The 57,671-nt window shown below is 57.1% G+C and carries 52 protein-coding genes (2 of these 52 cut by a window edge); 32 read left to right on the top strand and 20 right to left on the bottom strand.

Annotated elements, in window-relative coordinates; translation table 11 throughout:
- From prmC to FBR45_RS05345, 6 genes are all read left to right on the top strand, one after another.
- Positions 1-455, top strand: the 3' portion of a protein-coding gene (gene prmC, locus FBR45_RS05370) for a peptide chain release factor N(5)-glutamine methyltransferase (RefSeq protein WP_138500027.1). It extends 394 nt beyond the left edge of the window; 455 of the gene's 849 nt are visible here — the last part of the coding sequence; its start codon lies beyond the left edge, outside the window; its stop codon occupies positions 453-455.
- 112 nt (positions 456-567) lie between these two features.
- The gene (locus FBR45_RS05365; RefSeq protein ID WP_138500025.1) at positions 568-1,545 is read left to right on the top strand and encodes an AAA family ATPase; all 978 of its coding nucleotides are present in this window, start codon (positions 568-570) and stop codon (positions 1,543-1,545) included.
- Positions 1,546-1,577: 32 nt separating this feature from the next.
- Positions 1,578-2,090, top strand: a complete 513-nt coding sequence (msrB, locus tag FBR45_RS05360) for a peptide-methionine (R)-S-oxide reductase MsrB (protein ID WP_138500022.1) — start codon at positions 1,578-1,580, stop codon at positions 2,088-2,090.
- Positions 2,091-2,302: 212 nt separating this feature from the next.
- Positions 2,303-3,187: a hypothetical protein gene (locus FBR45_RS05355; RefSeq protein ID WP_138500020.1), complete on the top strand. Its 885-nt coding sequence runs from the start codon at positions 2,303-2,305 to the stop codon at positions 3,185-3,187.
- 74 nt (positions 3,188-3,261) lie between these two features.
- Positions 3,262-6,600 (top strand): SusC/RagA family TonB-linked outer membrane protein, encoded by a 3,339-nt coding sequence (locus FBR45_RS05350; protein WP_138500018.1) that lies wholly within the window; start codon positions 3,262-3,264, stop codon positions 6,598-6,600.
- 69 nt (positions 6,601-6,669) lie between these two features.
- Positions 6,670-8,202, top strand: coding sequence for a RagB/SusD family nutrient uptake outer membrane protein (locus tag FBR45_RS05345; RefSeq protein WP_138500016.1), 1,533 nt, complete (start codon positions 6,670-6,672; stop codon positions 8,200-8,202).
- Between the two features lie 143 nt (positions 8,203-8,345).
- On the opposite strand, the gene FBR45_RS05340 is transcribed toward FBR45_RS05345, so the two are convergent.
- The 8 genes from FBR45_RS05340 to FBR45_RS05305 form a co-directional block, all read right to left on the bottom strand.
- Complete coding sequence (locus tag FBR45_RS05340) at positions 8,346-9,311, bottom strand: glycosyltransferase family 2 protein (RefSeq protein ID WP_138500014.1); 966 nt, start codon at positions 9,309-9,311, stop codon at positions 8,346-8,348.
- Positions 9,312-9,352: 41 nt separating this feature from the next.
- Positions 9,353-10,870 carry an MBOAT family O-acyltransferase gene (locus FBR45_RS05335; protein WP_138500013.1) on the bottom strand — a complete coding sequence of 506 codons (1,518 nt, stop codon included), beginning with the start codon at positions 10,868-10,870 and terminating at the stop codon, positions 9,353-9,355.
- A 119-nt stretch (positions 10,871-10,989) separates the two neighbouring features.
- Positions 10,990-11,958 (bottom strand): glycosyltransferase, encoded by a 969-nt coding sequence (locus FBR45_RS05330; protein WP_138500011.1) that lies wholly within the window; start codon positions 11,956-11,958, stop codon positions 10,990-10,992.
- A 42-nt stretch (positions 11,959-12,000) separates the two neighbouring features.
- On the bottom strand, positions 12,001-13,722 hold the full coding sequence (locus tag FBR45_RS05325) for a hypothetical protein (RefSeq protein WP_138500009.1): 1,722 nt from the start codon (positions 13,720-13,722) through the stop codon (positions 12,001-12,003).
- Between the two features lie 4 nt (positions 13,723-13,726).
- A complete protein-coding gene (locus tag FBR45_RS05320) occupies positions 13,727-15,169 on the bottom strand; it encodes a DUF6056 family protein (RefSeq protein ID WP_138500007.1) in 1,443 nt (480 codons plus the stop codon).
- A gap of 10 nt (positions 15,170-15,179) precedes the next feature.
- On the bottom strand, positions 15,180-16,100 hold the full coding sequence (locus tag FBR45_RS05315; protein WP_138500005.1) for a DMT family transporter: 921 nt from the start codon (positions 16,098-16,100) through the stop codon (positions 15,180-15,182).
- Positions 16,101-16,175: 75 nt separating this feature from the next.
- Entirely contained in the window at positions 16,176-17,252 is a 1,077-nt protein-coding gene (locus FBR45_RS05310) for an LptF/LptG family permease (RefSeq protein WP_138500002.1), read from the bottom strand.
- A 136-nt stretch (positions 17,253-17,388) separates the two neighbouring features.
- A complete protein-coding gene (locus FBR45_RS05305) occupies positions 17,389-18,042 on the bottom strand; it encodes a metal-dependent transcriptional regulator (RefSeq protein ID WP_138500000.1) in 654 nt (217 codons plus the stop codon).
- A gap of 205 nt (positions 18,043-18,247) precedes the next feature.
- On the opposite strand from FBR45_RS05305, the gene FBR45_RS05300 reads away from it, so the two are divergent.
- From FBR45_RS05300 to FBR45_RS05260, 9 genes are all read left to right on the top strand, one after another.
- Positions 18,248-19,582, top strand: a complete 1,335-nt coding sequence (locus FBR45_RS05300; protein WP_138499998.1) for an Nramp family divalent metal transporter — start codon at positions 18,248-18,250, stop codon at positions 19,580-19,582.
- Positions 19,583-19,940: 358 nt separating this feature from the next.
- Positions 19,941-20,267, top strand: coding sequence for an ArsR/SmtB family transcription factor (locus FBR45_RS05295; protein WP_138499996.1), 327 nt, complete (start codon positions 19,941-19,943; stop codon positions 20,265-20,267).
- Between the two features lie 48 nt (positions 20,268-20,315).
- Entirely contained in the window at positions 20,316-21,203 is an 888-nt protein-coding gene (locus FBR45_RS05290) for an arsenite methyltransferase (RefSeq protein ID WP_138499994.1), read from the top strand.
- Positions 21,204-21,234: 31 nt separating this feature from the next.
- A complete protein-coding gene (locus FBR45_RS05285; protein WP_138499993.1) occupies positions 21,235-22,323 on the top strand; it encodes an ArsO family NAD(P)H-dependent flavin-containing monooxygenase in 1,089 nt (362 codons plus the stop codon).
- A 9-nt stretch (positions 22,324-22,332) separates the two neighbouring features.
- A complete protein-coding gene (gene arsB, locus FBR45_RS05280; protein WP_138499991.1) occupies positions 22,333-23,403 on the top strand; it encodes an ACR3 family arsenite efflux transporter in 1,071 nt (356 codons plus the stop codon).
- On the top strand, positions 23,400-24,203 hold the full coding sequence (locus tag FBR45_RS05275; RefSeq protein ID WP_138499989.1) for a metallophosphoesterase family protein: 804 nt from the start codon (positions 23,400-23,402) through the stop codon (positions 24,201-24,203). Before arsB ends, FBR45_RS05275 begins: the two co-directional genes overlap by 4 nt.
- 191 nt (positions 24,204-24,394) lie before the next feature.
- A complete protein-coding gene (locus FBR45_RS05270) occupies positions 24,395-24,748 on the top strand; it encodes a PadR family transcriptional regulator (RefSeq protein WP_138499987.1) in 354 nt (117 codons plus the stop codon).
- A 13-nt stretch (positions 24,749-24,761) separates the two neighbouring features.
- Positions 24,762-25,283, top strand: a complete 522-nt coding sequence (locus tag FBR45_RS05265; RefSeq protein WP_138499986.1) for a hypothetical protein — start codon at positions 24,762-24,764, stop codon at positions 25,281-25,283.
- A gap of 395 nt (positions 25,284-25,678) precedes the next feature.
- Positions 25,679-26,944 carry a glycosyltransferase family 4 protein gene (locus tag FBR45_RS05260; RefSeq protein ID WP_138499985.1) on the top strand — a complete coding sequence of 422 codons (1,266 nt, stop codon included), beginning with the start codon at positions 25,679-25,681 and terminating at the stop codon, positions 26,942-26,944.
- 467 nt (positions 26,945-27,411) lie between these two features.
- Here the strand turns inward: FBR45_RS05260 and FBR45_RS05255 are convergent, their stop codons facing one another.
- The gene (locus FBR45_RS05255; protein ID WP_138499984.1) at positions 27,412-28,134 is read right to left on the bottom strand and encodes a DUF2064 domain-containing protein; all 723 of its coding nucleotides are present in this window, start codon (positions 28,132-28,134) and stop codon (positions 27,412-27,414) included.
- A gap of 197 nt (positions 28,135-28,331) precedes the next feature.
- Here FBR45_RS05255 and FBR45_RS05250 point away from each other — a divergent pair, with 197 nt between their 5' ends.
- Together FBR45_RS05250 and FBR45_RS05245 are read left to right on the top strand one after the other, a co-directional pair.
- The gene (locus FBR45_RS05250) at positions 28,332-30,275 is read left to right on the top strand and encodes a KUP/HAK/KT family potassium transporter (RefSeq protein WP_138499983.1); all 1,944 of its coding nucleotides are present in this window, start codon (positions 28,332-28,334) and stop codon (positions 30,273-30,275) included.
- An 84-nt stretch (positions 30,276-30,359) separates the two neighbouring features.
- Positions 30,360-31,421 (top strand): NAD-dependent epimerase/dehydratase family protein, encoded by a 1,062-nt coding sequence (locus FBR45_RS05245; RefSeq protein ID WP_077919075.1) that lies wholly within the window; start codon positions 30,360-30,362, stop codon positions 31,419-31,421.
- A 329-nt stretch (positions 31,422-31,750) separates the two neighbouring features.
- Here the strand turns inward: FBR45_RS05245 and msrB (FBR45_RS05240) are convergent, their stop codons facing one another.
- From msrB (FBR45_RS05240) to FBR45_RS05215, 6 genes are all read right to left on the bottom strand, one after another.
- Positions 31,751-32,260: a peptide-methionine (R)-S-oxide reductase MsrB gene (gene msrB / locus FBR45_RS05240; protein ID WP_138499982.1), complete on the bottom strand. Its 510-nt coding sequence runs from the start codon at positions 32,258-32,260 to the stop codon at positions 31,751-31,753.
- A gap of 23 nt (positions 32,261-32,283) precedes the next feature.
- Positions 32,284-32,979: a phosphopantothenoylcysteine decarboxylase domain-containing protein gene (locus FBR45_RS05235; RefSeq protein ID WP_138499980.1), complete on the bottom strand. Its 696-nt coding sequence runs from the start codon at positions 32,977-32,979 to the stop codon at positions 32,284-32,286.
- Between the two features lie 52 nt (positions 32,980-33,031).
- Positions 33,032-34,141, bottom strand: coding sequence for an ATP-grasp domain-containing protein (locus FBR45_RS05230; protein WP_138499978.1), 1,110 nt, complete (start codon positions 34,139-34,141; stop codon positions 33,032-33,034).
- Complete coding sequence (locus FBR45_RS05225; protein WP_138499977.1) at positions 34,128-34,850, bottom strand: NRDE family protein; 723 nt, start codon at positions 34,848-34,850, stop codon at positions 34,128-34,130. Before FBR45_RS05225 ends, FBR45_RS05230 begins: the two co-directional genes overlap by 14 nt.
- 159 nt (positions 34,851-35,009) lie before the next feature.
- Positions 35,010-36,524, bottom strand: a complete 1,515-nt coding sequence (locus tag FBR45_RS05220) for a sigma-54-dependent transcriptional regulator (RefSeq protein ID WP_138499976.1) — start codon at positions 36,522-36,524, stop codon at positions 35,010-35,012.
- A complete protein-coding gene (locus FBR45_RS05215; RefSeq protein ID WP_138499973.1) occupies positions 36,521-38,881 on the bottom strand; it encodes an ATP-binding protein in 2,361 nt (786 codons plus the stop codon). Before FBR45_RS05215 ends, FBR45_RS05220 begins: the two co-directional genes overlap by 4 nt.
- 364 nt (positions 38,882-39,245) lie before the next feature.
- Between FBR45_RS05215 and FBR45_RS05210 the strand changes: the two genes are divergently transcribed.
- The 9 genes from FBR45_RS05210 to FBR45_RS05170 all read left to right on the top strand — a co-directional run bounded on the left by FBR45_RS05210 (position 39,246) and on the right by FBR45_RS05170 (position 44,988).
- Positions 39,246-39,731, top strand: a complete 486-nt coding sequence (locus tag FBR45_RS05210) for a YHS domain-containing (seleno)protein (RefSeq protein WP_171044838.1) — start codon at positions 39,246-39,248, stop codon at positions 39,729-39,731.
- A gap of 26 nt (positions 39,732-39,757) precedes the next feature.
- Positions 39,758-40,207 carry a DoxX family protein gene (locus tag FBR45_RS05205; protein ID WP_138499971.1) on the top strand — a complete coding sequence of 150 codons (450 nt, stop codon included), beginning with the start codon at positions 39,758-39,760 and terminating at the stop codon, positions 40,205-40,207.
- A gap of 74 nt (positions 40,208-40,281) precedes the next feature.
- The gene (locus FBR45_RS05200) at positions 40,282-40,782 is read left to right on the top strand and encodes a DinB family protein (protein ID WP_138499968.1); all 501 of its coding nucleotides are present in this window, start codon (positions 40,282-40,284) and stop codon (positions 40,780-40,782) included.
- 73 nt (positions 40,783-40,855) lie between these two features.
- On the top strand, positions 40,856-41,488 hold the full coding sequence (locus FBR45_RS05195; RefSeq protein WP_138499967.1) for a LysE family translocator: 633 nt from the start codon (positions 40,856-40,858) through the stop codon (positions 41,486-41,488).
- 159 nt (positions 41,489-41,647) lie between these two features.
- The gene (locus FBR45_RS05190; protein WP_246082114.1) at positions 41,648-42,517 is read left to right on the top strand and encodes an alpha/beta fold hydrolase; all 870 of its coding nucleotides are present in this window, start codon (positions 41,648-41,650) and stop codon (positions 42,515-42,517) included.
- Positions 42,518-42,522: 5 nt separating this feature from the next.
- On the top strand, positions 42,523-42,975 hold the full coding sequence (locus tag FBR45_RS05185; RefSeq protein ID WP_138499961.1) for a YHS domain-containing (seleno)protein: 453 nt from the start codon (positions 42,523-42,525) through the stop codon (positions 42,973-42,975).
- 22 nt (positions 42,976-42,997) lie between these two features.
- Positions 42,998-43,840 carry a hypothetical protein gene (locus FBR45_RS05180; RefSeq protein WP_138499959.1) on the top strand — a complete coding sequence of 281 codons (843 nt, stop codon included), beginning with the start codon at positions 42,998-43,000 and terminating at the stop codon, positions 43,838-43,840.
- A gap of 19 nt (positions 43,841-43,859) precedes the next feature.
- A complete protein-coding gene (locus FBR45_RS05175; RefSeq protein ID WP_171044837.1) occupies positions 43,860-44,324 on the top strand; it encodes a DM13 domain-containing protein in 465 nt (154 codons plus the stop codon).
- A gap of 136 nt (positions 44,325-44,460) precedes the next feature.
- Complete coding sequence (locus tag FBR45_RS05170) at positions 44,461-44,988, top strand: GNAT family N-acetyltransferase (protein ID WP_138499954.1); 528 nt, start codon at positions 44,461-44,463, stop codon at positions 44,986-44,988.
- A gap of 234 nt (positions 44,989-45,222) precedes the next feature.
- Here FBR45_RS05170 and FBR45_RS05165 read toward each other — a convergent pair whose 3' ends face one another.
- Positions 45,223-47,073 (bottom strand): beta-N-acetylhexosaminidase, encoded by a 1,851-nt coding sequence (locus FBR45_RS05165; RefSeq protein WP_138499951.1) that lies wholly within the window; start codon positions 47,071-47,073, stop codon positions 45,223-45,225.
- A gap of 122 nt (positions 47,074-47,195) precedes the next feature.
- On the opposite strand from FBR45_RS05165, the gene FBR45_RS05160 reads away from it, so the two are divergent.
- Complete coding sequence (locus FBR45_RS05160; RefSeq protein WP_138499947.1) at positions 47,196-48,674, top strand: Gfo/Idh/MocA family protein; 1,479 nt, start codon at positions 47,196-47,198, stop codon at positions 48,672-48,674.
- Between the two features lie 144 nt (positions 48,675-48,818).
- On the top strand, positions 48,819-49,649 hold the full coding sequence (locus tag FBR45_RS05155; protein WP_246082113.1) for an OBAP family protein: 831 nt from the start codon (positions 48,819-48,821) through the stop codon (positions 49,647-49,649).
- Here FBR45_RS05155 and FBR45_RS05150 read toward each other — a convergent pair.
- Positions 49,642-50,040, bottom strand: coding sequence for a hypothetical protein (locus tag FBR45_RS05150; protein ID WP_138499943.1), 399 nt, complete (start codon positions 50,038-50,040; stop codon positions 49,642-49,644). The two genes, FBR45_RS05155 and FBR45_RS05150, sit on opposite strands and share 8 nt — an antisense overlap.
- A gap of 172 nt (positions 50,041-50,212) precedes the next feature.
- Here FBR45_RS05150 and FBR45_RS05145 point away from each other — a divergent pair, with 172 nt between their 5' ends.
- Entirely contained in the window at positions 50,213-51,718 is a 1,506-nt protein-coding gene (locus FBR45_RS05145; protein ID WP_138499939.1) for a flavin-containing monooxygenase, read from the top strand.
- A 59-nt stretch (positions 51,719-51,777) separates the two neighbouring features.
- On the opposite strand, the gene FBR45_RS05140 is transcribed toward FBR45_RS05145, so the two are convergent.
- Entirely contained in the window at positions 51,778-52,758 is a 981-nt protein-coding gene (locus tag FBR45_RS05140) for an NAD(P)/FAD-dependent oxidoreductase (protein ID WP_138499937.1), read from the bottom strand.
- Positions 52,759-52,932: 174 nt separating this feature from the next.
- Here FBR45_RS05140 and FBR45_RS05135 point away from each other — a divergent pair, with 174 nt between their 5' ends.
- Positions 52,933-53,775: a hypothetical protein gene (locus FBR45_RS05135; protein ID WP_246082112.1), complete on the top strand. Its 843-nt coding sequence runs from the start codon at positions 52,933-52,935 to the stop codon at positions 53,773-53,775.
- Here FBR45_RS05135 and FBR45_RS05130 read toward each other — a convergent pair.
- A complete protein-coding gene (locus FBR45_RS05130; protein ID WP_138499935.1) occupies positions 53,772-54,530 on the bottom strand; it encodes a LytR/AlgR family response regulator transcription factor in 759 nt (252 codons plus the stop codon). The two genes, FBR45_RS05135 and FBR45_RS05130, sit on opposite strands and share 4 nt — an antisense overlap.
- Positions 54,502-55,671 (bottom strand): sensor histidine kinase, encoded by a 1,170-nt coding sequence (locus FBR45_RS05125; protein WP_138499933.1) that lies wholly within the window; start codon positions 55,669-55,671, stop codon positions 54,502-54,504. The genes FBR45_RS05130 and FBR45_RS05125 overlap by 29 nt, the downstream gene beginning before the upstream one ends.
- A gap of 240 nt (positions 55,672-55,911) precedes the next feature.
- Between FBR45_RS05125 and FBR45_RS05120 the strand changes: the two genes are divergently transcribed.
- Positions 55,912-57,378 carry a S41 family peptidase gene (locus FBR45_RS05120; RefSeq protein ID WP_138499931.1) on the top strand — a complete coding sequence of 489 codons (1,467 nt, stop codon included), beginning with the start codon at positions 55,912-55,914 and terminating at the stop codon, positions 57,376-57,378.
- A 220-nt stretch (positions 57,379-57,598) separates the two neighbouring features.
- Positions 57,599-57,671, top strand: the start of a protein-coding gene (locus tag FBR45_RS05115; protein ID WP_138499929.1) for a PepSY-like domain-containing protein. It continues 758 nt past the right edge of the window; only the first 73 of its 831 coding nucleotides appear in the window; its start codon is at positions 57,599-57,601; its stop codon lies off the right edge, out of view.

Here is a 57,671-nt window from a genome sequence, read left to right as displayed (position 1 = left end):
CCCGCTTTCTGCCCCAGTCAGTCGTAACGGGCTGGGACGTTTCTGAAGATGCGCTTGCGCTGGCCCGGCAAAATGCCCGGCACCTGAACGCCGACGTTACATTTGCCATTCAGGATATTCTGAACGTAACCCCGGATTTTGGGCAGCAATACGACGTGGTGGTCAGCAATCCGCCCTACGTGACCCGCTCCGAAGCGGCCGGCATGGACCGTAACGTGCTGGACTACGAGCCCGATCTGGCTCTATTTGTCGATGACAACGATCCGCTGGTGTTTTACAAAGCGGTAGCCGATTTCTGCACCCGCCACCTGACCAGAAACGGCGCCTGCTACGTTGAAATTAACGAACGGTTCGGCACCGCCACCCAGCAGGTATTCACCGAGCGGGGCTTCTCGAACATTCAGGTTTATAAAGATATTCACGGTAAAGACCGAAGCATTCGGGCCGCCTTTTAGCCCAGGCGGTCCGTCGACACGGCGGTCCGTCGCTACGGCGGTCCGTCGCTACGGCGGTCCGAATGCTCCGTTTACAGAACAAACCACCCAGTAACCAGTCTTCCATTTTCCTATGCAGCCCACCACCTCTTTTGCCTACCACACTAAAATCCGCGAGGTATTCAACGAGATGAGCCAGGTCGTGGTTGGGCAGGAACGGTTGCTGAACCGGTTGCTGATCGGCCTCTTCACAGGTGGTCATATTCTGCTCGAAGGCGTACCGGGCCTGGCCAAAACACTGACCATCAACACCCTGGCTAAAGTGCTGGAACTGGACTTTCAGCGCATTCAGTTTACGCCCGACCTGCTGCCCGCCGACCTGATCGGCACGATGATTTTCAACCAGAAGACCAGCGAGTTTGAGGTGAAGCAGGGGCCTATATTTGCCAATCTGATTCTGGCCGATGAAGTGAACCGCTCGCCCGCCAAAGTGCAGGCGGCCCTGCTCGAAGCCATGCAGGAGAAACAGGTAACCATCGGCGAAGAAACCTTCGTTCTCGACCGCCCGTTTCTGGTGCTGGCCACCCAGAATCCCGTTGAGCAGGAAGGTACCTATCCGCTGCCCGAAGCCCAAGTCGACCGGTTCATGATGAAGGTCTTTGTCGATTATCTCAGCAAAGACGACGAACTGGCCGTTATGCGCCGGATGTCGAATATGAACTTCGATTATGAGGTGCAGCCGGTGCTGGGCAAAGAAGATCTGGTAGCCATCCGCGACGAAATCAACGGCATTACGATCTCCGAAACCCTCGAACGGTATATCATCGAGCTCGTTTTTGCTACCCGCCGACCCATGGAGTACAACCTCCGCGACGAAGCCCGCTATATTCAATTCGGCGTGTCGCCCCGAGCCAGCATCAACCTGAACGTAGCCGCCAAAGCCCTCGCCTACTTCGACCGGCGCGATTACGTGCTGCCCGAAGACATCAAGGAAGTGGCTCCCGACGTCTTCAACCACCGCATCATGCTGAACTACGAAGCCGAAGCCGACGGCGTAACGCCCCTGCAGGTCATCGACTCCATGCTGCGCAAAGTGGCTATTGGCCGATGAACCCGGGCCGGGGCTGATGGTGTTCTGTCGGTATGAAGCAAACCCAGCTTTTTTTACTTTTGGCAGTGCTGGTTGCCGGAGGGCTCTGGCTCTACGCCACCTATTTCGGTACGCCACGCCCACCCCACCGCCGACCCGCCGGCGCCACCTCGCCCAATAACCGGCGCGTCGAAAAAACCGATGCCGACTGGAGCCAGATCCTGACGGCCGCCCAGTATCGGGTCATGCGCGACCGCGGTACCGAATGGCCGAACAGCAGCCCGCTCAACCACGAACACCGCCCCGGCACTTTCGCCTGCGCCGGTTGCCGAAACCCCCTGTTCGCGTCGACCGCCAAATTTGAGTCGGGTACAGGCTGGCCCAGCTTCTTCGCCCCTATCCTGTCAAACGCCGTCTATACCGAACCCGACGGGAACCGCTCGGAAGTGCGCTGCGCCGTTTGCGATGCCCATCTGGGACACGTTTTTCCCGACGGACCCGACCCGACCGGCTTGCGCTACTGCATGAACGGCGTGGCGCTGACGTTTATTCCGGCCGCGCGCTGATCGATAGGCGGGCAGGCTGTTTTCTTCGGCCACCGCAACGGCCCAATACGTGCGTGGTATGAAGCGGGCCTGACCGACGACCCCCAATCATAACACTACGGAAACAGTAGGATAAAACTCGCGTCACATCCGCGACCCACCTTTGTGGTGGCAAAAGCAGCCCCTCGTTCGGGCCTTTCTGCCAAGCGTTCTCTCAACGAAACCGGATGCGCATGAAGCTACTGTTACTCCTCTCTCTCTCCTCGCTCAGTCTGTTTTTCCTCGACCGGGTCGATGTTGGTCTGACCCTGACCCACGCAACCACCGTCGATTCGCTGGGCGCGTGCCAGGGGGTGAGTTTCCTGAACGGCAAAGCGTATCTCTATGGCGACCGCGAAGTAGGTATGATTCGCACCTATGCCGTTGGGCCGAAGTCGCTTAGTTACACGGGGCAGGAAATCCGGCTGACTGAAGGTGGTCAGGATGTGATCAACCACCCCACCGGCATTGCGTACAATGGGTTGGGTCCAACATTCATTGGAAACAGCATCCGGCCGGGTGACGCTTCGCAAAATCCGGAAAGCACCCGGTGGCGGGCGGTCATCTATTCGGTCAACTGGGCCGGGCTGCTCAAAACCGGAACCCTGGACGGGAACCTGCTCAACACCATCGAGGACGACGCCTGCATTCAGGGCACCCGCCCCGAATACGTTCAGTACCAGAACCGCTGGTACGTGGCTACCGCCGACTACGGCAATCACGCCAACGAGGTACGACTGTACGATCCGGCCCGACTGGCTACGGCTAAAAAAACCAGTGAGCCGGGGGTCGTTGTCAAAAAATTCACCTGCTCACCCTGGGTACAGAATCTCCACTGGATACCATCCAAAGGGGTGCTGGTCCTGATTCAGAACCAGATAGAAGGTCGCCGGTGGCGGTTTACCTTTCTCGATCTCAACAAATCCATCGAAACGGGGCGCGAGCACGTACTCCGCACCATCGACCTTGATAAAGCCGACGAGCTGGAGGGGTTTGCCCTGCTGAACAGCCCGACAACCGGCCTGGCCGTCACCTCCTCGCGTATGAACAACGCGCACTTTGTAGACCTCAGCTGGTAATAGTGTCATACTGGAACGTAGCCAGGTGCGCCGGTTTCTTCCCTTTGCAAATCCCAAACAGACAACCTATTGATATGAAGCAGTACTCAACCTCACGCGTTCGGCGTTGGGCTGGCGCTTTGGCGTTGACCCTCGGCACAACGGTGTTCTATCCGGTTAGCGGCCTGCCGACCGGCTGGGGCACCAGCGAACATCGGCTCGTTGCCATCACGGGCCTCGTCACCGACGAACAAAACCAGCCCATTCCCGGCGTCAACATTGTCGATAAACAGTCGCGCAAAGGTACCGTCACCGACGCCAACGGGCGGTTTTCCCTGGATGTACCCCCCGGCGCAACCCTGGTCGTATCGTCGGTTGGCTTTATGGCGCAGGAGATCGTGGTCGGCACCCAGCCGACGCTGACTATTCGGCTGAAAGAAGACGTCAATCAGCTGGCCGAAGTGGTGGCGGTGGGTTATCAGACCCTGCGGAAAAGCGATGTGACCGGAGCCATTGCCAACGTGAAAGCCCGCGAGCTGAACCTGGCGGCTCCTACGCTTGGTCAGGCCCTGGTCGGTAAACTGGCTGGCGTACAGGTGGCTCAGGTGAGCGGAGCGCCTTATGTCGGTACGAAGATCCGGGTGCGGGGTATCGGCTCGATCAATGCCAGCTCCGACCCACTCTATGTCATCGACGGGTTTCCGGCCGGGAACGACGTGTTCATCAATCCGAACGACATCGAGAGTATCGATATCCTGAAAGATGCCGCTTCGGCCGCTATTTACGGGTCACGGGCCTCGGGGGGCGTGGTGCTCATCACGACCAAACGCGGCAAAGACGGCAAGGGGAAACTCGACTACGAATACCAGTTCGGCATCAACCAGCTGGCCAAAAAGGTGAAGCTGCTGAACTCGACCCAGTTTGTCGACCTGCTCATCGACGCCCGCAACAACACCTACCGCGACCTGATGCAGAATGCGGGCAGACCCTTTACCAACGCCAACTTCTCGGACCCTAACGCCACCCGTATTGCCAACGTTGGCAACGCCGGCTCGGTCAGCATCCCGACCGAATTTTACGACTTTGCCAACCAGCGGGCCATCGCCCCGAAGTATGACACCGACTGGCAGGATGCGCTTTACCGCAACGCCCCCCTCAACCGGCATAACGTTCAGTTCTCGGGCGGGGCCAACAACCTCCGCTACCTGCTCAGCGCGGGCTATCAGGATCAGCAGGGCATTATTGTAGCTACGAAGCAGCAACGGGTAAACCTGCGCGCCAACATCGACGCCGACCTGAACGCGAAACTGAAGGTAGGAGCCAGCTTCTTTGTTACCTCGACCAACAACCGCGAGGTGCAGGAAGGTCGGTTCAACCAGGGCCCGATTCTGGGTGCACTGATCTTTCCGCCTATTTTCAGAGCCTATGACGACAACGGCCGACTGATCAAGAACGAAGCCGCGTCGCAGCAGCCGACCTTTGGGTTCCAGACCATCGAGAACCCGGTAGCGCTGGCGCAGGAGACCAACATCACTCGCAAAGGGCTGCGCGGCACCTACAACGGCACCGCCAGCTACGAGATCATTCCGGGGCTCATCGCCAAGGCGAATCTGGGCCTGCAGACGTTCAACGAAAAGTACGAATACTACCTGCCCACCAGCCTCAGCAGCGGCAACAACCCGCCCTACTCGCCCCAGGCCATTGCAGCCGCCCGCGCCACCGCCCAGACCACCACGACGCAGAACGTGCTGGGTGAGTTTACGGCCAGCTACAGCCGCCAGTTCGGGCTGCACAACCTCAACCTGCTGGGTGGATACACGGCCCAGCGAATTACCGGCGACCGGATCAGCGTGTCGGCGCAGGGCTTTCAGAATGACCGCGTTCAGGAAATTACGGGCCGGGGTGCCGACCCGACCAATTTTTTCCTGAATACCGGCGGCAGCGAACTGGCCACGGGCAAGTTTGAAGAAACGCTGCTGTCGTATCTGGCGCGGGCCACCTACAGCTTCGATGAGCGCTACTTCCTGACGGCTGCTTTCCGTACCGACGGCTCGTCGCGCTTCGGGCCGCTCAACCGCTGGGGCAGCTTCCCGTCCCTGTCGGCCGGCTGGACGGTTTCGAACGAACCGTTCTACCGCGACTGGCTGGGCTCGGCCTCCAGCCTGAAACTGCGGGCCAGCTGGGGACTAACCGGCAACTACAACATCGGTAACTACAGCTTCCTGCAAACGATGGCTAATCCGGGCGGGGTTGTTTTCGGCACCAACACCATCAACACCGCCTACTGGGCCGGAGCCATCCGGGATCAGGCGCTGGGCTGGGAAACAACGTCGCAGTATAACGCAGGGTTGGATGTCGGCCTGCTCAACAACCGGCTCCTGATTATTGCTAACGGCTACCTCAGCTACTCGTATGACCTGCTGTTCAACCAGCCGATCTCAGCCGTTTCGGGTACGTCGGCTATCCTGACCAACCTCCGCGACTCGCGCATTCGCAACCGGGGGGTCGAACTCCAGATCGACGGGCGGGTCGTTTCAACGCAGGATGTCAAGGTCAACCTGAGCGGTAACATTGCCACCAACCAGAACCGGGTACTGGACATGGGCGGCTCGAACGCCATTTTCTCGGTCGGTGCCGAGCGGCAATACATTACCCACACGACGCAGGAAGGCCAGCCGGTCGGTATGTTCTACGGCTTCAAGGTCGTCGGCATGGTGCGGGAAAGCGACATGGAAGCCATTGCGCAGGATAACGCCAACTACAACCCCGCCACCCAGAGCTTTGCCCCCGGCTACGTTCGGAAAGGGCCCGCCCGCTCAACGGCGTCGAGCAACCCGCTGCGGCCCGGCGATCTGATTTTTGAGGATGTAGACGGCAACGGCGTGGTCAACGATGCCGACAAACGGGTCATTGGCAGTCCTTACCCCAAATTCACCTACGGCCTGTCGGCTACCGCCAGCTACAAAGCGCTCGACTTTAACGCATCGTTCAACGGCTCGCAGGGCAACCAGGTGCTCGACGGACAGGACTATTACGTCTTCAACATGGAAGCATCGGGCAATCAGTATGCCGTTGTCGACGAACGCTACCGTTCCGAAGCGCAGCCGGGCAACGGCCAGGTGTATCGGGCTGCCCGGGGCGGTACGCAGAGCAACAGCACCCGTTTGTCTACTTTTTACCTGCAGGACGGCTCTTATTTCCGCTGTACCAACCTGACCATTGGCTATAACCTGCCCGCTTCGCTCCTGAGTCGCGTGAAGGTGGGTGGCCTGCGGGTCTATGCCAATGTGAACAACGCCTTCACCATTACCAAGTATAAAGGCTACAATCCCGAAGTCGATTACAACGCCGGTGTCAACCTGACGCCGGGCGTCGACTACGGCATGTACCCGCTGGCCCGGGGCTACAACATCGGCGCCCGCATCTCTTTCTGAAAATGAACTAGTAGACCACGCCTGATGAATCATACCAGCGGTCCATCAGGCCTGCAAAATCAGTCAATCATGAACCCAACATACGTACGAATCCTGCTTCTGAGCGCCACGCTGTCGATGGCCTCCTGCGGACAGGAATTTCTAGTCAAAACCGACCCCAATGCCATTGCCGCTGCTGACTTTTACCAGAGCGAAAACGATGCGCTACTGGGGCTCAACGGCGCCTATCAGGCCCTCCGCAACAACAATGGCCTGGCCGAAGGCAGCGGTCTCTTCAACGAGCAACGCTCCGACAACACCGGCACGAACGACAACCAGTCGAACGCGGGCGAGCCGTTTCAGTTCAACGATTTTTCGATCCTGCCCAGTAACACGTATCTCAAGAACCACTGGCTGGCACTGTATCAGATCGTAACCCGGGCCAACCAGGTACTGGCCGGTACTGAAACGCTTACCTTCAGCAACCCGCAGACGAAAGCGCAGTATCAGGCCGAAGCCCGCTTTATCCGGGCACTGGCTTATTTTCACCTCGTTCGGAAATGGGGCGATGTGCCACTCGTCACGCAACCGCTCAACTCCGCCGAAGCCGTTCGGACCAATACCTTCCGGGAGAAGAAAGAGAAAGTCTACGAGCAGATCGTGGCCGATCTGACCGAGGTTATCAACAGCCCGCTGCCCGATATTCAGCCGGCGGCTCAGAAAGGTCGGGTCTCGAAAGTAGCTGGAAACGCGCTACTGGGGCAGGTCTACCTGACCATGGCCACCACGCTCGACCAGGCTAACCGGGCGGCTAACCTCAACCAGGCTAAAACCTACCTGACCAACGCCTACACCAAACGGACCTTTGGCACGCTGAAAGACATTCCCTATGCCGATGTGTTCGACGTGACGAAGAAAACCACAAATCCCGAGGCTATTTTCCAGATCGTGTACCGGCAGGGCGACGTCAACTTCTCGTCTGGGATTGCGGCCAGCAACCAGGCCCAGGGCGAAACCATCAACTCGTTACGGACCACCACGGGCGTTGGCGGCAACGTAAAGCCCGATCTGGTGAAAGACTATGAAGAAGGGGATCTCCGCAAAGACTACTCGATCAAATACGCCAATGCGGCCAACGTCCGGGATTATTTCATCACCAAGTTCCGCGACCCGAGTCCGGCGGCCGGTACCAACGGCTGGGGTGGCAACGACTGGCTGCTGATCCGGTATGCCGACGTGATACTGATGCTGGCGGAGGTAAACCTGTACCTGGGCGACGAAGCTGCAGCCATCGGGTTTCTGGATCAGGTACGCGAGCGGGCCAAGCTGCCCCTGTATAATGTAGCCAGGGCCAACCCGACCTACAGCGCCCGGTATCCGACCCTTCGGCAGGCTATTCTGCACGAACGGCGCGTGGAGCTGGCCTTCGAGAACCACCGCTGGTTCGACCTGCAGCGGTTTTTCACCCCCGCCGAGCTGGTAGCCTACTTCCAGACGAAGCCACAGGCCGATTACGGAGCTGCCCGCGTCTCGAACTTTGGTCCCAAGGACTATTACTACCCCATCCCGTTCGATGAAGTCAAGCTCAACCCCGAGCGCATGTACCAGAACCCGGGGTATTAATACCGATAACCGGGGCTAAAGATCAGATAACGCAGCCCCGGCAGGAGCGACATGTACGTACGGATCACCTCCTGTACATGTCGCTCCTGCCGGGGCTGTTTGCTTGGGAACCATTCTGGCTGCGTTATCGGCACGGCTACCGGCTAGGCCGGTGGGTTTGTGGCTGGCGGTTTGCTGTTTACTTTCTCGTCGATGATGAATTCCGGCCGTTTCTTGATCTCGTTGAATATACTGCCCAGGTATTCGCCCAGAATTCCGACGGTAAGCATCTGCGTACCCCCGAAGAACATCACCACGATCAGTGTCGACGACCAGCCCTGTACCAGCCGGTCGGGCAGGAAAAAAGTGGTGTAGAGCACCCACATGGTCAGACACAGGGCGATGATAACCGAAAAAATACCGATCGATGAAGCCAGCCGCAGCGGTTTGTTGCTGAAATAAAGCAGGCTTGTCCGAGCGAACTTCAGCATTTTCGAGAGCGGGTACTTGGTTTCGCCCGCAAAGCGTTCGGCCCGCTCGTAATAGATCGGCACCTGCTTGAAACCTACCCAGCTGATCAAGCCCCGAATGTATTTGTTCCGTTCTTCAAGCCGGTTGAAAGCATCGATCACCTTCCGGTCAATGAGTCGAAAATCGCCCGTATCGACCGGCAGCGGCACTTCGGAGAGGTAGTTGATGATGCGGTAAAACCACTTGGCCGTAACGCGTTTAAAGACGGTTTCGCCCTGCCGCTGTTTTCGAACGGCATACACCACGTTACACCCTTCAGCTTCGTACATACGAACCATATCCGGAATCAGCTCGGGCGGGTCCTGAAGGTCAGCATCGATAATGATAGCCAGGTCGCCGGTGCAGTTTTCGATACCGGCCGATACGGCGGGCTGGTGACCGAAATTGCGCGATAACGAGATAATATGCACGTGCTCATCCTGGCTGGCAAGCTCTTTCAGGATGGACAGGGTATAGTCCCGACTGCCATCGTTGACGAACAGCAGCTCGTAGGCCGAGAAGTTGGCCTGCATCACCCGGGTCAGGCGCATGTATGTTTCGCGAATGACCTGCTGTTCGTTAAAACAGGGAATAATGACAGAGATGGAATGTGCATTCATGGGCTACAGGTACCGGCGCATCGCTGGTTAAAGATAACGGCTCAGAACTGAAAATAGATGAACTGGTTGGACGAGAACACCCCGAACAGGTAGGTAGCAAAGGTGATCAGCACGAACAGAATGGCGAAGCGAGCCGTATTGCGGGTAGGAATGTACAGGTAAAAATATTCCTTCAGCAGTAGAAACGCGATCAGAAACACGCTGAGCCCCATTTCGGTCGCGTTCATCGGGCTGCCAACCGGCTGATCGAACGAGAGGGTGGCAATGCGCTGCAGAATCAGGAACGCATCGCCAACGGTACGGGCCCGGAAGAATACCCAGGTGAGCATGATCAGCACGAAGGTAAACAGCACGTTGCCCACCACCCGCAGGGGCGAAACGGGGGCTTCGAGCCGCTCGGCCGTCGATACCCTGGGCGCAAATCCCAGCCTCTCCAGCACCCGGTCGCGCAGCACCGCCAGCACCTGGTACAGGCCGTTAAGACCGCCCCAGATCACGTAGGTCCAGTTGGGCCCGTGCCAGAGGCCGCTGGCCAGAAACACGATCATCATGTTGATATACTGCCGCACCTTGCCCTTCCGGTTACCGCCGAGCGGGATGTAGAGGTAATCGCGGAACCAGGTCGAGAGTGAGATGTGCCAGCGTCGCCAGAACTCCGATACCGACTGGGCAATGTAGGGCGTACGGAAATTCTCCATCAGCGTGAAGCCCATCACCCGGGCGGCTCCGATGGCCATGTCCGAATAGCCCGAAAAATCGCAGTAGATCTGGAAGGTAAAGAAAAACGTGGCCACCAGCAGCGTCAGGCCGTTGTGCTGCCCCGGGTCGTTGAAGCCGTAGTCGGTCATCATGACCAGCCGGTCGGCAATGACCACCTTCTTGAACAGGCCGAATGCCATCTGCATTAGGCCCGCTTTTACGTTCTCGGCGTCGAAGGGAAAGGTTTTATGAAACTGCCACAACACGTTCTGCGGACGCTCGATCGGGCCAGCCACCAGCTGCGGGTAGAACATGACGTAGAGCGAGTAGATGCCGAAGTGCCGCTCGGCTTTCTGATTGCCCCGGTATACCTCAATGGTGTAGCTCATGGCCTGAAACGTATGAAACGACAGCCCAACCGGTAAAATGCTCTTGTTGTCTTTGAACGACGAGACACCACTCTCACCGAACAGGTGCAACACGCCCACGAACAGCCGGTTACCGATGGCCATCACTTTCTGCGCCACCCCCGGCATGCTAAGCTGATCGAACAGCAGCGACAGGTTTTCGGTGAAAAAGCCGAGGTACTTGAAAAACGCCAGGATACCCAGGTTCGAAATCAGCGAGATAATCAGCAGCCAGCGTTTGGCCGGACCGGTGGTCTTCTCGATCCAGATGCCGGCAATGTAATCGATAATGATGGTCAGCAGCAGAATCAGGATGTACTGCGGCTTCAGCACCATATAAAAGTAGCAGCTGGCTACCAGCAGTAACATCCACCGCCCCTGCCATTTCAAGCCAAAGTAGCTGAGCGTGACAACAATAAAGAACAGTAAAAACTGGACGGAGTTAAATAGCATTGGTTTGGTGGTATCCGGTACTTTTTAGTCGGTTTTCAGTAATCGGTTTCGGCTAGTCCGACGCCGGTTGTACCGACGGACCGACAGTCGAAACCGGGAAACCGAATACCGCAATAACCTTAATAAACTTCCTCGACCCGCTCAACAAAATCGCTGAATTGCCGGGCCGGGATGAACTGCGGCTGGGTTCGGTACGACAGCACGATGAACACCAGCAGCAGCGAAATCAGAAACGCCTGTAAGATCACGATCAGGAACGACGACACCAGATAGCTGGTCCAGCCCGGTACCGACGTGTTGGTAAAGAACTTGAGCGCCAGCACCACACCAATGCCCAGGCTGGCGGCCCCGGCCATAATGACGCAGAACAGCGCCAGCCGAACGGCCGTGGTATCCATCAGGACCGAGACCGCACTCAGGCCGTGCAGCACGAGCGAGACAAAGTTCATTTTCGACTCCCCCGCCAGTCGGCGCCCCCGCTCCAGCGGTACGGCCGTATAGGGTAGCCGCGACCGGATAACCCCACCGGGGTAGTTGTTCCAGATCTCAGACACATGCGCCAGCTTCCGCAGCTGTTTGGCCGGTATCAGGCTGAAGTTACCGAAGGTAATGACCTTACCGGTCAGGATTCGGAAAACGGTCTTGTACACTTCATAAAACACCCGAAATACCAGCCCCTCGTGTCGTTTGGAGCGGTGGGCAAACACGACCCGGCCCGGATGGGCGGCACCGGTCTGCACCAGCGTTGGAATATCTTCGGGCCGGTCTTCTCCGTCGGAGTCCATCACGATAGCCGGGTATTGATCGGGCAGCGAGGCCAGGTGCGACAGACCCAGTGCTATGGCTTTCTGGTGGCCGACGTTGCGGTATAACCGCAGCACCGATAGCGACTGGCCGATGCCCTGCGGCAGGGTTTCGTAGTTCGTGGCCGAGCAGTCGTCGACGATCAGGAACGCCAGGCGGCTCACCAGCGCCGGATCGACAACCGCCCGGATGCGCTCGAGCAACAGGCTCAGGGCCTGCCAGTCGTTGAACAGCGGGATGACGATATTAATACGATCGGGAAGCTCACTGGATTGGGTAGTCATGAATGATGGCAGCTAAATGGCGAATGGCACGCAGGCGGTTGCTTAGGGGAACGACAGGCGCTGGTTACTAATCCGGATCGGGCGACCGTTGCCCGGCGGGGCAAGCACCCCAACGCGGTAGGTACCCGGCGCCAGCGTGGCATTCAGGATTTCACCCTGCACTTCCTGCACAGGACGATTCAGGTAAAACGCGCCGAACGTAAACGGCGATTCGGATGGAAAGAGAAACACATGCCGATCCGACTGTACCAGCACCGCGCCCTGCCCAATCGGCTCAGGCAGGCTACCCGGCGGCAAGTCGGCCAGGGTGCTGTAGCCGCCTTTGTTGAGACGCATCGACAGGGCTGGTTCGGCGGGTACCGCAGCGGCCTGCCGTATTTGCGTCTCGTAAGGGCTAAAATACCCTTCCGGGTAATGGTACAGCCCTCGTTTCATGGTTTCGCGCATGATCTGACGGGCAAAATCGGCGAAGGGCGTCCCCCAGCTGGGGCCCAGACCAATGTCGTTCAGCCGGTGGTTGAAGGCCGACGTCAGCAACATCTGTTTCCGGAAAGCCACTTTGGGCCAGTGTACCGTATAGGAGAGCGTCCAGACCACCAGCCCCAGTCCAAGCCCGGTGCGCAGCCAGCGGGTAGGCACCTTCGTCGTACTCAGCTCGCTCAGTCCATTCAGGTAGATCAGCACCGTCAGCACAGCCGGGTAGATCATGTAGTTGCTCACCATCATGACCCAGTAGCCCATTCGCGGGCGCAGAAACGCGATAATGACGGCGTTGACCATCAGAAAGGCGTAGCAGCCCGTAAAAAAATACCGTCGGCGCTGGGCGGGCGTCATCGGGGCCCGGCTGTTCTGCCAGAGCGGCCAGTTCATACGCCACAGCAGCCATACCATAATCGGGATAATGACCAGACCAAACAGGGTGGGCAGCACACTCCGCCAGAAAATCGGCGCGTCGGGCATGAAGTCCATCAGCGCGCCGGAGAACGTAAAGAAGCCCGAGAAAACCAGGTACGGATATTTTAGAAAAAAATCGACACTGCTTTCGTTACCCTGCAGATCCGGAAAATCGTGAAAATAAAACTTGATAGCCGCAGCTGCCATCACGAGCCAGATACCCAGCCGGAGCCACTGCCGCTGAACGAACAGCACAACAGCGCCCGCCACCCAGCCAAATACTCCGTTCCCCATCGACATCGACGCCAGCAGCTGTACGCCAACGGCCGCGCCAAATCGGTTGCGCTCATTGGCCGACAGCAGATAGATTGACAGCAGAATCTCGAAGATCGACACCTCGTGCTGCAAACCCGTCAGGGCCCATACGCTGGTCAGGTGGTACTGGGGTTGCCAGAAAATAAACGCAACGGGCACAAAGGCAATCAGCGGTAGTTTCAGGGACCGAAACACCCGGTAGAATATCGCAAAGATGCCGAACTGAAACCCGTAGGCCACAAAGATCAGCCACCGGAAGTTGACTTCGCCCGTCAGGTTATACAGGGCCAGCGTGGCCAGCTTGGCCGTCAGAATCCGGTGTTCGTTGTTGGGCGCCAGCAGCCAGTAAATCTTGTCGCCCACGGTTTTACCGTCGGCGTAGTTGATCATGAACCGGAAAAACGCGTCGAAATCGTCCATCCAGGGGATGTTGACGGCGTAGGTCCACAACAGCAGGGCAAAGCAAAGTACAGGAATGAGAACGCCAACACGAGCCAGTGTTCGATATCGATCGGGGGCCAGGATCTGGGGTTCAGCAGTAAGCGTTGATTTCATAAAGCTATTGTACCGCTTCGGTTGAGTGATCGGTCAGTACAACTGTTTTTTTGTGATAATAATCGGCCCAGCACCGGTTCCAGAGGTGTTTGGGGTCGTTTTTAACGTCTTCCAGAAATAACGAAGCCGGATAAACGGGCAGCGGGGCTACCTGCCCATTGGTAGCATCGGTCTGCGCAAATTGTGCGTAACGCTGCTGCATAGCCTGGTCATACTGAGCCGCCCGGCCGCTCAGCCAGTCGCCATAGGCTACTGGCGTTACAGACCACAAACCCGTTGCGATCAGCACCCAGCCCAGCGCGGCCACAGCCAGCGTCTGCGCATATGATTTTGGGAAGCTGGTCGCAAAACGATGGCGCAAAACTACCATCAATAGCGTTAGGTTGTAACCCCAGCTTAACCAGAACAGCAGATTGATCAGATTAACCAGGCGCGTAACGGGCGGAATACCAACGCCGTAAAAGTGCAGCGAAATCAGCACCAGTACCGTTGCGCCACCGTGTAGCAGCCCCCAGATCGGATGCAGTCTCAGGTAAGCCGGCAGCGGTTTGGCTGTCAGCTGCCAGGCCAGCGGCAGGTACAGCAGCGACAGCGGCAAGAGTGGCGTTTTCAGCAGCTGGTGCGACAGGTACCCCACTGCATACCGGAGTGACGACAGCACCGTATGCGGAATATTGCTGCTGTTGGGATTCGACGCCATCCGAACCGCATTGCCGGGTGCGGCCATCAGGTAATAACAGCTAATAGCCCCTACCCCGAGCAGTATTAACACCGTAGCCGACAACCGCCGACGCTGAATCAGCTCGCCCAGCGTAATCAGCCCCAGCACGGACATAACCATGACCATACTCGTTTCGCTCGACCCCACGATACCTGCGATGAGCAGGCTCTCGGCCAGCAGATAGCCCGGCGAAAGGCCAAACCCCTGCCGCTGATGCGCAATCAGCGTTGCCAGCAGCGCCAGAAAAAACACCGCCGACATGCTGTAGCAGGCCATACCGGCATACCAGTACATAAACTCAGGCAAGCCCGCCAGCGAGGCTATGAACCCCACGAACAGGCCGGCCGCCAGGGCCAGCGAAGCCGTTTGCCGCCCCGAGCCGCCCGATGCGTTATCGGCCACCCACTGCCGCGCCAGGGCGTAGAAACTCAGCAGCAGCAACGCCAGCAACAGAATTGGGTATATTTTGTAGCCGGTATACCAGCCAATGGTCAGCGGACTGGAGTGAACAACAAAATTATGGAAGAAACGACCGCTCCAGCCGTCGTAATAAAACTGCTGAGCCTCCCAGAAGCCGTACTGCATAGCCGTATTAGCGAAGCAGTAATCATCGGCGGGCGATGGATGGTTATAGAAGGAAAGAGCCACCAGTGGTACAGTCAGCACCAGCGACAGAGAAGTTAAAACAAGAGTAACAAGACGCAGCAACGGTGCGGAACGAATCATGTTGACACGGTTAAGTCGATGTAGGCAGGTGGGTCTGCGCTTTGGTCAGTCGGTTGTTTAAAAACGGGTATGTCAGCACAGCCGCCAGTATGACGAGCGTACCGATGTAAAAGCCCGGGGTCATGCGCTCATCGTCGCCAAAAATCAGCACCGCCAGCACAATTCCATAGACTGGCTCCAAATTTACAGTCAGGATAGCTAAGTACGGCGAAAACTTACGCAACAGCCGAACCCCTACCCAATACGCATAGACCGTACAGACCAGCGACAGCACCAGCAGCCACAGCCACTGGGCCGGGCGCGTCGGGTATAAAAAAAGGGCCGAATCAGGTTCCAGAGCCCAAAACACCCCCACCAGCGCGACCGATCCGACAAAGGCGCCCATCATCTCATAGAGGGAGATAACCAGGGCGTCGTACCGTTGGGTAAATCGACTGTTGATGATCGTAAACAGCGCCGACAGCATGGCCGACGACACCGCCAGCGCCAGCCCCATGCCTTTATCGAACTCAAACCGGAAGATGAGGTACAGCCCGGCCATGACCACGAAGCCAAGAATAACTTCAATAGCCCGCATCCGCCGACGCAGCAGGATCGGCTCCAGCACACTGGCCCAGAGAGAACTGGTAGCCATACCAGCCAGGCAGACCGACACGTTCGCCACGCGCGCAGCCCAGAAAAACAGAACCCAGTGGAGCGCAATTATCCCCCCCGTTGCCAGCAGCCGCCAGCGATCACGCGCGGGTACGCCGATCGACTGGTTCCGAAACCACAGCACGGCGCCCATGCCCAGCACGGCCAGCCCCGTCCGGTACAGGACCAGCGCCGACGAGTCGAGCGGAGCCAGGAGCTTACCCAGAATAGCCGTGAATCCCCAGATCAGGACAATGAAATGAAGCTGAAGATAATCAGGTAGGGAAGGCTTGTTCATGAATGATGAATGATGAACGATGAATGATGAATGAGCCCGCCTGGAATCATTCATCATTCATCGTTCATCATTGATTTACCTGGGTATTGTGTTGTACAGCAAGACGCCGATGGCCGCAAAAATAGCGTTCGGAAGCCAGACCGCCACAATAGGATTCAGGTTACCGGATTCGGCGATGCCTTTGGCCAGCATGAAAAACAGCAGGTACGTAAAGGCCAGGAAGAAGCCCAGCGCTACCTGCCAGCCCACGCCCCGTCGGCTTTTCCGGGCCGACATGATCACGCCGATAACGGTCAAAATCAGGATGGCGAACGGGCGGGTATCGCGGCTGTACTTCTCGAGCAGGTATACCTCAACGCCGTCAGCCCCCCGGCTGCGAAGCAGGTCGATATGCTGGTTCAACTCGGGCAGGGTCAGGGTTTCGTAGAGGTTGAAATCGGAGCTAAAGTCGTCGGGTTTCAGGTTCAGCGTGGTATCGATACGGGTACCGGGGGTCAGGGTTTCGCGCAGGCCGTCGATCTTTCTGATCTTGTAATCGTAGACGGCCCACTTCTTTTTCTTGGCGTCCCACTCGATATGGTCGGCGGAGAGTTTCTGCCGGAGCTGGTTTCCCTGCACCTGCTCCAGGGTGAATTTATAGCCGGTGTTGCTCAGGTTGTTATAGCTTTCGAGGTAGGCGTAGGTGTCGGGCGCAATTTTGATGTGTACATTCCGACCGGTATAGGTATATGCTTCGTTGATGTAAGCCACCTCGAACGCAATCCGGGTTTTGTTCGCCTTCGGAATGATGTAATTGACCATGAAATAGGTTAGCACCGCCAGCACCGACGCCCCCAGCACGTAGGGGAACAGCAGCCGGATAAAGCTGACCCCGCTACTAAGGATGGCAATAATTTCGGTACGAGCTGCCAGCCGGGAGGTCAGGAATACGGTGGCGATGAAGACCATCAGCGGACTGATGTAGTTGGCCCAGTACGGAATGAAGTTCAGGTAGTAGTCGAACAGAATCTTGCTGCCGGGCGCATTGTGTTTGTGAAAGTTGTCAACTTTCTCGGTATAGTCGATCATCACCACGACCAGCACAATGACCAGCACCACGAAGATGTAGGTCTGCAAAAAACGCTTCAGTATGTACCAGTCGAGTAATTTCATGGGTCGTTATCCTAGTCTGTTTACGTGTTCTGTGGTCCTGTTCACTGTTGTTGGTATGGGCCGTATCCTCCGTCACCATGGTCCGTAGCCTCACGCGCCTACGCCTGCAAACCCATTGGCAGGACACACCGGTTCCTCAGTTTACCAGCAGGTTTTTGGCGACTTCGTGGCTCACGAATACCGGTCGGCCGCTTTCAATCTGTACCAGCACCGACTTATCGAAGGCGTTGATCTCGGCTATGGTTACCAGACACCCCAACGTAAGGTTACACCGGTCGAGGTGTTGCAGAAACGCCGTCGAGTGTTCCAGCACGCCCATTAGCCGGATGCTATCGCCAGGTCCCGCTTCCGACAGTTTCCGGTACCCCGTTTCCGGCATTTGACCAGCCGGGGTAGGAATCGGGTCGCCATGCGGGTCAAACTGCGGATAGCCCAGATACGTATCCAAACGTGTCACCAACTCCTCAGATCGCACATGCTCAAGCTCTTCGGCAATGTCGTGGACTTCGTCCCAGCCAAAACCCAACTTTTCGACCAGAAACACCTCCCAGAGCCGATGCCGGCGAATAATCTGCAACGCCAGCCGTTCGCCCTCTTCGGTGAGCCGAACGCCCTGGTATTTCTTGTAATGGATCAACTGTTTGTCGGCCAGCTTCCGCAGCATATCCGTTACCGAAGCCGCCCGGGTGGCCGTCATTTCGGCCAGCGCGTTCGTTGTCACCTCCCCCTCCTGACGGGTGGCGAGGTAATAGATGGTCTTCAGATAGTTCTCTTCCGTGAATGACTGCATAGGCGACAGCTACCCGATAAAACATCGAAAATCGGGCAAACAGTTTGGCGGCAAAGATAGTTTTTATGTTAAACTTTCTAAAAATTTAGACTAGTCTAAATTTTTATTTCAACTATTATTACCTTTGTTTCAGCAGACCGCTCGATGACAACGGCAGGTAGGCCCCCCGTCGGTCGGCGGTGGGGGCAGTATGCTCAACTAACGAATGGAAGTAACCAATACATTTATGAAAGGCTGGCGTCAGGACCCGTCGTCGAAGTCGCTGGCCGATGTGCATGGGTCAGTTCACGTACCCCGAAACGCCGGTTTTTTTAAAACCCTGGCGGCTTATGTCGGGCCCGGGCTTATGGTAGCGGTAGGCTACATGGACCCCGGCAACTGGGCCACCGATATTGCGGGGGGGGCTCAGTTCGGGTATCGGCTGTTGTCCGTCGTGCTGATCTCGAATCTCTTCGCCATGCTGCTGCAGCACCTGGCGCTTAAGCTGGGTATCGCCACCGGCCGCGATCTGGCCCAGGCCTGCCGCGATCATTACAGTCGCCCGGTGGGTATTGGCTTGTGGGTACTGGCCGAAATTGCCATTGCAGCTACGGACCTGGCCGAAGTCATTGGCTCGGCCATTGCGCTGAACCTCCTGTTCGGTCTGCCGCTCACGATCGGCATTCTGATCACGGCCGTTGACGTCATGTTGCTGCTGTACCTGCAGAATAAAGGCTTTCGGGTGCTGGAACGAATCGTGGCCAGCCTGATTTTTCTGATCCTGGCCTGCTTCGGCTATGAGTTGCTCGTCTCCCGGCCCGACCTGGGCGAGGTGATGGGGGGCTTGCTACCCCGCCCCGAAATCGTCACCAATCCGGGTATGCTCTATATCGCCATCGGTATCCTGGGCGCCACGGTCATGCCCCATAACCTCTACCTGCACTCCAGTATCATACAAACCCGCGATTTCAGCCGCGACGATACGGGTCGGCAATCGGCTATCAAGTTTGCCACCATCGACTCAACGGTCTCGCTGTTTCTGGCTTTCTTCATCAACGCAGCCATTCTGATGCTGTCGGCGGCTACGTTTCACTATTCCGGCAATCAGCACGTGGCCGACATCACCGACGCCCACCAACTACTTGACCCGCTGCTGGGTACTAAAGTGGCCGGTATTCTGTTTGCCGTCGCCTTGCTGGCGTCTGGCCAGAACTCTACCGTGACCGGTACCCTGGCGGGGCAGATTGTTATGGAAGGTTTTCTGAACATACGGCTAAAACCCTGGCTCCGGCGAATCATTACGCGATTGGTAGCCATCGTTCCGGCCCTGGTAGTAGCGATTCTGTATGGCGAGCGGGGCACGTCCGAACTATTGGTATTGAGTCAGGTTATCCTGTCCTTACAGCTGAGTTTCGCAGTTGTACCGCTGGTCACGTTCACAAACGACAAGCTGAAGATGGGCCGTTTCGTCAATCCCGCCTGGGTTCGCATCACGTCATGGGCCGTAGCCACTATCATCATCGCCCTGAACGGGTACCTTCTCTGGGACACGATCTTCTAGATATCTAGTCTAACTGCTTTGGTGAATGCGAGCCGGAACACCGACCGCATCGGCTATTGCGTCTCCTGGCCAGATGGGTTTTGCTAAAACGCCCACACCGTGGCGTGGTCCGTGAGAAGACGGACCACGGATGTAGAGACGCAACCCCTTGCGTCTCCTGTCCGAATGGCTTTTGCTGACGCACCAAATGGCTGACGCGCGGGTGGTCCAACTACGCGTCCCGGTTAGGACACGGACCAAGACATGTAGAGACGCAACCGCCCGGTGGCCCGGCCCTCGCGTCTCCCGCTCGACAGCAACAAAAAAATAATAACCATCGTAATATTGCGATTAATCAATTCATGTATACCTTTGCCACATGGGTGTCACGAAAACAGAAGTCTTTACGACCGAGCAGAACCGGATTGCCGACCTGGCCAAAGCCTTTGCGCACCCAGCCCGGGTGGCTATTCTCCAGTATCTGGTCGCTACGAAAGCCTGCGTGTGTGGCGATCTGGTCGATGTATTGCCCCTTTCGCAGGCTACCGTCTCGCAACATCTGAAAGAGCTGAGCCGGATCGGTATCATCAAAGGAAACGTACAGCCTCCGCGCGTGTGCTACTGCATTAACGAACCCGTCTGGGAAGAAGCCCAGGCCACGTTTGGTAACCTGCTCGCGTCATTCACCCAGAACACCTGCTGCTGATTTTTTTTACCTAAATCAATCGTAATATTACATTAAACCAATAAGAACATGACTACTGCCGAAGAGCTCAAAGCGATTGTCCGTCAGAAATACGGCGACATCGCGCGTCAGGAAGAAACCCAGGGTGTAGCGGTCGATGGTGGCTGCGGCCCTTCGTCCTGTTGTGGTCCGGGCGCTACGGATACTTCGTACAGCATTCTGATGAACGACGAGTACCACACCGTCGACGGCTACGTGGCCGATGCGGATCTGGGGCTGGGTTGTGGCTTGCCGACCCAGTTTGCGCAGATAAAACCCGGCAACACCGTCGTTGACCTCGGCTCCGGCGCGGGCAACGACTGCTTTGTAGCCCGCGCCGAAACCGGAGAAACCGGCCGGGTCATCGGGCTGGATATGACACCCGGCATGATTGACCGGGCCCGGAAGAACGCAAAGGCACTCAACTACACCAACGTCGAATTCGTCTATGGCGACATCGAAGACATGCCCCTGCCCGATAACCTGGCCGACGTTGTAGTAAGCAACTGTGTCATGAACCTGGTGCCCGACAAAGCACGCGCCTTCCAGGAAACATACCGGATTCTGAAACCCGGTGGTCATTTCAGTATCTCCGATATCGTCCTCGTGGGCGACCTGCCCGAGGGGCTGCAGCGGGACGCGGAGCTGTATGCAGGTTGCGTATCGGGAGCCATCCAGGAGCGCGACTACCTCGATATCGTTACCCGTTCGGGTTTTACGGCCCTGCAGGTGCAGAAGAAAAAGGAAATCAACCTGCCGACCGAGCTACTCCAGACCTACATCACCGCCGACGAACTGGCCGCATACCGGCAGGATGGCCGCGGCATCTACAGCATCACCGTCTTTGCCCGCAAACCACTCCCCAGCCAGGAACCGTCGGCTGAGTCCTGCTGCGGACCAACCTGCTGCAACGGATAACCGATTCGGTTGCTCACCCGCTCTATATCGTATGGTTGAAGAACCTATTCAGGAAACCGACATTGTGGTTATTGGTGGCGGACAAAGCGGCCTGTCGGTCGCGTATTTTCTGCGCCGAACCGGTCGTTCATTCGTTATTCTCGATGATCAGCCACGGGCGGGGGGCGCCTGGCTCCACGGCTGGGATTCACTCCGGCTGTTCTCACCGGCCGAAGCCTCGTCGTTACCCGGCTGGCCCATGCCGCGCCCGGCAGGATCAGATGCCGGTTTCCCAGCCCGGCAGCAGGTTATCGACTATCTAAACGCCTACGAAGCGCGGTATAAGCTGCCTATCCGGCGACCTGTCCGGGTAGAACAGCTTACGCGCCATACCGACGGGTACATAATCCGGACGGATAAGGGTTCATGGCGGGCGCCGGCCGTGGTTTGCAGCACCGGCACCTGGACGCAACCCATTCTACCCGCGTATCCGGGTCAGTCGGATTTCAGAGGCCTGCAACTTCACTCGGCCCATTACCACTCGTCCGACTCGCTGGCTGGCCAGCGGGTGCTGATCGTCGGGGGCGGTAATTCGGCAGCTCAGATTCTGGCCGAAGTATCGGAGGTAGCCCATCCCGTTTGGGTAACCCTGACCGAGCCAACGTTCCTGCCCGACGACGTCGATGGGCGGGTTTTGTTTAGCCGGGCCACGGAGCGGTATCATGCCGCCCAGGCTGGCCAGTCGCCGGAGTCGACCGGTCGTCTGGGCGATATTGTCATGGTTCCTTCGGTGCAGGCAGCGCGTAGTCGGGGCGTATTACAGGCACGCCGGCCCTTTGTTCGGATAACGGCCCAGGGGGTTGTCTGGCCAGACGGTCGGTCAGAGTCGTTCGATACCATCATCTGGTGCACGGGTTTTCGCCCGGCTACCGACCTGCTCGGGCCACTGGGTCTCGTAGACAGAGAAGGCCGTGTGGCTACTGACGGAACCCGGGCCATTGACGCACCGGGTCTCTGGCTGGTGGGGTACGGCAACTGGACAGGTTTTGCCTCGGCTACCCTGATCGGCGTTGGCCGATCGGCCCGGCAGACCGCCGAAGAAATTAATGCGTATCTACCCCAGCCCCAACCATCTATTTAACTCTTTCGTATGGACAACCCTTCTGTAACAGAAACGACCCAACCGCCCCGCCTGTCGTTTCTCGACCGCTTCTTAACCGGGTGGATTTTCGGCGCCATGGCGCTGGGTGTGCTGCTGGGAAACCTGTTTCCGCAAATTGAACAGTCGCTCAGTGCCTACCAGTCCGGAACTACTAATGTGCCCCTGGCCATCGGACTGATTCTGATGATGTACCCGCCCCTGGCCAAAGTGCGCTACGATCGACTGCCGGAAGTGTTTCGGAACACAAAAATCCTGACGCTGTCACTCGTGCAGAACTGGCTCATTGGCCCGGTGCTGATGTTTGGCCTCGCCGTTCTGCTCCTGCCCGACAAGCCGGATTATATGACGGGACTGATCATGATCGGCATTGCCCGCTGTATCGCGATGGTCATCGTCTGGAACGACCTGGCCCTCGGCGATCGGGAATACGTAGCGGGGCTGGTAGCGTTCAACAGCATCTTTCAGGTCCTGTTCTATTCGGTCTATGCGTATGTTTTCGTAACGGTACTGCCGCCTTTGTTTGGCCTCCCGGGCGCCACGGTAGCTATCAGCATCGGGCAGATTGCCGAAAGTGTCGCTATCTACCTGGGTATCCCGTTCCTGGCCGGGCTGCTCTCGCGACTCCTGCTAACCCGGCTGTTCGGCACCGACTGGTATGAGATCCGTTTCCTGCCCTTTATCAGTCCTATTACGCTGGTGGCGCTGCTCTTCACGATTGTGCTCATGTTCAGCCTGAAGGGAACGCTGATCGTACAGATTCCGGGCGATGTGCTGCGAATTGCGCTGCCACTGGTCATTTATTTCGTGCTGATGTTTTTCATGGCTTTCTACCTGGCCAAGCGGGCCGGTGCCGATTACGCCAAAAGCACCTCACTAGCCTTCACCGCAGCCGGCAACAACTTTGAGCTGGGCATAGCCGTAGCCATTGCCGTCTTCGGCATCAACTCGGGGGCTGCCTTTGCGGCCGTAATTGGTCCGCTCATCGAAGTCCCCGTCCTGATTTTACTCGTCCATATTGCTCTTAAACGACGCGCCACGTTCAAACCACGTCCCCAATGAAAATTGCTCTTTTCTCCGACATTCATGCCAATCTGCCCGCCCTGGAAGCGGTGCTGGCCGATATTGACCAACAGGCCGTTGATGCCGTCTACTGCCTGGGCGACCTGGTAGGCTATAATGTCTGGCCCAACGAAGTCATCAACACCATCCGCCAGCGGGGTATCCCCACCATTGCCGGCAACTACGACTACGGTATTGGCCGACAGAGCAACGATTGCGGCTGCGCCTATCGCGAAGACGCAGAAAAAGCGATGGGCAACGTATCCATCAGCTACACCAACCAGGTCGTTGGTGCCAGCGAACGCCAGTACCTGCGTACCCTGCCCACCCACATCCGGCTCGAGTTTGAACTCGGCTTCAACCCGGATCAGCTCTGGCATCAGCAAACGCCCTTTGTCGTGATGCTGGTACATGGCAGCCCCCGGCGCGTTAACGAATACCTGTTTGCCGACCGGGGCGACCGCAGTCTGGGTCGGGTACTGGAAGGAGCCGGAGCCGACGTCCTCTGCTTTGGCCACACCCACAAACCATTCTACAAAGTAGTCAGTGGCGAACCCGAAGGCCAGGAAACCTACTTCCGGCATGCCGTCAATATCGGGTCGGTGGGCAAGCCAAAAGATGGCGACCCTCGTGCCGGTTATGTTCTGCTGACCATCGACGAAACGGCCCGGCCGGGCGCTAAAGAGGGCGTTCAGGTCGACTTTGTACGGGTCGAATACGACGTTGAACAAGCAGCCCGCGCCGTTGAAGACAGCATACTGCCCGATCCCTACGCCGACATGCTGCGTACGGCGCGCTGATCTGTTTTCTGTTCATACCCAGGCCCCGTTCTGACGCAGTAGTGCGTCAGAACGGGGCTTTTTTTTGGGCGCATAATCAGGGGATCGAAGCCCGTAGATATGGCACATGAAAAAAATACAGCAACCTATTTGTATATATAGCTTTCTTATACATACATTCGCCTATCACTAACCGTGCTTCATGAGTTTATATGGAACCAACCCAGAGTGAGTTTTTGCGCGGAACGCTCAAGACAATCGTGCTGACGCTGCTGACGAACCAGGAACGCATGTACGGCTATGAGATAACGCAGGCCGTTAAAGAGCGTACGCAGGGGCAACTGGTGCTCACCTTTGGCGCACTTTACCCCGTTCTGCACAAGCTGGAGCAGGAGAGGCTGCTCATCACCGAATCGGTCGAAGTAGAAGGCCGGCTGCGCAAGTACTATTCGCTCACACCCAGCGGTACCCAGGCGGCCCAGCAAAAAGTTTCTGAGTTCGAACGATTTGTTTCGTTAATGCGCTTACTCCTTCCTTCGCCTAAACTGGCCCTTAACAACCTATAAACGAACCCCGGTTATGGAAAAGCTAAACCCACAACAGGTTGCCAGACTCTACGACCATCTGGTCCGCTCCGGCACGGATACCGACCTACTCCCTGAACTACTCGATCATCTCGCCTGCGAAGTCGAATACTACATCTGGCTTGGTTTGCCGTTCGAGTCTGCCATGGATAAAGCCCTGATGGAAGCCGACGTCAACGCGGTTCAGACCCTGCGGCAGACCTACCAGCGGGAACTAAGCCTGAGCGGTCTGCAACTTGAGTCAGCCAGCAAGGACGATATCCTTTTCCAGTTTCGCAACAAGGCCTACGGAGCCTATTACCTTCGGCAGGCCTACCCCACCGCGCTGCGCAATGCCTTTGGTCTGACGCTGGGTCTGTTTATGATGCTGATCGGGCTGATGCACATGATTGGTCGGGGTTCGTTCTCCTACTTCAGCATCTGGGGGGCGCTATGGCTCGGTGGCCTCGTTGCGGTTACCCTGGCCAGTTTAAGCTGGTACCTGGAAAATGAACGCCAGCGCATCCAGCTTGGGTAGTCAACAGCCAAACGGCCGTCCGTCCCATCGGGCAATATCGTCTCCTTTTCCTGGCTGGTAGCCAGCCGTTTACCACCCGCCAAAAAGCCTGGCCCCTCATGGGTCAGGCTTTTTGGCGTTGCCGATTGCCGCTTTTGGGTTGTCTACCTGCCGTAATTTCAGTTTATTACCGGCTTAAACGGGGCAGATCGGCCTACCGGTTACGAGCTTTTTGCCGACTGGCCAACTTTTTTCTACTGACAATGCTTATTGACAGGTCACCAATCCTACCAGCCACCTGATGGTTTCAACCAATTATTTTCGACAGTCAGCCAACCGAAGTGGGTCGTTGTTGTGTCAACGCTCCGGACTACCTACTGCCGATTTTTATACCCGATTTGTTTTTATACAGCTTCATGAATTCTAACCTGAACGTTATTCTGGACGTCAGTATGCTGGGCATTGGCTTTTATCACAGACAGGCCAAGACGGGCGTAAGTCGCGTAGCCGAACAACTGCTGGATGGTCTGTGGCAGGCCGACGACATCCAGCTTTCCCTGGCGGCTCCTACCCATCTGCCCGAAGCAATGCGGTATGCCCAGGCGCATTTTGGCCCATCAGCCCCCGCCTTTGTGAATCGCCCGGCAGAGCGAACGGTAGCCAGGCTGGAGAACGGGGTACTGAGCCCGTTTCCTGTTGGGAGTGTACCCAGCAAAGCCATCCGGGCGGGTGCCTACAAACTTCGGAAATTTACCGGCTCCCATGCTGCCCGATTCGACACCCAGTCCTGGCATGGCCGTATCTACCACAGCCCCTTCTACGAAATTCCAGAAGCTGTAGCGCAAAGCCGGGCGGTGCAGAGCGTACAGACGATTCATGACCTGATTCCGATTTTTCATCCCGAATGGTTTCCCGCTGGCGATAACAGTGTGCGGAGTATGCTGGCCCGTCTGAACCCCCAAACCCATATTATCACCATATCGGAAGCAACCCGGAATGACTTCTGCCAGCATACCGGAACAGACCCGGCGCGGGTAACTCCTATTCATCTGGCGGCCTCTCCGGCCTTGTTTTACCCCGTTACGGATCCTGACGCCCGGCAACGTATTCGCCAGCGCTATCAGCTGGGCGACGCCCCTTACCTACTCAGTCTGGCCACGTTCGAGCCCCGGAAAAACCTGGATCGGCTGATTCGGGCTTTTGTAAACACGGCACAAAGTGGCGAGATTCCGGCCGAGGTCAAACTGGTACTCGTTGGCGCCAGGGGCTGGAAACTGGATCAGATTCTAAACGAACTGGCCAGTCACCAGGCGCTGCAATCCCGGATTGTCGTGACCGGGTTTGTTCCCGATGAAGAGCTGGCCGCCCTGTACTCGGGAGCAACGGGGTTTGTTTACCCGTCGCTGTACGAAGGGTTTGGACTGCCTCCGCTGGAAGCGATGCAATGCGGTTTGCCGGTTATCACCTCCCGCATACCCGCCATTCGGGAAGTAGTTGGCGAGGCTGCCCTGTACATCTCTCCTACCGATACCGATGATTTATGCCAGGCTATGGTAAAGCTGGTCAGTTCGGATACTCTCCGCGCCGGTCTGGCTCAGCAGGGCCTACAGCGGGCTCGCCTGTTTTCATGGAGCCGATTTATAGCCGAGCACGTAGCTCTGTACCGGCAGATAGTGAGCTGATTGGCCAGACTCATAAAAAGAGACGGCCCACTCAATGAGCGGGCCGTCTGCTAAACACACCTAATTAAACAAATCCTGGTAGGCATGATTGGCACTAAACTATACCTACGTTAAAAATTATCTCTTCGATTTCAGTAGACTAAAGCAATCCCGACTTTCTTCTCCCGATTTAACAGCTGAATCAAAAAGACCGTTTCAGTCGGGTCTTATCAGACGAGTTCGTGCGTTCAGAGTCATCGGTACGACTCTATAATTTTCTCAGGCGCTGAGGTTCCGGTCTGCCCGTGCCGCAAACCCGGCTTACGCTCCCCGCCCATCTTTGATTTATCTCATTCCATACGGTGTATAATGATATAATATCGGGGAGGCACCAAATGTTTCAGCTGGCAAGGGCCGAAAAAGACAGAGATAGTAGCTGACGCAAAGCCTGCTGCTCATCTGGTATTATCGGGATGTATGAGGAGTTGTCAGCGCTCAAAAGCCGGTGGAGCCCGCAAAGCACCCTGTACCAGACGGCCTGTGGTTACATACCGGGTCGGAAGGAAATAATGGGTTCGGATTGTTACCAGCAATGTCCAGATTAACCTCGCTAAATAAGCGAATGAGCCGGACAGCCACTGCCCAACATGAACATCGGCCCGCTCATTCCAGTCCCGCCAGACGGCAGTCAATTCGGCTACGGGACCGAAGCGGTCGGCCAGGAAATGAGTCAGCGCCGACGCCAGCCCTTCGTTTTGCCACGGCAGCGCACTAAAGCCTTCGGATGCATCCGGGCTCAGAAACCGTTGGTCAACCCCCATCAGGTAGATACCCCCGCGCCGGTCGTACCCAACCGGTAATTGCTCCTGCTGTAGCCGCGTGGCAGCCGTCAGCAGATCACTCACCCGCAGATCGGGGCAGTCGTCGCCCACGACGATAAGCTGGTTATAGCCCCTGGCCAGCGTTCTTGATATAGCCAGCTGAAGCTGCTCTCCGAACGGACGGGTGTAGTCGCCTGGGGTAAGCAGGGTACCCGATCGAACGCACACCAGGCCAGCCGCCTGTATCTTGGCCCCGGTCAGCTTTGTCATCCGTTCCCACAGCCGCTGGTTACGAGCTACACGGCTTCCGGCCAGCTTCTTGCCAGCAGCCGTCCAGGATGTCGGGCGCGAGAACAATAAAACGGCTGTTGACAACGGGAAAACAGGCATGTGAACAAATAAAGGCCACAAATCAACGATGTAAATCTGTAAATTATATCATCTGCCCGACAAACCTAGGCAACGGTAGTTTAATCGTCTCCCTCTGCGGGTAACTTTCAGTTCGGCCCAACGTCAATCAATCTAAACATCGGCTATCTTTGCCCCGTTTTATTCCGTTCTTGTAATGAAAGGCGTAAGCCTGTTTTATGGAAGATAAGAAGCATTCAGACACCGTAACTGCCGCCGGTCTACTGGTGGCGATGGGTATCATTTATGGCGACATTGGCACCTCGCCCCTGTATACGCTTCGGGCTATTATCGGCGCCGATAATGTTATCCGGGCTGATGTTATATACGGTGCTTTATCCTGTATTTTCTGGACACTTACCCTGCAAACCACCGTCAAGTATGTAATCCTGATCCTGAGGGCCGACAACCGGGGTGAGGGTGGCATCTTTGCGCTATATGCGCTGGTTCGCCGGCATGCCCGCTGGCTTACCTTACCGGCTATCATTGGTGGATCGGCCCTGCTCGCCGATGGGATCATTACCCCGCCCATCTCCGTATCTTCTGCCATCGAAGGCCTGCGGCAGCTCTACCCCAATATAGAAACCATTCCGATCGTTATTGCGATTCTGACAATATTGTTCCTGATTCAGGCTTTCGGCACCAGTGTGGTCGGTACGACCTTCGGCCCGATCATGCTGATCTGGTTTTCGATGCTGGCCGTGCTGGGTATTGCTCAGCTGATACAGGCGCCGGGGATTCTGATTGCCCTCAACCCCTACTACGCCTGGTGGCTGCTGACCCAATACCCCGACGGATTCTGGTTACTGGGGTCGGTATTCCTCTGTACTACCGGCGCCGAAGCGCTCTATTCGGACATGGGCCACTGCGGCCGCTCCAACATTCGGGTGAGCTGGGTGTTCGTCAAAACGGCCCTTCTTCTGAACTACTTCGGTCAGGGAGCGTGGCTGCTGAGCATCGAAGGGCAGAAGCTCTCCGAGCGCATTCCCTTTTACCAGGTGATGCCCGGCTGGTTCCTGACAATTGGCATTGGGATTGCCACGATGGCCACTGTTATTGCCAGCCAGGCCCTGATTAGTGGTTCGTTTACGCTGATCAGCGAAGCCATCCGGCTCAACTTCTGGCCCAAGGTACGGCTGCGCTACCCCAGCGTTCAGAAAGGGCAGTTGTACGTACCTAGTGTCAATTTATTGCTCTGGGCGGGTTGTGTGGGCGTCGTTCTGTACTTCCGGGAGTCGAGCAACATGGAAGCCGCCTATGGACTGGCCATCACGCTGACCATGCTGATGACAACCCTGCTGATGACCTACTATCTGTATACGCACAAATACCAGGCGTGGGGAGTAGTGCTTTTTTTAACGGTTTATCTGGGTATTGAGGGGTCGTTCCTGATTGCCAACCTGATCAAATTCCCGCACGGCGGCTGGGTATCGGTATTCATTGGTGCTTCGATCGCCAGTGTGATGTACATCTGGCTGCAGGCGTTCCAGATCAAACTTCGCCTGACGGAGTATGTGCGTATCGACCAGTACATTCAGGCCATTAAGGAACTGAGCCGCGACATCAGTATCCCTAAATATGCCACCCACCTGGTCTTCATGAGCAACGCGGCCCGCCAGTCGGAGATCGAGTCGAAAATCATTTACTCCATTTTCCAGAAGCGGCCGAAACGGGCCGATATCTACTGGTTCGTGCACGTTGATACGACGGACGATCCGTATACAATGGAGTACAAGGTGAACACGATCGCTCCCGACGACGCCTATAAAATTACCTTTAAACTCGGATTTCGGGTCGAGCAGCGGATCAATCTGTTCTTTAGGAAGGTAATTGAAGACATGGTAAAAAATAAGGAAGTGGATATCACCAGCCGCTACGAATCACTCAGCCGGCAGAACGTGATCGGCGATTTCCGGTTCGTTGTTCTCGAGAAATTCCTGTCGTTCGAAAATGAACTACCCGCCCGCGAACGACTGATCATGAACATCTACTTCACCATCAAGGGCTTCACCACGCCCGAAGACCGCTGGTTTGGTCTGGACAGCAGCTCGGTCAAGGTAGAAAAAGTGCCCCTCGTTATTCGCCCGGTCGAAAACGTGAAACTCAAACGCATTGCATCCTAACTACAGAACGACTGGGTGGAAGGGTGAACGAGCCCCGTACGAACCGCTCGTTCACCCTTCCACCCTATCATTTTAGTCAATTTTATGAAACTTCTCATCACCGGCGGGGCCGGTTTCGTTGGCTCCTCGATCGCCATCTCGCTAAAAAAGAACTACCCCAATTACCAGATTTTTGCCCTCGACAACCTCAAACGACGCGGCTCCGAGCTGAGTCTGGCGCGGTTGAAAGCGGCTGGTATCGAGTTTTTACACGGCGACATTCGCAACAAAGAGGATTTCGACGCCCTGCCCGCTGTTGATGCGGTCATTGAAGCATCAGCCGAGCCAAGTGTACTGGCCGGCCTCGACGGTACGCCCGACTACCTCATCAATACCAACCTGTTCGGTACGGTCAATTGCCTCAACTACGCGCTCAAACATAAAGCCAGTTTCATATTTCTGTCGACAAGCCGCGTATATCCGATCAAAACGATCGAAACCTTAAACTTTGCCGAAGCCGAAACCCGCTTCGTACTGACCGACGATCAGCCGGTTCCGGGCGTTTCGTCGAAAGGGATTGCCGAGAACTTCCCGCTCGACGGGGCGCGCTCACTCTACGGAACAACCAAGCTGGCTTCGGAACTGCTCATTCAGGAGTACAACGAGTTTTACGGGCTGAAAACCGTCATTAACCGCTGTGGCGTCATCACCGGTCCGTGGCAGATGGGCAAGGTCGACCAGGGCGTGATGGTGCTCTGGATTGCCAAACACTACTTCGAACAGCAGCTGGCGTATATAGGGTACGGTGGCACTGGCAAACAAACCCGCGACATGCTGCACATAGCCGATCTTTACCGACTGGTGGACTGGGAGCTGCACAACCTCGACGCCGTCAATGGCGAAATATTGAACGCGGGCGGCAGCAACGAAAGCTCGGCTTCCCTGCAGGAGCTGACAGCGATTTGTCAGGAGGTGACGGGCAAAACCATTCCCATCAACGCCGTAACCGAAAACCGGGCCGCCGATATCCGGCTTTACATCACCGACAACACCAAAGTGACGAACCTGACCGGCTGGAAGCCCGAATTAGGCATCCGCGAGATTGTCACCGACATCCACGACTGGCTCAACGAAAACCGGGCCGCCCTGGAACCCATTCTGCGCTAAGCCTTCGGCTATTACTATTTAGGCAGTATAGCAGCTGGCTCAGACCAGCACACTATAATCAGAGAAGGCCCTGGGCGTGATCACGCCCAGGGCCTTCTCTGATTATAACGACCAATTACCTCCTATTATCGACGCTGCTGATCCAATCCGGCAGTCCTGTTTCTGCAAGCCAGCTGTAGCTCTCCTGAAAAAACTGCGCAATATGGGCGGTATCGGCGGCATCAGAAACAGGCAACAGCGCCCCCCGCCAGTCCGGCCCGTCGCGCCACTAGCCCGCCGAAAGCGCCGGTGCGGCCCCGAACTCGACGGCTTGCCCAGGTATAAACCGTTTATGGTTTTTTGATAAATTCCAGCGCCACCCCGTTTATGCAGTACCGCAGACCGGTTGGCGCCGGACCGTCGTCAAAAACATGACCCAGGTGAGCATCGCACACGGCGCATTGCACTTCGGTCCGAACCATGCCGTAGCTGGTGTCGCTTACGTCTTTCACGATGGATTTACTGATCGGTTTGTAGAAACTGGGCCAGCCGGTTCCTGACTCAAATTTGGTGTCGGAGCTAAAGAGCGGCTCGTGGCAACCCGCGCAGCGATACACGCCATGCGCATGGTTACTAGCCAGCGCGCTCGTAAAGGCGCGTTCGGTTCCGTGTTTGCGCATGACGGCGAACTGAGCGGGCGTCAGTATCTTCTGCCACTCAGCCTCGGTCTTTTCGTACCGCCGGGGCGGTTTACCATCGAATAAGGTATACGTTACAGGCCCAAAAGCAGATGCCAGCAGCCCGATAAAACCGATCAGGAACAGTCCGCCTGTGCGTTTGGCTATGGTTTGTCGATTCATGGTGTCTGGGTTTGTTTATGGACTTAATACAATACCGAAACGGGTAACACCGCGCTTACCTGGTCGGCAATGTCGTGCGCCACGGCTCGCTTGGACTTCAGCCCGAAGCGGTGAATAGCGCCGTTGCGGTGAATAAGGGTTACCTGGTTGGTGTCGTGGCCAAAGGCAGCTCCGGCGTCCCTGAGCGAATTGAGCACAATCAGGTCGAGGTTTTTGCGAACCAGTTTGGCCCGGGCGTTAGCCAGCTCGTTGTCGGTCTCCAGCGCAAAACCAACCATAAATTGATCGTCGCGCTTCCGGGCGCCCAGGCTGGCCGCAATGTCGACGGTTCGGACAAGCTCCAGGCTGAAGTCGGGCTCTTTCTTCTTGATTTTTCGGTCGGCTACTACTTTAGGCGTGTAGTCGGCCACGGCCGCAGCCAGTACCGTGATGGCTGCCGTTGGGAAATGGTCCAGACAGGCTGCGTACATCTGGGCCGCCGAGCGAACGTGCACCACCCGGATTGTTGGGTACTCGACGGTCAGGTGGGTAGGACCGCTTACGAGCGTCACGCTGGCACCGCGTTCGGCCAGCACGTCGGCGAGGGCGTACCCCATTTTACCCGTCGAATGATTACTGATGTACCGGACCGGATCGATAGATTCCTGGGTAGGTCCGGCCGTGAGCAGGACGTTCAGGCCGCTCAGGCTTGTGTTGATGGGTGCAAATAAAGAGTTCATTCGTTGGTTGATTACAGGTGTTTGATTGGGCCAGGCCCGTGAGGCCAGGTGCTTATTGTTTATCGCGCTGAATCCGTTTCCAGATGCCGACGGCTTCGCGAAGGGTCATGTAGGCAACACCCCGCCGGTGGTTTTCGCGGCTGATGTCATACAGCACGCGCCAGTGATGAAACAGCACCCGGTAGGCCTCCCACAGCGAAAAGCCGGGCTGGTAGACGTGTGCGGGTTCGGCACCCGCCCCGTTCAGCTCCAGAATCCGGATGTGCCGACCGGCGTACAGATCAGCCACGGTCCGGCAGCGCAGATCGTAACGGCCGTAGTAGAACCCCTCAATGGGCTGGCTGATGCGGTCGAACACGCGGGTTAGCTCAGGCGTGATGAGGTGGTTGGCATCCAGAAATTTGGTGCCTTTGCTATGGTTGCCGATAGACACTAACGTCATTGTTTCGCCCGGGGCCGGTATCTCATGAAAACGGTTGCCGTAGCGGGCCGTCAGGGCGGGTAGCTGCAGAATGGCCCGCTCGTTCTGCCGGATGAGAGCTTCGATGCAGTCGCGTCCGTTTCCCCGAATGGTCAGGAATTCTTTCTGAACAATCGACGAAATCACCCCTTGTACCTGCCCGGGAAACCGGTAGTAAAACACCCCCAGTTCGAGTGGTTCGTCGACATATTCCTGAATCAGAAAATCGCCGGGGCTGCTCTGGCTGTAGTTGACCAGGCTCTCCCAGTCCTCGATCGTCTCGACCCGCCAGCCGCGTTCGCCGACGTTGGGTTTGGCAATTAAGGGGTAGGTCAGGCCCTGATCGGCCATCTGCGTAAAAATGGTATCGAGCTGAGATGAGGCCGCAACGAACAGCGTCTTCGGCTTGAATTCGTCGCTGATACGGTCCAGAATACCGGCCTTCGACTCACCCAGCAGCCCACCCGTTTCGATGGATGGGTTGGCGGCCGAGAAGAAAAACAGCGACCGGGCCCTGATCGACAGCCAGACGTGGTAGATGAATACCGGGAAGTACACCACCGCAAACGGCCAGTACTCCCACGACCGCAGGCGGATAAAAAACGGGGTAGAAAGCCGCAGCCGGGTTAACCGGGCCGATAACGTGTGCCCGAGCGGGGTAGACACCCCGGAGCGTTGGTCGAGTGAACTAAGCGATTGCATAAGCGGGTCGGATGGTTTGCTGGCTGAACGTAGACTGCGTAAAATCTTCGTAGATAAACTCGGTTTCCCCGTCCTGCTGCACGATGCTCGTCAGGCTGATGGTTAGCAACGTATGCTGCCGATTCATACGAATACTGGTTTCGGCATCACCATCGCCGGCCGACTGGTGAAAGTACCGGATGTCATCAACCGTCGGGCTAGGGTGTTGCTGTCGCCAGTTTTCAAACCAGCCTTCGCGTTTGGTAATCATGTTGGGCGTGTAGAGGGTCACCGACGACCAGATGTGGGCGCGGTTGGGGTCTTTCTCGTGCGTGAACAGCCGCTGTCCAGTCCAGCGGAGTTCGGTCAGGCGCTCTGCTTCGGCAAGCAGCAGGGTAAACGGTTCGATGTGGCCAAAGTCGTAGGCGGCCGAGAACGCGTCGGTGGACGGATAAGTGAAGAAGTGCGGAATGACCAGCCCCCGACTGTGCTTATAGGCCGGCTGCACCTGGTGCGGCACGAAAGCCCCGTTGAGCAGGCAGACCGTAGTGCGGGCTGAACTGGCAATCCAGGTGCCCTGGCTCTGCGGGTCCTGTGGGAAGGTTACGGCCTGGTTGCCAATCGAAAACGCTTTGGGTGGACGCGCGGCCGGACGAATCGCTTTCTCGTCCCGGCTGTGAGTCAGGATGAAGCCGTTGGTGGTAAGGGGTAGATACGTGGCGGTACACATAATCGGGCTGGTTGATTACCTTTCTTATAATCAAGCAACGTACCAGCCTAGGCACGAAGTGCAAACAACTGACTTACAGCCTCTTGATCTTCATAGCTTTACATTAACCAGCCATGCCGGTTACGATATTTCGTGAGATTTCCGGTTGGCCGTAACATCCTATGGCCGCTGGATGCCCAGTTTTTTCATGCGCGAATCGAGCGTGGTTGGTATCATGCCCAGGATTTCGGCGGCTCCGTTTTTGCCGCTCACTTTCCAGCGGGTGTGCTCCAGCACGGCAAGGATGTGGTTGCGCTCGGCTTCTTCCATGGTTATGAGTCCGGCCGGTTTGGGGACCGCCTGTTTCCGCCGGAGCCAGTCGCCGAGTTCCAGTTTCCGGCCCGACGAGATGATCAGTGAACGTTCGACGACGTTCTCCAGCTCGCGGATGTTGCCCGGCCAGTGGTAATCCATCAGGATATCGATCACGCCTGGTGGAATAACATCGATCTGGCGCCCGATACCGGGGCCGTGTTTGGTACAGAAGTGGCGAACCAGCAGCGGAATATCTTCTTTTCGCTCACGCAGAGGCAGGCTTTGGATGGGAAATACGTTGAGCCGGTAGTATAAATCTTCCCGAAAGCGGCCGTCGCTGATTTCTTTGTCCAGATCGCGGTTGGTGGCGGCAATGACCCGCACGTTGACTTTGAGGGTCTTTGTGCCCCCCACCCGCTCCAGTTCGCCTTCCTGCAACACCCGCAGCAGCTTAGCCTGCAAATCGATCGGCATTTCCCCGATCTCGTCCAGGAAAATCGTTCCCCCGTCGGCCAGTTCGAAGCGACCTATTTTCTGGGCGGTGGCCCCGGTAAACGCGCCTTTCTCGTGGCCAAAAAGTTCACTCTCGATCAGGGTAGCGGGCAGAGCCGCGCAGTTGATTTTCACCAGCGTTTTGGTCCGGCGGCTGCTCCGGTTGTGCACAGCCCGCGCCAGCAGTTCCTTACCCGTGCCCGATTCGCCCAGAATCAGGACCGACGTTGTGGTGGGAGCAACCTGCTCAACCTGCCGGAGCACCTTCCCGAAGGCTTTGCTCTGGCTAACGATTTCCTCGAAGTTGCTGGTCTGTTTGATTTCTTCGCGCAGGTACGTATTCTCGGCCTGTAGCTTATTCTTCAGCTGCTCAACTTCAGCCAGCGCTTTGGCGAGCGACTCGGTTCGTTCGGCAACGCGTTGTTCGAGCAGGGCGTTGGCAATCTGCAGTTCGCGTTGCAACCCGCGCAGGGTCAGGTGCGTGTTGATGCGGGCCAGTACCTCCTGCAGCTGAAAGGGTTTGGTGATATAATCCACGGCGCCCATGTTAAAGCCGTTGACCTTATCGATCGTTTCGGCGAGGGCCGTCATGAACAGCACCGGAATAGCCTGCGTGGCTTCTGTCCGTTTGAGTCGGCGGCAGGTTTCGAAGCCGTCCATACCGGGCATCATCACGTCGAGCAGGATGAGATCGGGCTGGGCCAGTTGCGCCTGCTCGATGGCACTTTTGCCGTCGCGGGCCACCAGCACTTTGTAATTGAACCGGGTCAGGGTTTCGTACAACACGCTGATGTTGTTGGGCATGTCATCTACGATAAGAATGGTCCGGCCGGTACCGATGCTGTCTGTGTCGTCCGTGGCTGCGTGGTTCGTGGTGAGAGTGCTCATACCGTTTCTAAACAGGCTTGAAGATATTTTTTGATCCGGCGCGTATCGAACTCACTGGCGGCCTGTCGGATCTGGTCGGCAAACGGCTGGTGGGCCGAGTTGGCGTTTTCAACCTCCGCAATCATCGTCAATACTCCCTGAATATCACCCAGGCGGGCCAGTTCATACAGCGCTTCCAACTGGGCCGGGTCAGGCAGCTGCGTCGGCGCACCACCCGTTCGGTTGCTCGTCTTTGGCGCGGCTGCCGGGTCCGCGCTGGGCCGGGTTTGCCACGTCAGGTTGAGATGCCTGCCGATTTTAGTCAGCAGCGAATCCAGATGAACGGGTTTGGGCACGAAATCATCGAATCCGGCCTGCTGGCTCCGTTGCTTGTCCTGCTCAAACACCTTCGCCGAGAAGGCAAACACGGTGGCCTGACTCGTAGCCGGATTACTTCGAATCTGTTTCAGGGCGCCAAACCCATCCAGGTAGGGCATCACCAGATCCAGCAGCACCAGGTCTGGTTGGTACAGCATCGCCTGCTCAACGGCTTCGCGACCGTTGCGGGCTTCAATAACCGTAAAACCCAGGGGGGTCAGCAGGTTGGTCAGCACCGAGCAGTTTTCCCAGCTATCGTCGGCCACCAGAATCGTTCGGCGCGCCCCTTCGTGCCCAATAATCGGCTGGTCGGACTGGTTGCTCTGCTCCAGAGCGGGGGCGCCGGTGGCTTCGGGTAAGGTCAGCGAAAGCCGAAACTGGGTGCCCTGCCCCGCCTGACTCGATACGAACAGATCGCCGTTCATGAGCCGGACCAGCTGGTCGGTAATGGACAGGCCGAGACCGGTGCCCTCCACAAAATCGTTCGATTCGCGAATTTGCTGAAACGGCTGAAAAATACTGGACAGTTGTTCGTTGGCAATGCCCACGCCGGTATCTTCGATCATGAAGCGGATGGTGGGGGACGGTGTTTCCGGACTGGCGCGATCCAGCCGGTCAGGGGTCCACTCGGCCCGGAACGTAATTGTACCCGTGGGCGTAAACTTTACGGCATTTCCGAGCAGATTCAACAGCACCTGCCGGAGTTTACGCTCGTCGCCCACTACCCATGCCGGCAGGTTGTCAGACAGCTGTGTCTCGAAACGTAGCCCCTTTTGTTCGGCCCGAACCTGCGTTTGCTGCGCAATATGCTGCAACAGTTCGGGCAGGTAAAATACCTCCGACAGCACGTCCATCTTGCGGGCTTCGATCTTCGACAGATCCAGCACGTCGTTGATGAGCGAGAGCAGGCTTTCGGCGCAGTCGTGCATGATCTTCACGCCTTTCTGCTGGCTTTCGGTCATCATCGGGTCCCGTTTAAACAGCTGGGTATAGCCCAGAATACCGTTGAGGGGGGTGCGTAGTTCGTGGCTCATTGTCGCCAGAAAATCGCTCTTGGCCCGGTTGGCAGCTTCGGCTTCTTCCTTAGCTTCGGCCAGTTCGCGGGTGCGCTCGACGACGGTGGCTTCCAGCTGTTCCTGAATACGCAGCAGCCGCTCTTCGGCCACCTTACGGGCAATTTCGGCCCCCGAGCGGGCAGCCAGTACCCGCAGAATACCAATGTACTTGTGGTGGTCGGCCATCGGGCGGGTGTCACTCACCGACAGGTGGCCAACTACTTCGCCCAGTTTATCGTAGATCGGCACTCCAAGGTACGCTTCGAGGCCGACACCTTTGCTGAAATTGTCGGCTACGTCGGTGGGAAAGTACAAATCTCGGCCCTTCATGACGATGTCGCAGGGCGTACCAGCCAGATCGTATTCGACGTTTTCGTGCAGCGCATTATGTACGCTGAAGGCCAGGGTCCGGACGCGGGTCTTTTCGACGTTGGTACACTCGGTCACCATCGCGAACTGTACGTTCAGCGTAGTAGTCAGTTGCTGCACCAGCGACTGAAAGAAGTCGATGCCGATATCGGCAGCCGTTCCTTCCGAGATTTGGCGGAGCGTATCGTCCAGCTGCGAGCGTTCGGTCACGTCGCGCACGAAGCAGCACAGGTATTCCTGTTCATCGAGCTGGATGAAGTTCATGCCAATCTCAGCCTGGCGAAGCGTCCCATTCTGACGGAGTTGGTTCATATCCAGGGTCAGTGTCTGCGCCTGTTTCAGCCGCTGCCATAGGTCGACGTACTGGTCCTGGCTGTAGTCGGGGTGAATGGTACAAAAATGCAGGGTGCTGAGTTGATCAGAGCCATAGCCCAGTTGCCGACAGGCCGCTGCATTGGCCCGCTTCACCTGACCGCGCTGGTCGAAAAGAAGAATAGGTTCCAGGGCGTTTTCGACGGTAAAGTGCGACAGTCGAAGCACCTTGGGGGAGATGACAGCGGTTTCGTTTTCTATCATGATCGGGTGAAAAGTCGTTGCGGTATGCCGTTGACCGGCTCATATACGATAAGTACGCCTGCAATTCCTGGTCCGAATGGCCCAGTGGCCGGGATTAACGGCTATATGAGCCAGATTGAGCCCTTTTGCGCCATACTCGTTGCTGGTCTGATACACAACGGGCTGGTTTGTCCCGGTCATTTCGTGAAAGTTACGAAATATCGGGACTTACCAACTGGCAAGGAAGCGTGCTCTCTGCGCGTTTTAGGCGTTTTCCGGCCAGTGAGCGCGTTTTTGGCCGGCCTGGCACGGCTGGAACGGTATTTGGCAATTGAGTCAGGGAGTTTGCGCCAAGCACTCGACCATCAATCGTCAAAACAAGATCATGAAAACGCTTTCAATACTGTTCATCGCTTTCGCCTTTTTCATGCAGCCGAGCCAGGCCGGGTTGGGACTGGTTCAATCGGACCCGACTGTTCGTAAAAAGCACTTTAACCTTGATAAAGGGGTCGCTATTCAGGGCTACGATCCAGTGGCTTACTTCACCCAGAACAAAGCCGTCAAGGGGTCGGCCGCCCACACGTTCACGCACAGAAATGTTACGTACCGCTTCGCTTCAGCCGCCAACCTGAAGGCGTTTCAGGAAAACCCTGGCCAGTACGAACCGCAATATGGTGGCTGGTGCGCCTACGCCATGGGGGCAGCGGGTGAAAAGGTTGAGGTTGACCCCGAAACCTTCAAAATCACCGACGGTAAGCTCTTCCTGTTTTACCACACCTTCATCAACAACACCCTTACCAAGTGGAACAAAGACGAGCCAGCGCTGCACCGGAAAGCCGATGCCAGCTGGTCAAAGCTCATCCAGTCGTAACACCGTTCGTAAACCCGTTATCAATCATGACCAGTATCACTCCTTACGTCCTTCGGGCTGCTCGTTTAGTAGCTGCCATCATTCTGCTCCAGACGTTGTATTTCAAGTTTGGCGCGCAGGCTGAATCCGTTTACATCTTCGCCAAGCTGGGGGTTGAACCCTGGGGCCGCATCGGCTCGGGCGTTGTTGAACTGATGGCAGCTATACTCATCCTGATTCCCCGTACGAGCTGGATCGGAGCCGGGATTGGCCTGGGCGTCATGGCAGGCGCTATCCTGTCGCACCTGACGGTGCTGGGCGTCGACATTCTGGGCGACGGCGGGTATCTGTTCTTTCTGGGGGTTGTCGTGGCCGTGAGCTGTGTCGTTATCCTGTTCCTGACCCGTCAGCAGTGGGTGCCCATCGTGTTCAGCCTGCTGGGCAACGCCCCTGGCAAGAAAACTGGCAGGGGAGCCCGCACTAAGCAGTTTATGTAAACGCAGCGACCTGGAATAGCCGTAGTGCCTCATTAACAAACAGCTCATTTATTCACCCATCCGCTTTTCTTACCATGTGTCTGAAATCTGCCAGTACTGATATTATGATGCAACTCGCCGACGTAATCGGCCAATTAACCGATCGTGACTACGCCCGTCCACTGTCCGTACTGTCGGGAAATACCATCGGCAAGCACGTTCGGCACATTCTGGAATTTTACGAACTGCTGGTCACCAGCGCCCAGACGGGCCTGCTCAACTACGACCAACGACAGCGCGACCTGCGGCTCGAAGTAAACCCCGACGAAGCCATCCGGCGCATTGGCTCGATCGACCGGTCTATCCAGCGGCTCGATCTCAGCCAGTACCTGCGGCTGGAAGCCGACCTGTCGGTGGCGGGTGCCGAGACCATCCAGATTCCGTCGTCGTTTGCCCGCGAGCTGCTCTACAATGTCGAACACGCAATACATCACATGGCGTTGATCCAGGTCGCGGTTATGAATTCGTTCCCTGACGTTGACCTACCCCCGCATTTTGGGGTGGCCTATTCGACGGTACAGCACCAGTCTCATTGAGAACCCACGACTCCCCGGCCAGTCAAAGTACCAGCCGGATTACGGGATCGTACAGAACTGACAATCAAGCCCCATGCTTCTGCTCTTCCTCATCGTCAGCGTCATTAGTTTCGCCGGGTCCTTACACCCCGGCACGGTTAATCTGGCCGTGGTACAGACAACGCTAAGCCAAAGCCGGCGCGCCGGATTGTGGCTGGCTCTGGGCGGAAGTCTGCCCGAGATCGGGTACAGTGGGCTGGCGGCCGGTGGGCTGATGCTCATTCCTACGCACTCAACCTGGACGGTCGTTCTGGCGTATGCGCCGATTCCGGTGCTGCTGGGCGCTGGCCTTGCTGCCTTTCGGCAGAAGCCCGTCGTGTTGAGCGTTGCCCCGGCCAACGGGGTATCGCTGCCATTCTGGAAAGGAATCGCTCTGGGTGCCACGAACCCGCAGCTGTTGCCGTTCTGGTCGGCGGTGTGGCTTTATCTGAGTCAGGCCACCATTGGCAGCCGCATGCTGGTGCCGGCCGGGCAGCTTGCCAGCCAGTGGGTATTTGCGCTCGGAACGGCCGCGGGTGCCTTTGGTCTGCTGGTCGTTGTTGTGTGGCTGGCCGACTGGCAGCGGCAACGTTTGCTGCGGTACCTGAACGGCCCGTGGATCAACCGGCTAACGGGTGGGCTGTTTATCGGCATGGCGCTCTGGCAGCTGGTTCAGGCAGTCAGGTGAGTACGGTCAAAGGTGGTTGCTTTCTTATAAAATTGCTGACGCCAACCAGACGCAATTGCCGGTCCGCCGGTGCGGTTGCGTCTTTGTAAAATTGCTGACGCCAACTAGACGCAACCAATTGCGTCTCTACTTATGGGCTCTTCTCGTTTTCGATGGCGTATGCTGCTACTCATTTTGTTTCTGTTAATAGCGTTGCTCCCCCGGTTTGCATCGGTGCGAATGTCGGATACGAACGTGGCTACTTATTTCGCCAGTCAACCGGTGAAACCCACGTTTGCGATGATTCAGGCCGTTCCCGGTAACGGGACCCGGCCGGTTCACTACGCCCGGATTGGACGCGACACCTTACCTACAGTCCTGTTTATTCACGGTTCGCCGGGGTCGTGGGATGCCTTTATCAGCTTCTTCGCCGATTCATCTCTTTATACCCGCGCGCAGTTGATTTCGGTAGATCGGCCTGGTTTTGGCAAGTCAGGACTGGGGAAACCCGAACGTTCGCTGGCCGTTCAGGCCGCCAGTCTGGCTCCTCTGTTGCGGCTGAGTCATTCCGTCCGCAAGCCCATTCTGGTCGGACATTCGCTGGGTGGCCCGGTAGCCGCCCGCATGGCGATGGACTACCCCAACGACGTAGGTGGCCTCATTCTGGTTGCTCCTTCGATCGATCCCGACCTGGAAAAGAACGAATGGTACCGCCCCATCGGCACTGTGTTTCCGTTCCGGCAATGGCTGCCCACCGAACTCGACGTAAGTAACCAGGAAATTTTGCCGCTCAGGGGTGAGCTGGAAACGATGCGTCCGCGCTGGGCCACGATCCGCGTACCCGTCACGGTCATTCAGGGCGAAGATGACCCCCTGGTACCCGCCGGCAATGCCGCGTTTGCCCAGCGAATGCTCGTCAACGCGCCCGTCACGATGCAGCTGATTCCAAAGATGAATCACTTCATTCCCTGGAGTCGCCCGGATTTGATTCACGACGCGATTCTGGACCAACTGACGTTCGGTCAATCAACCCATGTATCAACTAAATAATCACCATGAAACTGCTCATTCTTCGTCTGATCGTTCTTGCCCTGTTGTCGGTCACGACAGCCCTTGCTCAGAAATCAACCATTTACGCCCCCGGCGGTAAGGCCATCAACGGCTACGACCCCGTCGCTTACTTCACCGAGCACAAGCCGGTACTGGGCGATCCTAAAATCACCTACCGCTATGAAGACGCTGACTGGTATTTCGCCAGTGAAAAGAATCGGGATGCGTTCAAGGCAAACCCCGTGACCTACGCTCCGCAGTACGGCGGCTATTGCGCATTTGGCACATCGCGCGGCTACAAAGCCCCCACCGAAGCCGATGCCTGGACCATCGTTGATGATAAGCTGTACCTGAACTACAACACGAAAGTGCGGACGGAATGGAACAAAGACCAGGCCGGCTACATCAAAAAAGCCGACGCCAACTGGCCATCGATAAAAGATAAAGAGCCCAAGTAACTCACCCTCACCAACCACTCGTATGCGCCGTTTTTTTCTTGTTTCACTCCTGCTCCTTACCCTGTCTACGCTGTCGATGGCAGGCGGCCCCTGGATTCGTGGCTACCGCAAAGGCTTTGTGCAGCTCGGCTACTCCGGTCTGTATTATAACGCCGTCTACGGGCCCACCGGCTTAGAAACCGCCGTGTTCAGAAACACCAGCGACGTAACCCTGCAGCTCTATGCCGAATATGGCATTGCCAAAGGCTGGGAAATTCGGGGGGTGTTGCCCTACAAACTGCTGAAGACCGGTCCGAGTACCAATGTTAGCGCCAATCCGGTCAATGCCGGTACGCTGACGGGCATTGGCAACATCGGCCTCGGCCTGAAACGAGCGCTGCTCGATGGCCCCGTTACAGTCAGTATAGGCGTCGATGCGCTGGCCAACACCTTCACCAACAATGACCGACTGGGTCTGCGAACGGGCTACGAAGGCTGGACCGTACTACCCTATCTCTCCGTAGGGTCGGGCGGGAGCCGCACCTATTACTACGCCGAAGCAGGCTATGGACTCATGACGCAGAATTACAGCAACTTTCTGAAACTGAACGGCGAATTCGGCTACCGGCTGCACCCGCGGCTGTGGGTAGCCGGTACGATCGACTTCCGGTTACCCGCCAAAAACGGACCGTTTTTCAATACGGAAGCCTACCAGTTTACGGGCACGTACCTGAATGACCAACAGTTTCTGGGGGCCGGCCTGAAGGCGGCCTACGACATCGTTCCGGACAAACTAGGGCTGACGGGCAGCGTGATTGGTGCGCTGGCCGGTGAGAACGTGCCGTTCTCGCGGTCGTACAATGCCGGTATATTCATCAAATGGTAAACGCAAACTGACTGATACTATGAAAACGCTTCTATTCTTTTTGCTGCTGGGCCTGCTGGTCAGCTGTACAACGACTGAAGAAACCGTCAGCCCCGGCGTCACGACCGGTACCACCCCGGTATCCGGCACCGCCACCGTCGGGACACCCGCTTCGTCAACGACTACGACAGGGCAGGCTGGAGGCCTGCAGGGCATGTTTATGAGCAATGTACACCCCACCAGCGGAACCGTGAGCGTGCAGACCGCCAACGGCAAACAGACGCTGGTCTTTACCAACTTCCGCACCGATGGAGGCCCCGACCTGCGCATCTACCTGGCCGAAAACACGGGGCTGCGTAATTTTATCGAAGTGTCGAGATTAACCAGCACGAGCGGCACGTTCTCGGTCGAGCTTCCGGCCACTGCCGATCCGGCCCGGCAGCGGTTTGTCATCATCTGGTGCAAAGCCTTTTCGGTGCTGTTCGGGAATGCCGAGTTAAAATAGCCCACGCCTACCCTGCTTCTCTATCACATGGCAACTACTCTTGCTACGTTCGTTGGCAGTGAGCACGGCCAATGAAAAGTAACCAGCCTACAACCCGTAGTCGGAAAACAGTTTTAAACGAATGATACATACACCCATGCTATACGAATTACCCAACAGCCACGAATCACCTCCGCAACCAACTCCACCAGCCAGGATTCGGCCAACCAGACCTGACGACGTGCCCGCCCTGAAGGCGTTGATCGACGCCGTTGGTCTGTTTCCCGCCGACATGCTGGACGATATGCTGGCTGATTACTTTACGAATCCCGACAGTAGCGACCGCTGGCTCACCGACGACGATAACGGGCCGGTGGGTGTAGCTTACTACGCGCCGGAGCGCCTGACCGACGGCACGTATAACCTGTACCTGATTGCCATCCATCCTGACCGGCAGGGCCAGGGTCGCGGAGCGGCTTTGCTGCGCTACGTTGAAGAGGCATTGCGGACACGGCACGAACGGTTGTTGCTGATCGAAACCTCAGGCTTACCGGACTTTGAGTACCAGCGGGCCTTCTACCGGCGATGCGGCTACGTAGAGGAAGCTCGAATACGAAATTTCTATCAGGCTGGCGAAGACAAAGTTATCTTCTATAAGGAGCTGGCTGACAGCACGTCCGCCTGAGCAGGTTAGTTACACATCGCTATCTGGCTGATCCTGTCCATTCTCATCTGAACCACTTCTATGGGGGCGTCGACGTACAGGATTAGCCAGTTATCCGCCTTTTTGAGTCGCCCCTTTACGCGAACCCCGCGCCCCACGTCAGCCAGCACCCGCTCGTTGATTGATTCACCAGCCGGACCAACAAGCACGTAGCCCTTTATCAGGCGCGTCCCAGCCTATACCCGGCAAGTCCGGTTATTTTATCCGTTTTATTAGCTCGTCGGTGGTTACTTCGACTAGGCGGCCGATGGGTTTGCCGTTTCGGTAGGCTACGACTTTCAGGCGGTCGGCGCCTTTGGGCATTAGGATCGGTTTGGTATAGAGCGGAGAGCGGTCGTCGGGCAGGGTATTGTCGGTGGTGTAGTACAAAAACGCGTCGGGTAGTTCGTGGCTTAGGAATACCTCAACAAAGCCGATGGGCGGCCGCTTTACGGTAACAATCGGGTTGTAAACGCTCCGGGCGTAATTGACACCCAGCACATCGAACCGCCGAAAGTGGGCTTCGACGCGATTCATGAAGCCCGGCCAGTTGCGGGCGGCTTTGGGCGACCAGAGAACTTCGGCCAGTGCAAACGCGCGGGGCCAGGTCATGTACTCGGCATGGCGCGCATTCGGCACCGATTCTGTCCACAGATTTCCCTGCCCACCCAGAATCAGCTCCGCCCGCACACTGTCGGGAACGGGTTCAAAGGCGTAGGAATCGCTCAGGCGGCAGATTCCGTAGGTGCTGGGTTCGGCCGTGGGTTCACCCTGGTACAGATCGAGGTAACAATGCTGAAACGGCGTCATAATGACCGGATGCCCCTGTCTGGCGGCTTCGATCCCTCCTTTCATCCCGCGCCAGCTCATGACGGTAGCATCGGGGGCGAGCCCACCTTCCAGAATCTCATCCCAGCCGATGAGTTTCTTTCCTTTGGCCTGTACAATCGTTTCGACTCGTTTGATGAAGTAGCTCTGCAGCTCCAGCACCGACTTCAGTTTGTTGGCGGCCATGAATGGCTTGCAGGCATCGCATTTCTCCCAGAATCCCTTGTACGCTTCGTCGCCCCCCACGTGAATGTAGGGACCGGGAAACAAGGCCGCTACCTCGGTCAGCACCTTATCGACAAATATGTACGTACTGTCTTCGCAGGGGTTGAGGTTGTTGTCTTCCAACCGGTAAAATTTGCCGTTGGGCGGTACCACCACCGGTTTGTTTCCGCAGGTCAGATTCGGATAGGCGGCAATAGCCGACATAATATGTCCAGGCATGTCGATTTCGGGCACAATGGTGATATGCCGGTCTGCCGCATACCGCACAATCTCCCGGATGTCTTCCTGCGTATAGTAGCCGCCATAGGTTGGATTCTCGCCGGGCAGCGGGTTCTCGATATCCCACCACCGGCCAGTGCGGGGCACGCGCCGGGAGCCAATCTGGGTCAGCAGCGGCAGGCTTTTGATCTCGATCCGCCAGCCCTGATCGTCGGTCAGGTGCCAGTGAAACACATTGTACTTGTACTGGGCCATCTGGTCGATAAACCGCTTCACGAAGGCCTTATCAAAGAAATGACGGCTTACGTCGAGCATCAGCCCCCGCCAGCCAAACCGCGGCTGATCGCGAATGTGCAGCGCCGGCAGGGTCCGCCGGGCCAGGGGGCCGTTGCCGGCAGCAACCCTGGGCGGTACCGGGTCCACAGCGGGCAGGAGTTGCCGCAGCGTTTGTAAGCCGTAGAACAACCCGGCCGGTTGGGGGGCTGTCAGCGTAATACCCGATGGAGCCACAACCAGGTCATACCCCTCCGGCCCTACGCCCGTTACCGCGGCCAGCCGAACCGTAATAGCTCTGGCCGGACGGGGCTGATCGGTTAGTTTCAGACCCGGTAAGTTGTCCTGCACCATCCGGCGTACCGACGCAACCGGCGTCAGCACCGTGATCGGTGTCTGGGCCGTTAGCACAAACGTGCCGGAGCGGGTTTCGAGGGTTTGCGGTGCCGGAATCAGGGCAGGCAGGGATGATTGAGCCAGGGCACTCGTGGCCAGAAGAAGTAAAAAAAGCAGTCTACTCATGAACGGATGATAAACGAGCGCCAAATATAGCAGCCATCTCCCCCGAAAAATCCGCTGACTGCCGGGTAAAAAACAAGCAGCCGCTTCTTTTGACAAGTGAACCAGATTCAAGCACTTTTTTTATGAATCAACCCGATAAACCAACCGGCAACGGCACAACCCGTCGCCAGTTTATCCAGACTGGCGCCCTGGCGGCTACCAGCTTTTTCATTGTACCCCGTCACGTACTGGGCGGCAAAGGCTTCATTGCGCCCAGCGACAAGCTAAACATTGCCGGTGTCGGTATTGCCGGCAAAGGCTTCTCAGATACCAATAATGCCTTTAACAAAGGGGCCAACAACATTGTAGCCCTGTGCGATGTGGATTGGAGCCGCGATCAGGTCAAGAAAAACTTCGAGCAGCACCCCAACGCCAAACGGTATAAGGATTACCGGGAGATGTTCGACAAGGAAGCCAAGAACATCGACGCCGTAACGGTTTCTACCGCCGACCATACGCACGCCGTTATCGCTATGGCAGCCATGCAGCGGGGTAAACACGTATACGTGCAGAAACCACTGACCCACAACATTTACGAAGCGCGGATGCTCACCGAAGCGGCCCGCAAATACAAGGTCGTTACCCAGATGGGCAACCAGGGCTCTTCGAACCCGCAGCAAAAACAGATGGTCGAGTGGTTCGACAAAGGACTGATCGGCAAGGTGCATACCGTTCATCTCTGGACCAACCGCCCCGTATGGCCGCAGGGTATTCCGGTTCCGCAGGCCGATGCCAGCGTACCGGCCGACCTCGACTGGGACGTATGGATCGGGCCAGCCCAGAAAGTGGGCTATACCCCCGCCTATCACCCGTTCAAGTGGCGCGGCTGGTGGAACTTCGGCGCCGGAGCGCTCGGCGACATCGGCTGCCACATCATGGACGTACCGTTCCGTGTACTGGGGCTGGGCTACCCCACCGAAGTAGAAACCAGCATCGGTTCGGTATTCCTCAAAGACTGGACACCCGAGTACATTCCAGAAGGCTGTCCGCCCTCGTCACGGGTTGAGCTGAAGTTTCCCGAGTCGGCTAAAAACAAACAGGCCGTTACCATGACCTGGTCCGACGGCGGCCTCCGCCCCTTCCGGCCCGAGTTCCTGCCTGAAGGTGAACCAATGCCGGAAAACGGCGAAAACGGCGTGCTCATGATCGGCGATAAAGGGCTGATGGTATGCGGCATGTACGGCAACGATCCGAAGGTATACACCAAAGACGGCAAGAAATTCGAAGCCGCTAAGATCCAGACCGACGGCCCGGCCCTGCCCGAAAATGGCCATCAGGTGCTGTGGACCGAAGCCTGCAAGGCTGGCTTTAACAGCAAAGAACACAAAGGACTAACCTCATCGTTCGACTTTGCCGGTCCGCTGACCGAGTCGGTGCTGATGGGTAACGTGGCTATCCGGAGCTATACCCTGCGTAGTGCCAATGCCAATGGCCGCGGCTTCAGCTACCCGGGTCGCAAGAAGCTAACCTGGGATGGCAAGAATATGAAGATCACCAACTTCGATGAAGCCAACCAATTCGTATCACGCAAGTACCGCGAGGGCTGGTCGCTGACGGCCTAAGAGGTCGTTCGACCCATTTTATCGGCCATGCGCTGAACAAAAAAACCGCTCAGACGAGCGGTTTTTTTGTTGGGCCCTTCCCTAACCCCGCCGAACAACCCGCCCGGCCAGCGGTTCCTCCGGGTATAACAACCGGTTGCGAGTATGATGAAGCGCGTAGGAAGCTGGATACTGATACTGAGCATGCTGGCCTGTGGCGGCAAAAACACCTCATCAAACGTGCAGTCGCCGGGGCGTGACAAGACCACGAAAACGGAGGTGCTGGAAGCCGGTGCCACAGCCTTGCAGGACAAAACCCCGGTTAATCGGCTCGAAATCTACCTTAATGGCTTTCACTTTTATAATGGCCAGATGGAGGGGCAGATGGAAGCCCATCACTACTGCACCAAACTGAACGAAGACCTAACCCAGTGCGTCATCTACGACGGCAACGGAAAAGACGCCAAGCTGATGGGGGTTGAATACATCGTCTCCGAAACGCTCTTTCGCACGCTGCCCCCCGACGAAAAGAAACTCTGGCACAGCCATCGCTACGAAGTCAAAAGCGGCTCGCTCATTGCGCCCGGCCTCCCCCTGGCTGCCGAGCACGAACTGATGGAAACGGTGGTGTCGACCTATGGCAAAACCTGGCACACCTGGCATACCGATCAGGACCTGGCACTCCCGATGGGTAGCCCGGCCCTGATGATGGGCTTTACTCAGGATGGTCAGCTGATGCCTAACCTGCTGACCGATCGCGACAAACGATTCGACGTATCGACGGCGGAGAAGCGACAGAACCGGGCCGACATCCCCGTTCCCGCCCCGCAACCCGGCGCCGACTCCTGGCAAACGGGCAACATCGTGCAGCTGCCGGCTCTGACCGGCCATCAACACAAACACGTCAGGCAAGGCAGCTTTTCGGACAAAAACCAGCCACTCCCTGACGTGTTTGCGCTACGCGTTACGTGGATAAACGGCGCACGGGCTATCTGACCAGCAGCCCCGTTACCAGGTTTCGCAGCCGGTCATGGGCAACGTAGGCCCAGATCAGCAGCATGTACATCGAAAAATCCTGATACGAAACGTGCAGCGCCATATTGTTGATGTAATAGCGGGTCGCCGTGAAATCGAGCGAAGGGGTAAATCCCAGCAGATTCTCGTACCCCAGTATTAACGTGAGCCCGAGCGCGTAGAAGAGGTACTGCGGCTTGCGAAACGCCCACAACACACCCGCTACGGTCGTAGCGCCAAAACCCAGGTAATGCTGCCAGCTAAGGGATAAGTCGGTGGTTACGGCTACATAAATGGAGTACGCCTGTACAGAAACAAGAACGGCCAGAATTAGTCCATAGCCGTAAAACTCTTTCAGCTGAGTACGTTGCATAAACAGATATTGATTAATGGAAAGAGGGATTAACACTAAAAATACGATAAAACGAGGTCTTGCAGATGGATTTAGTAGGTTATTTTCCACACTAACACCCTTCTTTCAGCGTATCGTTCAATACCGTCTGGTTTAAGGTATATTTGTGGACACCAACTCATCCATCATAACCATGTCGACGCCTTCTGTTGACGTAGCTATTATCGGAGCCGGCTTTGCGGGTCTGGGCGCAGCCATTCGGCTCAGGCAACGGGGCACTTCGTTTATCGTGTTTGAGCGGGCCGGCGAGGTGGGCGGCACCTGGCGCGACAACATATATCCCGGCTGCGCCTGCGACGTGCCCTCTCATCTCTATTCGTTCTCGTTCGCGCCCAATCCGCACTGGTCACGGGTCTATTCGACCCAGCCCGAGATTCTGGCTTACCTGCAAAAAACCGTCGGGCAGTTCGACCTGAGCCCGTATATCCGCTACCATACCGAAATTATCAGAACTGCCTTTTCGGAAGAGAATGGCTACTGGACCCTGACCGACCGGGCCGGCCATACCACAACGGCGCGGGTAGTGATCGGCGCCATCGGCCCGCTCAACCGCCCCAGCCTGCCCGTATGGCCGGGCCTGGATACCTTTGCCGGTCGCCTGTTTCACTCGGCCAGCTGGGACAGCTCGTATGACCTGACCGGTAAACGCGTGGCGGTAGTGGGTACCGGTGCCAGCGCGATTCAGATTATACCGGCCATTGCGCCAGGGGTTGGGCATCTCACCGTTTTCCAACGAACCGCGCCGTATGTAACCCCGCGCCTGGACCGACCCGTGTCGCCTTTCACGCAGCGGGTGTTCCGGCACGTGCCCGCGTTTCGGCAACTGTACCGGTCGTTCATTTACTGGACCAACGAGCTGCGGGGGCTGTCGTTTCTGGGTAATGATACGTTCAACGCCTTCGGCACCAAACAGGCGCTCAGGCATCTGGAAAGCGCCATTCAGGACCCGGCGTTACGGCAAAAGGCCACGCCGACCTACAAGCTCGGCTGCAAACGAGTATTGGTCTCGGATGATTATTACCCGGCCCTTGCCCAGCCCAACGTCGAACTGGTTACCGACGCCATCACTGAACTAACCCCCACCGCCATTGTCGACAAAACCGGTACCGAACACCCGGTCGATGCGATCATAGTCAGCACGGGCTTCGTGGCTGCCGACATTATCTGCGATCTGCACGTGACTGGCCGGCGGGGCCGGGTGTTGTTCGACGAGTGGCTAATGAACGGCGCCGAAGCCCATTACGGGCTGACGGTATCGGGCTATCCCAACCTGCTGTTTCTGGTCGGGCCCAATACCGGCCTGGGACATAATTCAATTGTTCACATGATCGAATCGCAGCTGAACTACGTCATGGATTATCTCGATTTGCTCGATCGGGCGGGCCAGGGCGCGTTCCTCGATGTTAAGCCCGATGCGCAGGAGACCTACAACCAGGGTATCCAGCAGAAGCTCAGCACCACCGTTTGGGCCTCGGGCTGCCAGAGCTGGTACCTGAACAAACAAGGCCGGAACACGACCATCTGGCCCGACCTGACGGTAGCCTACCGAAAGGCCACCCGCCGGGTCAAGGCCAGCGATTACGAGGTAGTTCAGGCCCAGCCGCAGGCAACCACCCGGCCCGACCTGCAGCCGCAGTAGCGCCGACCGCACGAACCACGGTGTGGAACAAAACATGGATAGTTAACTGAAAATCAGCCTTACGCCGGTATACTTATCAGAGCCTGGGCCATGTGCAGGCCGGACAGGAACGCCCCCTCTACGTTGCCGCTCCCGAAGCCATCGCCCCCGAACAGCAGCGGAAACGGTGCCGTAGCGGCCAGATATGAATCCGGATGGCGGACGTCGGCCTGGCTATACCGCCACCGATGTACCTGCATAGCAGCAATCGAGCTGGCCGGCACCATGTCCTCCACCTGCTCAAGCAGCCGCTGGCCGATGGCGTTGAGATCGGCTTCGTCGAGATGAGTCTGGCTGAAAGCCGCGCTGGCGTGCAGGGTAACGGAAGGCGTAGATGAAATACCTTTCTGCTCATTATCGGCAATCCAGGCAATATCGCCCGTTTCGTAACGGATACCGCCCGGCGCCGGAATCTGGCTGGCCTTGTTGAGCGCGGCCATCACCGCTATACAGGGTTGGTAGCCAATGGCCGACAGGGCCTGGCGGTCAGCGTCGGTGAGCGACAGACCGCTATCGTGCAGCAGGGCCAGGGCTTGCGGGGCGGGTATGGTGATGAGCAGCGAATCAGCCCGGTGGGTGTCGCCTGCGTCGGTGCTGATTTGCCAGCCCGCGTCATCCTGACCAATGCGTATCGCTTTCTGGCCGGTCAGCACCGTCAGGCCATCGGCCATGTGTTTGGGAATAGCACTCATGCCCCCTACCCCAACGAAGCGCGGATGGGTGAACGACGACTCCGCGCGATTGGCTTCTTCCAGATGCCAGGGGGTTACCACCCCAGCCGCGGCCAGCCTGTCGGTAAACGCCCTGAACGCGGTGCTTTGGGCGGAGAAATACTGAGCGCCGTGGTCAGCACGGGCCGTCAGCAGGCGTCGGGTAGCCATGCGGCCACCAACCCCACGCCCTTTGTCGAGCAGGGTAACGCGCCAGCCCTGTTGCGTCAGGGTTCGGGCGGCCGACAAACCCGCCATACCCGCGCCGATGATAAGTGTAGATGTTGCCATAGAAACCAATAAAGTAGGCCAGTAATCCGGCTTAATCGTAAAGTATTGTCTAAGCGTTTGGTTTTGCCAGCCGGCGCTGACCAAACAAACTGCGATTTACGACGTCTTGATTTTATACCGTACTTCGTAGTATACTTCGTAGCTTACTTCACGTCGAATAAAATCTGCCTCCGCTTGCGTCTTTTTGTTCGTTATCTCCTGCCTTTACTGATTGCCTTGCCGATTGGTTTTCTGCTGCTGTATCCGCAGCTGTGGCGGTGTATGCGGATCGGACAGACGCCGGGCTTCCGCCTGCTGGACGGGAGCCCGGGCGTATACGTCAATCAGGCGGCCACAGCCCGGCAAACCAGCCAGCTCAAAGCCCACGTGCTGACGGCCCGCAACCGGATCAGCCGGTTCTGGGGCGACCGACACGGCCAGGCGGTGCTGATCTACTGCCCGAAACAGACTGACTATGAGCAGTACTGCCTGGGTGGCGAAGGTGCCGGATGCAGTCTGGGAACGCCCTGGGGCGATTCGTTTCTGGTACTCGGGCCAGAAGGCAACAACGCCGATGTTATTGCTCACGAACTTTGTCACGACGAGCTGTTTGCGCGGCTGGGCTGGTGGCGGGTGAAACGGCAGATCCCCGTCTGGTTCAATGAAGGGCTGGCGCTCATGGTCGATTATCGGTTCAGCCCCCCCGACCTCTGGGACAAACCCGCCGATATGCCCACCCCGGCCGACTCGTTCGACGTCGACGAGTACCAGCTTCCGTTCACCCAGCGGTCGGTGCTGCCGCTTTCGGAACTCGAATCGACCCGCGATTTTTTTGGCGGGGGCTACGAACGGGTTATGCTCGCTTACCAGACGGCCGCCGACGAGGTATCGCGCTGGCTGACTACGGTTGGGCGTGCCAACGTGCGGGTTTTGACCAACGCCGTTGCCAGCGGACAGGATTTCAGGCAGGTATACCGGCAACTGGAGCTCGACAAACGAGCTAGACGCACCCCACCCCCAAACCGGCCAACCCGTTAACCTGAGCCGTATTTCCGCTCAAAATCAGCAGCATAGCTACTACCCACGGGAATCTCCTGCTTGCCCACAAAGACTTTTGTCCGCTGAAAAGAACTGATTTTGTCGAGCGATACGATGAATGATTTATGCACCCGGCAGAACGACTCGGCAGGTAACCGGGCCTCGATAGCTTTCAGCGTCAGCCGGCTCAGGAATGGTCGTGCCTGATCGGCCACGAAAATCTTTACATAATCTTTCAGTCCTTCTATGTACAGTACCTGATCGAAATAAAGCTTGATTTCCCGGTATTCGGAGAAGATAAAGAAGTAGCCCCGGGTGGTGGGCGGGGTAACCACCGATGGCGCGTCGGGCGGGGCGGGTACGGGGGTTGGCTGCCGGAGGGTGTAAAGGTCGTACGCTTTGTTAACTGCTTTCAGAAACCGCCCGAACGGAACAGGTTTGAGCAGGTAATCGACCACATCGAGTTCGTACCCTTCGAGGGCATACTGCTCATAGGCGGTTGTGAAAATAACCATGGGCGCCGATACGCCGGCCCGCTGCGGCATGGTGCGCAGGAACTGTACCCCCGTCAGGGTTGGCATCTGAATATCCAGAAAGAGCAGATCGACCGGTTGCTGCCGGAGGGTATCCAGCGCATCGAGCGGACTCGCAAACTGCCCAACAAGCTCCAGAAAAGGAACCCTGGCAATATCGTCGGCCAGCATCTCGAGGGCAAATGGTTCGTCGTCAATGGCGATGCAGCGGAGCTTGTTCATGGCGCAAATGTAAGGTCAGCACAACCCGAAATCGATTGTCCTCATGCACCAGCGAGAGCGCGTGCTGGCCGGGATAATGCAGCGCCAGCCGTTTCTGCACGTTGGCGACGCCGATTCCCGACTCAGGTAGCCCAGCCGGTGGCGACTCCGGGCCTGGCTCGGATGGCGGAGGCCCGGCAACCGGGTTATCGGTTCGGAAGGTCAGCGTATCGTCGGTGACGGTCAGGCCGATACGGATGTGGCTCTCCTGCTGGCCGTGTAGTCCGTACTTGAACGCATTCTCAACGAACGGGATAAACAGCAGCGGCTCAATGGTATGCTCGTCGATAGGGCCTTCGCAGCTGAAACTAACGGTATGTTTATCGGCCAGCCGCATCTGCTGCAGATCGATATAATGGCGAAGATGGTCTACTTCCTGCCGCAGCGGCACCCGGTCCTGCTGCGCCTGGTAGATCATGTACCGGAGCAGCTGGGCCAGGGTAACCACGGCCGTTTCGGTCTGGTCCGATTTCCGGCGGGCCAGCCACCGGATGTTATTCAGGGTGTTGAACAGAAAGTGCGGGCTCACCTGTAGCTTGAGCATGGCCAGCTCGGCCGATACTTTTTCGAGAACCATCTGTTGCCGGGCTTCCCGGCTGCGGGTATGAAACCGGAACAGCGCCATCAGCGAACTGACCATCATGGCAAAGCCGAACGAAATGCCACTGCTCAGCGCCCCCGGCCAGGGGCTGTGCGGTCCTGGCCCCCGGTGGCCATCGGGTGGTGGCGGAAAACCCGGGGCCGGGCCCGGGCCACCCATCGACCGCTGCATCATGTCGGCGGGTGGAAACAGGAAAAAGCTGGCATAACGGGTCAGCACGACACTAGCCAGCATTCCCAGCACGATCAACAGATACTGCCCCGTTGAGAGGCCATCCGAACCAGCCTGATCACGACTGTCGAGCAGCTTCGGCATCAACAGGCGCAGGTTGACGTAAAAAAACGCAATGATCAGCAGGCTGGTGAGCAACTGGGCCATACCGATGCTGATCAGATCCTGCTGGTTCCAGAGAAACGTGGGCAGGGTCAGAAACGGCAATCCGACAAAGACGAGCCACCCAATTAGATGAAGCCCGGTCTGGTAGCGTTCAAAAAACCTCATACGGATGCAAAATACGAGGCTGGGGCGGCTTTACCGTCTCCGGCCTTTCATCTGCCGACGGGGGCTGCGAATGTGTCGATATGATCAGGTTCAGCAACGGTCGTCGGCACATAGGGGCCCAGCGTCGTGCTGGTGGTAAAGTTTACCACTTTAATAGATTATTAATGCAACGTCGGGCATTCTACGGGCGTAATAATCGTTATACGAGTGTGGGAAATCCCTGCAATCCAACAAATAACTATGAGAAACGTAAGCACAAACCCTACCCGGCGACGGACGCCCTGGGTACTTGTCGCCAGCTTCGCGGTGTTGCTATCGGCCTGTAAAAAGGAAGCAGACCTGGTGACCCCCGCCCCGACAACCACAGCCGGTAACCCCAATGCCGAGGTCAACAACTGGATTCTAGACAACATGCGGTATTACTATTACTGGAACACGAAAATACCGGCTAACCCCGACCTGACGCTGGCGCCCGAGCCGTTTTTCAAGTCACTGCTGAATACGTACAACGCAACCACCAACCCCGACGGCGACCGGTTCTCCTGGATTCAGGAAAGCGCACAGGAGCTTCAGGCCAGCCTCAGTGGCGAGACTACCACTACCGGCATGGAATACCAGCTGTACCGGCGGGCATCCGGATCAGACGATCTCATTGCCCAGGTACTGTATGTACTACCCGGCTCACCCGCCCAGAAGGCAGGGCTGAAACGGGGCGATATCATCTCGAAAGTGAACGGGCAGGTGCTGAGCATAAGTAATTACTTGAGTCTGCTCTTCGGCACCACCACCAATTTTACGTTTGGCCTGGCCAGCGCCAGCAATGGCAGCCTGGTCGATACGGACGTGAGCCGGAGCGTTACGGCCACCGTTTTTCAGGAGAATCCGGTGTTTCTGGATTCGGTCTACACGGTCGGCAGTAAAAAGATTGGCTATCTGATTTACAATCAGTTCGTTCCGGGCGCCAATAACAGCCGCACCAACGAATACGACGCCCAGATCGATGCCATCTTCAGCGATTTCAAGGCCCAGGGCGTTAACGAGCTGGTGCTGGATCTGCGCTATAACCCCGGCGGATACACCTCGTCCTCAACGAACCTGGCCAGCCTGATCGGCAAGGGCGTCACGACCAGCAAATTGTTCTTTCGCGAAGAGTGCAACCCGACCCTGACGGCGGCCTGGACCCGCCAGTACGGCAGCGATTTTCTGGTCAACAACTTCGTGACCAAGCCCCAGAACATAGGCGCCAACCTCAACCGCGTATTTGTGCTGACTACCGACCATACGGCCTCGGCCAGTGAGCTGATCATCAACGGCCTGCGCCCGTACATGACCGTGACGACCATCGGTACAACCACGACCGGCAAAAATGTAGGCTCGATCACCCTGACCGACGACAGTGGCAAAATAAAGTGGGGCATGCAGCCAATTGTGTTCAAGTCGTTCAACAGCCTGGGGCAGTCTGACTATGCCAGTGGTTTCAAACCTACGATCGAGGTCGAAGAGCCGCTCAATCTGCTGCCGCTGGGCGATACACGCGAGCCGCTGCTCGGCACGGCCCTGGCGCAAATTTCCGGCACCGCTCCCTCAGCCCGGGCCGGATCGGCCAACGCCAATCCGCTCAGCTCAATTGGCTCGTCCATCCAGCGCAAAGCCGGTGCCCGGTATGGCATGGTAAAACCGCTGAAGACGCTGGAGCTGGCCAACTAAGTCAGCTACGACCACCCCTTCCGGCTGGTTCTGAACCAGCCGACCCCATTGAGGAGACAAGTGCTCCCGGCGGGGTCGGCTGGTTTTTTCATGGGCCTGACCCGCTCATACACAGCTAAGTAGTTTTACTCCCCACGGATAGGCAACCAGAAATTTCGGACAGGCTGCAACGGAGTAGCCAGCGTCCACGTAATCGTCTACAGTAAACCAAACAACAACCATGAAAAAACTAATTTTATCCAGCCTCATTGCCCTGTTGGGTATTGGCCTGTGGAGTTGCAATCAGCAGGAAG

The organism is Spirosoma lacussanchae, assembly GCF_005870035.1.
Taxonomy (GTDB): domain Bacteria; phylum Bacteroidota; class Bacteroidia; order Cytophagales; family Spirosomataceae; genus Spirosoma; species Spirosoma lacussanchae.
The sequence above is the reverse complement of the archived record's forward strand: the minus strand, read 5'-3'. Positions and strand labels throughout refer to the sequence as shown.

Bases quoted from the DNA above. Each gene is read 5' to 3' on its own strand.
- FBR45_RS05235 (WP_138499980.1), bottom strand. From the start codon at position 32,979: ATGAACTCTTTATTTGCACCCATCAACACAAGCCTGAGCGGCCTGAAC.
- FBR45_RS05155 (WP_246082113.1), top strand. From the start codon at position 48,819: ATGATGAAGCGCGTAGGAAGCTGGATACTGATACTGAGCATGCTGGCC.
- FBR45_RS05170 (WP_138499954.1), top strand. From the start codon at position 44,461: ATGCTATACGAATTACCCAACAGCCACGAATCACCTCCGCAACCAACT.
- FBR45_RS05320 (WP_138500007.1), bottom strand. From the start codon at position 15,169: ATGATTCGTTCCGCACCGTTGCTGCGTCTTGTTACTCTTGTTTTAACT.
- FBR45_RS05145 (WP_138499939.1), top strand. From the start codon at position 50,213: ATGTCGACGCCTTCTGTTGACGTAGCTATTATCGGAGCCGGCTTTGCG.
- FBR45_RS05365 (WP_138500025.1), top strand. From the start codon at position 568: ATGCAGCCCACCACCTCTTTTGCCTACCACACTAAAATCCGCGAGGTA.
- FBR45_RS05210 (WP_171044838.1), top strand. From the start codon at position 39,246: ATGAAAACGCTTTCAATACTGTTCATCGCTTTCGCCTTTTTCATGCAG.
- FBR45_RS05160 (WP_138499947.1), top strand. From the start codon at position 47,196: ATGAATCAACCCGATAAACCAACCGGCAACGGCACAACCCGTCGCCAG.
- FBR45_RS05325 (WP_138500009.1), bottom strand. From the start codon at position 13,722: ATGAAATCAACGCTTACTGCTGAACCCCAGATCCTGGCCCCCGATCGA.
- FBR45_RS05245 (WP_077919075.1), top strand. From the start codon at position 30,360: ATGAAACTTCTCATCACCGGCGGGGCCGGTTTCGTTGGCTCCTCGATC.
- FBR45_RS05255 (WP_138499984.1), bottom strand. From the start codon at position 28,134: ATGCCTGTTTTCCCGTTGTCAACAGCCGTTTTATTGTTCTCGCGCCCG.
- FBR45_RS05220 (WP_138499976.1), bottom strand. From the start codon at position 36,524: ATGAGCACTCTCACCACGAACCACGCAGCCACGGACGACACAGACAGC.
- FBR45_RS05265 (WP_138499986.1), top strand. From the start codon at position 24,762: ATGGAAAAGCTAAACCCACAACAGGTTGCCAGACTCTACGACCATCTG.
- msrB (WP_138499982.1), bottom strand. From the start codon at position 32,260: ATGAATCGACAAACCATAGCCAAACGCACAGGCGGACTGTTCCTGATC.
- FBR45_RS05185 (WP_138499961.1), top strand. From the start codon at position 42,523: ATGAAACTGCTCATTCTTCGTCTGATCGTTCTTGCCCTGTTGTCGGTC.
- FBR45_RS05285 (WP_138499993.1), top strand. From the start codon at position 21,235: ATGGTTGAAGAACCTATTCAGGAAACCGACATTGTGGTTATTGGTGGC.
- FBR45_RS05140 (WP_138499937.1), bottom strand. From the start codon at position 52,758: ATGGCAACATCTACACTTATCATCGGCGCGGGTATGGCGGGTTTGTCG.
- FBR45_RS05330 (WP_138500011.1), bottom strand. From the start codon at position 11,958: ATGACTACCCAATCCAGTGAGCTTCCCGATCGTATTAATATCGTCATC.
- FBR45_RS05350 (WP_138500018.1), top strand. From the start codon at position 3,262: ATGAAGCAGTACTCAACCTCACGCGTTCGGCGTTGGGCTGGCGCTTTG.
- FBR45_RS05225 (WP_138499977.1), bottom strand. From the start codon at position 34,850: ATGTGTACCGCCACGTATCTACCCCTTACCACCAACGGCTTCATCCTG.
- FBR45_RS05195 (WP_138499967.1), top strand. From the start codon at position 40,856: ATGCTTCTGCTCTTCCTCATCGTCAGCGTCATTAGTTTCGCCGGGTCC.
- FBR45_RS05315 (WP_138500005.1), bottom strand. From the start codon at position 16,100: ATGAACAAGCCTTCCCTACCTGATTATCTTCAGCTTCATTTCATTGTC.
- FBR45_RS05130 (WP_138499935.1), bottom strand. From the start codon at position 54,530: ATGAACAAGCTCCGCTGCATCGCCATTGACGACGAACCATTTGCCCTC.
- FBR45_RS05200 (WP_138499968.1), top strand. From the start codon at position 40,282: ATGTGTCTGAAATCTGCCAGTACTGATATTATGATGCAACTCGCCGAC.
- FBR45_RS05175 (WP_171044837.1), top strand. From the start codon at position 43,860: ATGAAAACGCTTCTATTCTTTTTGCTGCTGGGCCTGCTGGTCAGCTGT.
- arsB (WP_138499991.1), top strand. From the start codon at position 22,333: ATGGACAACCCTTCTGTAACAGAAACGACCCAACCGCCCCGCCTGTCG.
- FBR45_RS05270 (WP_138499987.1), top strand. From the start codon at position 24,395: ATGGAACCAACCCAGAGTGAGTTTTTGCGCGGAACGCTCAAGACAATC.
- FBR45_RS05120 (WP_138499931.1), top strand. From the start codon at position 55,912: ATGAGAAACGTAAGCACAAACCCTACCCGGCGACGGACGCCCTGGGTA.
- FBR45_RS05340 (WP_138500014.1), bottom strand. From the start codon at position 9,311: ATGAATGCACATTCCATCTCTGTCATTATTCCCTGTTTTAACGAACAG.
- FBR45_RS05205 (WP_138499971.1), top strand. From the start codon at position 39,758: ATGACCAGTATCACTCCTTACGTCCTTCGGGCTGCTCGTTTAGTAGCT.
- FBR45_RS05260 (WP_138499985.1), top strand. From the start codon at position 25,679: ATGAATTCTAACCTGAACGTTATTCTGGACGTCAGTATGCTGGGCATT.
- FBR45_RS05345 (WP_138500016.1), top strand. From the start codon at position 6,670: ATGAACCCAACATACGTACGAATCCTGCTTCTGAGCGCCACGCTGTCG.
- FBR45_RS05335 (WP_138500013.1), bottom strand. From the start codon at position 10,870: ATGCTATTTAACTCCGTCCAGTTTTTACTGTTCTTTATTGTTGTCACG.
- FBR45_RS05250 (WP_138499983.1), top strand. From the start codon at position 28,332: ATGGAAGATAAGAAGCATTCAGACACCGTAACTGCCGCCGGTCTACTG.
- FBR45_RS05230 (WP_138499978.1), bottom strand. From the start codon at position 34,141: ATGCAATCGCTTAGTTCACTCGACCAACGCTCCGGGGTGTCTACCCCG.
- FBR45_RS05165 (WP_138499951.1), bottom strand. From the start codon at position 47,073: ATGAGTAGACTGCTTTTTTTACTTCTTCTGGCCACGAGTGCCCTGGCT.
- FBR45_RS05190 (WP_246082114.1), top strand. From the start codon at position 41,648: ATGCTGCTACTCATTTTGTTTCTGTTAATAGCGTTGCTCCCCCGGTTT.
- FBR45_RS05150 (WP_138499943.1), bottom strand. From the start codon at position 50,040: ATGCAACGTACTCAGCTGAAAGAGTTTTACGGCTATGGACTAATTCTG.
- FBR45_RS05180 (WP_138499959.1), top strand. From the start codon at position 42,998: ATGCGCCGTTTTTTTCTTGTTTCACTCCTGCTCCTTACCCTGTCTACG.
- FBR45_RS05300 (WP_138499998.1), top strand. From the start codon at position 18,248: ATGGAAGTAACCAATACATTTATGAAAGGCTGGCGTCAGGACCCGTCG.
- FBR45_RS05275 (WP_138499989.1), top strand. From the start codon at position 23,400: ATGAAAATTGCTCTTTTCTCCGACATTCATGCCAATCTGCCCGCCCTG.
- FBR45_RS05290 (WP_138499994.1), top strand. From the start codon at position 20,316: ATGACTACTGCCGAAGAGCTCAAAGCGATTGTCCGTCAGAAATACGGC.
- msrB (WP_138500022.1), top strand. From the start codon at position 1,578: ATGAAGCAAACCCAGCTTTTTTTACTTTTGGCAGTGCTGGTTGCCGGA.
- FBR45_RS05310 (WP_138500002.1), bottom strand. From the start codon at position 17,252: ATGAAATTACTCGACTGGTACATACTGAAGCGTTTTTTGCAGACCTAC.
- FBR45_RS05305 (WP_138500000.1), bottom strand. From the start codon at position 18,042: ATGCAGTCATTCACGGAAGAGAACTATCTGAAGACCATCTATTACCTC.
- FBR45_RS05215 (WP_138499973.1), bottom strand. From the start codon at position 38,881: ATGATAGAAAACGAAACCGCTGTCATCTCCCCCAAGGTGCTTCGACTG.
- FBR45_RS05125 (WP_138499933.1), bottom strand. From the start codon at position 55,671: ATGAGGTTTTTTGAACGCTACCAGACCGGGCTTCATCTAATTGGGTGG.
- FBR45_RS05355 (WP_138500020.1), top strand. From the start codon at position 2,303: ATGAAGCTACTGTTACTCCTCTCTCTCTCCTCGCTCAGTCTGTTTTTC.
- FBR45_RS05295 (WP_138499996.1), top strand. From the start codon at position 19,941: ATGGGTGTCACGAAAACAGAAGTCTTTACGACCGAGCAGAACCGGATT.